Origin of the sequence: Clostridium sp. (assembly GCF_036660475.1) — a bacterium.
Classification (GTDB): Bacteria; Bacillota; Clostridia; order Clostridiales; family Clostridiaceae; genus Clostridium_J.
The window spans coordinates 115,343-173,013 of sequence record NZ_JAVXAO010000007.1 but is presented as its reverse complement, the minus strand read 5'-3'; the positions used below and the strand labels follow the sequence as shown (position 1 = coordinate 173,013).

General features: G+C 30.3%; 51 protein-coding genes (2 of these 51 running past the window's edge). 13 read left to right on the top strand and 38 right to left on the bottom strand.

Annotated features, from left to right (window positions below):
• The 5 genes from RSA29_RS11350 to RSA29_RS11330 form a co-directional block, all read right to left on the bottom strand.
• A protein-coding gene (locus tag RSA29_RS11350; protein ID WP_346942870.1) for a Type 1 glutamine amidotransferase-like domain-containing protein crosses the window boundary here: on the bottom strand, positions 1-228 show its beginning. 327 nt of this gene lie to the left of the window's left edge; the window shows 228 of its 555 coding nt (coding positions 1-228); the start codon lies at positions 226-228; its stop codon lies off the left edge, out of view.
• A 99-nt stretch (positions 229-327) separates the two neighbouring features.
• Complete coding sequence (locus RSA29_RS11345) at positions 328-975, bottom strand: hypothetical protein (RefSeq protein WP_346942871.1); 648 nt, start codon at positions 973-975, stop codon at positions 328-330.
• A 90-nt stretch (positions 976-1,065) separates the two neighbouring features.
• A complete protein-coding gene (locus tag RSA29_RS11340; protein ID WP_346942872.1) occupies positions 1,066-2,211 on the bottom strand; it encodes a ribose-phosphate pyrophosphokinase in 1,146 nt (381 codons plus the stop codon).
• 136 nt (positions 2,212-2,347) lie between these two features.
• Positions 2,348-3,529 carry a cyclopropane-fatty-acyl-phospholipid synthase family protein gene (locus RSA29_RS11335; RefSeq protein ID WP_346942873.1) on the bottom strand — a complete coding sequence of 394 codons (1,182 nt, stop codon included), beginning with the start codon at positions 3,527-3,529 and terminating at the stop codon, positions 2,348-2,350.
• A gap of 217 nt (positions 3,530-3,746) precedes the next feature.
• Entirely contained in the window at positions 3,747-5,645 is a 1,899-nt protein-coding gene (locus RSA29_RS11330) for an endonuclease MutS2 (protein ID WP_346942874.1), read from the bottom strand.
• Between the two features lie 507 nt (positions 5,646-6,152).
• Here RSA29_RS11330 and RSA29_RS11325 point away from each other — a divergent pair.
• On the top strand, positions 6,153-6,959 hold the full coding sequence (locus RSA29_RS11325) for a PP2C family serine/threonine-protein phosphatase (RefSeq protein ID WP_346942875.1): 807 nt from the start codon (positions 6,153-6,155) through the stop codon (positions 6,957-6,959).
• A gap of 28 nt (positions 6,960-6,987) precedes the next feature.
• On the opposite strand, the gene RSA29_RS11320 is transcribed toward RSA29_RS11325, so the two are convergent.
• The gene (locus RSA29_RS11320) at positions 6,988-8,262 is read right to left on the bottom strand and encodes an erythromycin esterase family protein (protein ID WP_346942876.1); all 1,275 of its coding nucleotides are present in this window, start codon (positions 8,260-8,262) and stop codon (positions 6,988-6,990) included.
• A gap of 316 nt (positions 8,263-8,578) precedes the next feature.
• Here RSA29_RS11320 and RSA29_RS11315 point away from each other — a divergent pair, with 316 nt between their 5' ends.
• A complete protein-coding gene (locus tag RSA29_RS11315) occupies positions 8,579-9,271 on the top strand; it encodes a lysoplasmalogenase (protein ID WP_346942877.1) in 693 nt (230 codons plus the stop codon).
• A gap of 293 nt (positions 9,272-9,564) precedes the next feature.
• On the opposite strand, the gene RSA29_RS11310 is transcribed toward RSA29_RS11315, so the two are convergent.
• Entirely contained in the window at positions 9,565-10,806 is a 1,242-nt protein-coding gene (locus tag RSA29_RS11310) for a hemolysin family protein (protein ID WP_346942878.1), read from the bottom strand.
• Between the two features lie 307 nt (positions 10,807-11,113).
• On the opposite strand from RSA29_RS11310, the gene RSA29_RS11305 reads away from it, so the two are divergent.
• On the top strand, positions 11,114-11,275 hold the full coding sequence (locus RSA29_RS11305; protein WP_346942879.1) for a hypothetical protein: 162 nt from the start codon (positions 11,114-11,116) through the stop codon (positions 11,273-11,275).
• Between the two features lie 368 nt (positions 11,276-11,643).
• Here RSA29_RS11305 and pepV read toward each other — a convergent pair whose 3' ends face one another.
• The 4 genes from pepV to RSA29_RS11285 all read right to left on the bottom strand — a co-directional run bounded on the left by pepV (position 11,644) and on the right by RSA29_RS11285 (position 14,580).
• Positions 11,644-13,047, bottom strand: a complete 1,404-nt coding sequence (gene pepV / locus RSA29_RS11300; protein ID WP_346942880.1) for a dipeptidase PepV — start codon at positions 13,045-13,047, stop codon at positions 11,644-11,646.
• A gap of 106 nt (positions 13,048-13,153) precedes the next feature.
• Positions 13,154-13,615 carry a GNAT family N-acetyltransferase gene (locus tag RSA29_RS11295; protein ID WP_346942881.1) on the bottom strand — a complete coding sequence of 154 codons (462 nt, stop codon included), beginning with the start codon at positions 13,613-13,615 and terminating at the stop codon, positions 13,154-13,156.
• Positions 13,616-13,894: 279 nt separating this feature from the next.
• Complete coding sequence (locus tag RSA29_RS11290; RefSeq protein ID WP_346942882.1) at positions 13,895-14,341, bottom strand: GNAT family N-acetyltransferase; 447 nt, start codon at positions 14,339-14,341, stop codon at positions 13,895-13,897.
• A 62-nt stretch (positions 14,342-14,403) separates the two neighbouring features.
• Positions 14,404-14,580, bottom strand: a complete 177-nt coding sequence (locus RSA29_RS11285) for a hypothetical protein (protein ID WP_346942883.1) — start codon at positions 14,578-14,580, stop codon at positions 14,404-14,406.
• A gap of 392 nt (positions 14,581-14,972) precedes the next feature.
• On the opposite strand from RSA29_RS11285, the gene RSA29_RS11280 reads away from it, so the two are divergent.
• From RSA29_RS11280 to RSA29_RS11270, 3 genes are read left to right on the top strand one after another with little or no spacing between them, the layout of a single operon-like run.
• The gene (locus RSA29_RS11280) at positions 14,973-15,296 is read left to right on the top strand and encodes a PadR family transcriptional regulator (protein WP_346942884.1); all 324 of its coding nucleotides are present in this window, start codon (positions 14,973-14,975) and stop codon (positions 15,294-15,296) included.
• Positions 15,289-15,888, top strand: coding sequence for a DUF1700 domain-containing protein (locus RSA29_RS11275; protein WP_346942885.1), 600 nt, complete (start codon positions 15,289-15,291; stop codon positions 15,886-15,888). The genes RSA29_RS11280 and RSA29_RS11275 overlap by 8 nt, the downstream gene beginning before the upstream one ends.
• The gene (locus RSA29_RS11270; RefSeq protein WP_346942886.1) at positions 15,888-16,919 is read left to right on the top strand and encodes a DUF4097 family beta strand repeat-containing protein; all 1,032 of its coding nucleotides are present in this window, start codon (positions 15,888-15,890) and stop codon (positions 16,917-16,919) included. The genes RSA29_RS11275 and RSA29_RS11270 overlap by 1 nt, the downstream gene beginning before the upstream one ends.
• Before the next feature lie 103 nt (positions 16,920-17,022).
• Here the strand turns inward: RSA29_RS11270 and RSA29_RS11265 are convergent, their stop codons facing one another.
• Positions 17,023-17,550 carry a putative immunity protein gene (locus RSA29_RS11265; protein ID WP_346942887.1) on the bottom strand — a complete coding sequence of 176 codons (528 nt, stop codon included), beginning with the start codon at positions 17,548-17,550 and terminating at the stop codon, positions 17,023-17,025.
• A gap of 226 nt (positions 17,551-17,776) precedes the next feature.
• Positions 17,777-19,333 carry an ABC-F family ATP-binding cassette domain-containing protein gene (locus RSA29_RS11260; protein WP_346942888.1) on the bottom strand — a complete coding sequence of 519 codons (1,557 nt, stop codon included), beginning with the start codon at positions 19,331-19,333 and terminating at the stop codon, positions 17,777-17,779.
• Between the two features lie 397 nt (positions 19,334-19,730).
• Here RSA29_RS11260 and RSA29_RS11255 point away from each other — a divergent pair, with 397 nt between their 5' ends.
• Entirely contained in the window at positions 19,731-20,906 is a 1,176-nt protein-coding gene (locus RSA29_RS11255) for a class I SAM-dependent rRNA methyltransferase (protein ID WP_346942889.1), read from the top strand.
• Between the two features lie 186 nt (positions 20,907-21,092).
• The gene (locus RSA29_RS11250) at positions 21,093-22,454 is read left to right on the top strand and encodes an MATE family efflux transporter (RefSeq protein WP_346942890.1); all 1,362 of its coding nucleotides are present in this window, start codon (positions 21,093-21,095) and stop codon (positions 22,452-22,454) included.
• Positions 22,455-22,528: 74 nt separating this feature from the next.
• Here RSA29_RS11250 and RSA29_RS11245 read toward each other — a convergent pair whose 3' ends face one another.
• The 3 genes from RSA29_RS11245 to RSA29_RS11235 all read right to left on the bottom strand — a co-directional run bounded on the left by RSA29_RS11245 (position 22,529) and on the right by RSA29_RS11235 (position 24,952).
• Positions 22,529-22,783, bottom strand: coding sequence for a phage holin family protein (locus tag RSA29_RS11245; RefSeq protein WP_346942891.1), 255 nt, complete (start codon positions 22,781-22,783; stop codon positions 22,529-22,531).
• A 420-nt stretch (positions 22,784-23,203) separates the two neighbouring features.
• On the bottom strand, positions 23,204-23,917 hold the full coding sequence (locus RSA29_RS11240) for a 2-phosphosulfolactate phosphatase family protein (RefSeq protein WP_346942892.1): 714 nt from the start codon (positions 23,915-23,917) through the stop codon (positions 23,204-23,206).
• 105 nt (positions 23,918-24,022) lie between these two features.
• Complete coding sequence (locus RSA29_RS11235) at positions 24,023-24,952, bottom strand: TIGR01212 family radical SAM protein (protein WP_346942893.1); 930 nt, start codon at positions 24,950-24,952, stop codon at positions 24,023-24,025.
• Between the two features lie 332 nt (positions 24,953-25,284).
• Between RSA29_RS11235 and RSA29_RS11230 the strand changes: the two genes are divergently transcribed.
• Positions 25,285-26,355 carry a transporter gene (locus RSA29_RS11230; protein ID WP_346942894.1) on the top strand — a complete coding sequence of 357 codons (1,071 nt, stop codon included), beginning with the start codon at positions 25,285-25,287 and terminating at the stop codon, positions 26,353-26,355.
• A 222-nt stretch (positions 26,356-26,577) separates the two neighbouring features.
• Entirely contained in the window at positions 26,578-27,483 is a 906-nt protein-coding gene (locus RSA29_RS11225; RefSeq protein ID WP_346942895.1) for a radical SAM protein, read from the top strand.
• 208 nt (positions 27,484-27,691) lie between these two features.
• Here RSA29_RS11225 and RSA29_RS11220 read toward each other — a convergent pair whose 3' ends face one another.
• The 6 genes from RSA29_RS11220 to RSA29_RS11195 form a co-directional block, all read right to left on the bottom strand.
• Positions 27,692-29,485: a heme NO-binding domain-containing protein gene (locus RSA29_RS11220; RefSeq protein WP_346942896.1), complete on the bottom strand. Its 1,794-nt coding sequence runs from the start codon at positions 29,483-29,485 to the stop codon at positions 27,692-27,694.
• Between the two features lie 25 nt (positions 29,486-29,510).
• Positions 29,511-31,055: a HAMP domain-containing sensor histidine kinase gene (locus tag RSA29_RS11215; RefSeq protein WP_346942897.1), complete on the bottom strand. Its 1,545-nt coding sequence runs from the start codon at positions 31,053-31,055 to the stop codon at positions 29,511-29,513.
• Position 31,056: 1 nt separating this feature from the next.
• Positions 31,057-31,734 carry a response regulator transcription factor gene (locus RSA29_RS11210; RefSeq protein ID WP_346942898.1) on the bottom strand — a complete coding sequence of 226 codons (678 nt, stop codon included), beginning with the start codon at positions 31,732-31,734 and terminating at the stop codon, positions 31,057-31,059.
• 236 nt (positions 31,735-31,970) lie between these two features.
• Positions 31,971-32,705, bottom strand: a complete 735-nt coding sequence (locus tag RSA29_RS11205) for a M48 family metalloprotease (protein ID WP_346942899.1) — start codon at positions 32,703-32,705, stop codon at positions 31,971-31,973.
• Between the two features lie 84 nt (positions 32,706-32,789).
• Positions 32,790-33,044: a hypothetical protein gene (locus RSA29_RS11200; protein WP_346942900.1), complete on the bottom strand. Its 255-nt coding sequence runs from the start codon at positions 33,042-33,044 to the stop codon at positions 32,790-32,792.
• A 151-nt stretch (positions 33,045-33,195) separates the two neighbouring features.
• Positions 33,196-33,678, bottom strand: a complete 483-nt coding sequence (locus tag RSA29_RS11195; protein ID WP_346942901.1) for a hypothetical protein — start codon at positions 33,676-33,678, stop codon at positions 33,196-33,198.
• A 364-nt stretch (positions 33,679-34,042) separates the two neighbouring features.
• Here RSA29_RS11195 and RSA29_RS11190 point away from each other — a divergent pair, with 364 nt between their 5' ends.
• On the top strand, positions 34,043-35,344 hold the full coding sequence (locus RSA29_RS11190) for a helix-turn-helix transcriptional regulator (protein ID WP_346942902.1): 1,302 nt from the start codon (positions 34,043-34,045) through the stop codon (positions 35,342-35,344).
• Between the two features lie 294 nt (positions 35,345-35,638).
• Here RSA29_RS11190 and RSA29_RS11185 read toward each other — a convergent pair whose 3' ends face one another.
• The 8 genes from RSA29_RS11185 to lexA form a co-directional block, all read right to left on the bottom strand.
• Complete coding sequence (locus tag RSA29_RS11185; RefSeq protein WP_346942903.1) at positions 35,639-37,009, bottom strand: peptidoglycan-binding domain-containing protein; 1,371 nt, start codon at positions 37,007-37,009, stop codon at positions 35,639-35,641.
• A 131-nt stretch (positions 37,010-37,140) separates the two neighbouring features.
• Positions 37,141-38,850 carry a S8 family peptidase gene (locus tag RSA29_RS11180; protein WP_346942904.1) on the bottom strand — a complete coding sequence of 570 codons (1,710 nt, stop codon included), beginning with the start codon at positions 38,848-38,850 and terminating at the stop codon, positions 37,141-37,143.
• Positions 38,851-38,950: 100 nt separating this feature from the next.
• Positions 38,951-39,634 carry a helix-turn-helix domain-containing protein gene (locus tag RSA29_RS11175; protein WP_346933774.1) on the bottom strand — a complete coding sequence of 228 codons (684 nt, stop codon included), beginning with the start codon at positions 39,632-39,634 and terminating at the stop codon, positions 38,951-38,953.
• Positions 39,635-39,741: 107 nt separating this feature from the next.
• Positions 39,742-40,113: a DUF3783 domain-containing protein gene (locus tag RSA29_RS11170; RefSeq protein WP_346942905.1), complete on the bottom strand. Its 372-nt coding sequence runs from the start codon at positions 40,111-40,113 to the stop codon at positions 39,742-39,744.
• 15 nt (positions 40,114-40,128) lie between these two features.
• Positions 40,129-40,644, bottom strand: a complete 516-nt coding sequence (locus tag RSA29_RS11165; protein ID WP_346942906.1) for a peptidylprolyl isomerase — start codon at positions 40,642-40,644, stop codon at positions 40,129-40,131.
• Positions 40,645-40,757: 113 nt separating this feature from the next.
• Positions 40,758-41,537 carry a glutamate racemase gene (gene murI, locus RSA29_RS11160; RefSeq protein ID WP_346942907.1) on the bottom strand — a complete coding sequence of 260 codons (780 nt, stop codon included), beginning with the start codon at positions 41,535-41,537 and terminating at the stop codon, positions 40,758-40,760.
• A gap of 232 nt (positions 41,538-41,769) precedes the next feature.
• The gene (locus tag RSA29_RS11155) at positions 41,770-42,303 is read right to left on the bottom strand and encodes a hypothetical protein (RefSeq protein WP_346942908.1); all 534 of its coding nucleotides are present in this window, start codon (positions 42,301-42,303) and stop codon (positions 41,770-41,772) included.
• 81 nt (positions 42,304-42,384) lie between these two features.
• Entirely contained in the window at positions 42,385-43,992 is a 1,608-nt protein-coding gene (gene lexA, locus RSA29_RS11150) for a transcriptional repressor LexA (protein WP_346942909.1), read from the bottom strand.
• Positions 43,993-44,196: 204 nt separating this feature from the next.
• Between lexA and RSA29_RS11145 the strand changes: the two genes are divergently transcribed.
• Positions 44,197-45,798 (top strand): DNA mismatch repair protein MutS, encoded by a 1,602-nt coding sequence (locus tag RSA29_RS11145; RefSeq protein ID WP_346942910.1) that lies wholly within the window; start codon positions 44,197-44,199, stop codon positions 45,796-45,798.
• Between the two features lie 176 nt (positions 45,799-45,974).
• Here the strand turns inward: RSA29_RS11145 and RSA29_RS11140 are convergent, their stop codons facing one another.
• Both RSA29_RS11140 and RSA29_RS11135 read right to left on the bottom strand, forming a co-directional pair.
• The gene (locus RSA29_RS11140; protein WP_346942911.1) at positions 45,975-46,295 is read right to left on the bottom strand and encodes a CGGC domain-containing protein; all 321 of its coding nucleotides are present in this window, start codon (positions 46,293-46,295) and stop codon (positions 45,975-45,977) included.
• Between the two features lie 121 nt (positions 46,296-46,416).
• Positions 46,417-47,556: a pentapeptide repeat-containing protein gene (locus tag RSA29_RS11135; RefSeq protein WP_346942912.1), complete on the bottom strand. Its 1,140-nt coding sequence runs from the start codon at positions 47,554-47,556 to the stop codon at positions 46,417-46,419.
• Between the two features lie 284 nt (positions 47,557-47,840).
• Here RSA29_RS11135 and RSA29_RS11130 point away from each other — a divergent pair, with 284 nt between their 5' ends.
• Entirely contained in the window at positions 47,841-49,853 is a 2,013-nt protein-coding gene (locus RSA29_RS11130; protein ID WP_346942913.1) for a HAMP domain-containing sensor histidine kinase, read from the top strand.
• 175 nt (positions 49,854-50,028) lie between these two features.
• Here the strand turns inward: RSA29_RS11130 and RSA29_RS11125 are convergent, their stop codons facing one another.
• The 6 genes from RSA29_RS11125 to helD all read right to left on the bottom strand — a co-directional run.
• Entirely contained in the window at positions 50,029-51,288 is a 1,260-nt protein-coding gene (locus RSA29_RS11125; protein WP_346942914.1) for an ABC transporter permease, read from the bottom strand.
• The gene (locus tag RSA29_RS11120; protein WP_346942915.1) at positions 51,281-52,327 is read right to left on the bottom strand and encodes an ABC transporter permease; all 1,047 of its coding nucleotides are present in this window, start codon (positions 52,325-52,327) and stop codon (positions 51,281-51,283) included. The genes RSA29_RS11125 and RSA29_RS11120 overlap by 8 nt, the downstream gene beginning before the upstream one ends.
• On the bottom strand, positions 52,324-53,928 hold the full coding sequence (locus RSA29_RS11115; RefSeq protein WP_346942916.1) for a sugar ABC transporter ATP-binding protein: 1,605 nt from the start codon (positions 53,926-53,928) through the stop codon (positions 52,324-52,326). The genes RSA29_RS11120 and RSA29_RS11115 overlap by 4 nt, the downstream gene beginning before the upstream one ends.
• 160 nt (positions 53,929-54,088) lie before the next feature.
• Entirely contained in the window at positions 54,089-55,243 is a 1,155-nt protein-coding gene (locus tag RSA29_RS11110) for a DUF3798 domain-containing protein (RefSeq protein WP_346933787.1), read from the bottom strand.
• A 265-nt stretch (positions 55,244-55,508) separates the two neighbouring features.
• Positions 55,509-57,167 carry a glutamine--tRNA ligase/YqeY domain fusion protein gene (locus tag RSA29_RS11105; protein WP_346942917.1) on the bottom strand — a complete coding sequence of 553 codons (1,659 nt, stop codon included), beginning with the start codon at positions 57,165-57,167 and terminating at the stop codon, positions 55,509-55,511.
• A gap of 229 nt (positions 57,168-57,396) precedes the next feature.
• Positions 57,397-57,671: the final stretch of an RNA polymerase recycling motor HelD gene (gene helD, locus RSA29_RS11100; protein ID WP_346942918.1), read on the bottom strand. 2,017 nt of this gene lie beyond the right edge of the window; 275 of the gene's 2,292 nt are visible here — the last part of the coding sequence; its start codon lies beyond the right edge, outside the window — the gene reads right to left on this strand; it ends in the stop codon at positions 57,397-57,399.

Below are 57,671 nucleotides of genomic sequence, written 5' to 3'. Positions count from 1 at the left end.
ACTCATAATTCTATCTAAATCATATATAACTATATGTTCTTCTAAAATACCCGCACTTAAAAGATGGTTTTTACATTCTGGTAGCCACATCTTTGCTCCTTCTGTTATTGCAGCTGTTGGTATAAAAATACTCTTAATTTTATCAATAGGCATATCCACTAATTCCAAGAAAGTTTTTTCAATATTTTTATTAGTAAATCCAGTAGATGTTAACATTAATTTTTGCATATTTACCCCTCCCATTTTTTATTTTTTATAAAAGATTACTATTTACTTTCTGTCACTGAGTTTATTTCTTCCATGATTAAATATGTTTTAATTGTACCCTTATATTACCTTAACTTCTTTTGTGTTTATATCTACAATCCGTGTTCTTGTATCTGACTTTGATATGTATATTTCTTCCCCACTGCTATCAATACAATATGAAATAGGGATTGATACCCCACAATTTCTATAGGATCCATCTGCATGGCTTGTTCCGATTATAATTGTTTTGTATTTCCTTGCAATATTTTTCGCTTCAGTTATCCATAGTTCAAACTGCTCGTCACTAAACATTCCCACACCTATTGGGTGTGCAATAAAGTTCATCTTTGTGCCTACTTTTTTTAAATCTCTAACCCCTTTTAGAATTTCCATGCATAACAAATATCCAATTGTTGTTTCCTTGTAATTAACTGCTACCGGAGCACATAATTCTTCATTTTCATCAGGTATTGTTTTTGCTCTTTCTAAAATTTTCTCACCGAGGTTATTTATTATTACTGCTCTATTCTTATTGCCTGTTATGTATGATGTAATAATTGTTATATTATATTCTTTTGCTATATCACAAACACACTCTAATTCCTTTTCATCTGATATATAACCTTCGGGATATAATACAATATCTACTTCCTTATTTTCTTTTATCTCATTTTTAATTTGCTCAATTCCCTTTTCATGAATAGGTTGTCCTATTAAAACTTTCATTGCTATTCCCTCCATAAAATTATGATAATATAACATTAAAGCAACTTGAAAACCCTTAATCTTGCTATTCAAGCTGCTTCGTTAAATTAATTACAATACATCTCCTCTTAAGATATGTTTAATCCCTTCCGCGGCATCTAATAGATATGCAATGGATTTATCTTGATTAAGGTTATCTATTATATTAGCTACAGTTTCAGACATATCCACTTCATGAAACCATTCTGCATCTCTGACCTCCTGAGGTATATAGTTCAAATTAGTGGAATAAAATTTATTAATTATTCCTTCATCGTAAAACCTTTTAAACTTATCAACGCCTTCTGTAAAGAATGCAAAGGTGGTTGCTACATAAATACTTTTAGCTTTTCTTTTTCTTAATTCTATAGCTATTTCAAATACAGATTCACCAGATGCTATCATATCATCGATTATTAAGACATTTTGATTTTCAACAGACCTACCAAGATACTCGTGTTGTATTATCGGATTTTTACCCTTTACTATTACTGAATGATCTCGTCTTTTGTAAAAGAGTCCTACATCAAGGCCTAGTATAGTGGAGTAATATATAGCTCTATCCATAGCTCCTGTATCAGGGCTAACTACTATCATATTAGCTTTATCTATGAGTAAATTATTTTCATTCTCAATAAATGTTTTAACAATATCATATGTAGGGTAAAGATTTTCAAATGATATTAAAGGAATAGCATTTTGAATAGAAGGATCATGGACATCAAATGTTAAAATTTCATCTACGCCCAACCGTTCTAATTCTTGTAAAGCTATTGCACAATCAAGGGATTCTCTACCTTTGCGCTTATGCTGTCTTGCTGCATATAATAATGGCATAATTACGGTTATTCTTCTAGCCTTACCGCCAATTGCAGACAAAACCCTCTTTATGTCTTGAAAATGCTCATCTGGTCCTTTACAATTTGTAAAGCCAAACATCTCATATGTGCAACTATAATTACTAACATCACATAATATATAAATGTCTTTTCCTCTTACTGTATCTTCAATCCTAACTTTACCTTCTCCGTTAGAAAACCGAATTTCATCTATAGGTATAATGTAAGATAGCTCTTTTTCTTCGCTATCCTTTAAACAATTACTACTTTGCGCCATTCTTTTTGTAATTATATGCTCATTAATCTTATTTCCAATAGCAGTACAGCTTTCTAATGTTATAATTCCAAGCTTCGCATAAGATTTCACATCTTTTCCCAAAATATCACCCCTTTATTGTAATTTATCATCTACATCATAGATTTTACTTAACCATATTATAGCATATATTCAAAAATAAACCGAAGCTCACTTCATACGCTATTTTTATTATTTATAATATAATCTCTTGATTTTCTTAATCCTTATCCATGTATTCTCGTGTTTGCGGAAGTTCATTATTTACACCCTTAGTAAGTAACATTTGATGCAAATCTACAACTCCGTTATTAAAACCAGCCGCACAGGAGCATAGATATATCCTCCACATTCGTATAAACTTCTCATCTGCAAGTTTTCTAATCTCATCAATATTTTCTTCAAAGTTTTTGTACCAACATAATAAAGTCTTATTATAATGAAGTCTTAAGCTTTCAACATCTACAGTGTAAAATTTATGCTCACAGGAAGTGTCCATAATTTCTCTTATGCTTGGTACTACTCCACCTGGGAATATGTATTTCTTAATCCATGGATCTCCTGCAGATTCATTAAGACTGCTTATGTAATGAAGTAAGAATTCACCCTTAGGTTTTAAAACTTCATTTACATTGTCAAAGAATAATTTGTAATTCTCTCTCCCTACATGCTCTAGCATTCCCACACTAACAACTCTATCAAATTCTAGCCCTGAATCTTCTAATTTTCTATAATCAAGAAGTTTTACCTCTAAATAATCCTGCAGATTTTCCTTTTCTATACGTTCTTTAAAACTCTTATATTGCTCCTCGCTAAGGGTAATCCCAAGGCCATGAACCTTATACTTTTTAGCTGCCTCTATAAGTAAATACCCCCAGCCACAGCCGATATCTAATAATGTTATTCCTTCTTTTAAATTTAATTTGTTAAGAATATGATGTATTTTATTCATTTGAGCCTGATATAAGGTATCTGTTTCATTTTTAAAGTATGCACAAGAATAACTCATGGTTTCATCTAGCCACTGCTTGTAAAACTCATTACCTATATCATAGTGAGAACAAACTTCTTCCTTTTGATTTTTCAAGGAAGTCGAGGTGTGAAGAATCTTCTTTAAACCCTTCATATCTAACGTAAATTTATCAATATTACTCAAAAGTATATTAATAGCAAAATATAAATCTCCCTCAATGTCTATATCTCCATTCATATAGGCTTCTCCAAGGGCCAGTGATGTGCTACTAAGCAATATGGCTTTACTAGGAAGCTTCCTTATAATAATTTTAAACTCTGGAGTACCTTCTCCTATTATGAACTCTTCATCATCCTTATACTTTACTGCAAATGGAACATTATCAAAGGGTTTTAAAAATTTGTGTATTAAACTTTTTTCTATTGCCATAACATCCTCCCAAAACTTTCTAATACATACTCTAATTTAATGCTTAAAATTAAGTATGAATTTAATTAAGAATATAAATTTTCAAACTTTAAGTTAATCGTAAATTAAATTAGAACATATGTATTATTAAAATAAAAAATAGCTAGTTTCCTAGCTATTTCATGCTTTTATTATTATTAACAATATTATAAAACTCCATACAGATTTTACTTATTGTTTACAAAGTCCTATTTTTAGCTTCCTTGTGAATCTTCTTAAGGGCCTTTTTAGATCCCCTTTCAATATCTCTTTCAAGTTTTCTTTCCTTGTAGCTTACGAACAGTTGATTTAAATCATACCCCTCTGGATATAACTCCTCTGCACTACACTCAAGCTTTAATCTTTTATAATTAACCTCAATAAATTCTCCATTTAAAAGCACTATTATATTATTCAGATTATCCTTTTCTTTATAAACAATACCTATAAGATTATCATCTAAATTTATAACCCTATCTCCTTGTTTGTAGCAATATCCATCTTTGTTAGGTACTTGTTGTTCCTTATCTTTAATAATTTTACTCTCCTTTAAGAGTTCATAGTTATAATTTTTATTTTCTATATACCCTCTAGTTCTTTCAATTATCTTATCGCTTATACCCATCTTTTTTGAAATATATAGAGCATTACTATCTCCCGTTTCTCCAATATTAAGTTTATATAAAGGCTCTAAAGTTTCTTTTTCAAATTCCATTGCCGCATTTTCAAAGTCACAATGGTTCTGTGAAAAATTCTTAATTTCTCCATAATGGGTAGATGCCACAGTAATGCATCCTTTATGATAAAACTCCTCTAAAATTGCAATGGCCAAAGCCGCACCTTCATTAGGCTCTGTACCACTTCCTATTTCATCAAATAGAAGCAAGGTATTTCTAGTGCTCTCTTTTAAAATTTCACCCATATTTTTAACATGAGATGAAAATGTACTTAATGCATTTTCTACACTTTGGTTATCTCCAATATCCACAAATATCTTATCAAATATGCCTATTTCACTGCCAACTTCTGCTCCTATATGAAATCCACTTTGTACTGCAAGGGTAAGTAGTCCAACGGTTTTCAACACTACTGTTTTACCACCTGCATTTGGACCAGTTATAATTAAGCTTCTATAGTTATCTCCAACATTAAAATCTAGTGGCACCCCACTTTTTATTAATGGATATCTCCCCTTTATTATTTTTATGAATCCACGCTGATTTAGTCTTGGCTTTATTCCATCAATTTCTTTACTATACTTAGCTTTAGCTAAAATCATATCATATTCAGATATGACTTCTATATTTATCTTTATTTCTCGAATTACCTCAAAAATCATATCCGTCAAGGTAGCAAGTATTCTATAAACCTCTACTGATTCCTCTGCCCTTAGTATCGCAAGCTCTGCTGTATACTTTGATACACTATAAGGTTCTATAAATACCGTAGTTCCTTTAGCTGATACCTCAACTACAGCTCCTTGAACTTGATTTTTATAAGAAGCCTTTATAGGAATTGTATACCTTCCATTCCTTTGACTCACAAAGAAATCTTGAATATACTCCTTATTCCCACTAGCCTTAATAAACTTTTCTAGCTTTTCTTTTATCTTACCTTCACAGGCATCTATAAGTCTTCTAAGCTTCTTAAGCTCTTTGCTAGCATTAGAATCTACCATGCTCCCCGTTATAGCGCCTTCAATTTCTTCCTCTATATATTTAAAATCTGTAATATTTTCACCATAGGCACTTAAAGTCGGAGCATACCCTTCTTTATCTTTTATAAATACCTTAACCTTTCTACAACCACGTAAAAAGTTATCCATAGTAATAAGTTCTGACGGCTCTAACGCTGCTCCCTTTTCAATCTTATCTATTAACGGATTTATATTAAATACACCCTTTAAAGGCATATGATAAGAAGCATCTATAAGCCTCCTTCCCTCTGAGGTTTCATTTAACATTCTCTCAACTTGTTTCATATTGCTGTTAGGCTGAAGTCTATCTAAAAGCTCTCTCCCAAGTCCGCTAACACAGTATGATTTAACTATTTCTTTAAGCTCATTGTAATGTAATTTTTCTAGTGTACTATTATTCATTTTCACGATTCCTTTACTTATATATTAGTCCACGAAACCTTTCATAGATTCCGGATATAATAAAAAGCCATGGATACCTCCACAGCTTAAATTTAACATTAATAAAGATAGCTATACTATCTTAAGGTAAATTCGTGGACTTGTATCTTTAATATATAATTAACTCCATAGCAAACAAAGGTATGATATACCAATAATTTTGGAATTAATATTTAATTACTATTTTAGATACTAGACACTCACAAAAAAACCTCACTTTACTCGAAATCTATGTAATTTAATAGTAAATCATCTGTTATGAAAAATCAAGAGTCTCTTATATCAAGGTTTACACCTATTGCAATATATGTAGGTTATTTTCACTTATAATAAAGCTAGATAGTGTAACAGCTCATCTCATGTTATAATATGTATAATAAGTAAAATATAAACGTATAGTCTTTAAAGTTGGTAAATGTAATATATAACAAAAATACTTTATATGTTTTATTTTTAAGGAGTGAAATTATGAGTAATACAAATAGTCTTTACTGGGTTGGTAATGAAGATATGTCTCTTGATAAACATACCATTAGAATGTGTGGAGACATTACTCTTGGATATTATGGCGGAAATACTGGAAGTGGAGCATATAAGAATGAGGATGGTGCACTTATCCTTTGTAATTCTGATAACTCTTGGAAATTTGCCTTGTTACTTGACGCACATGCAACAAGTGAAAGTGCTAACTTAATTCTTGAGACAATAAAGAAAGAACAGCATAATTTAGAAGAAGTTTTAAACATGCCTATTAAAAACATCTTTATATCACTGCATAAGTTTTTTCTTAATATGTTTGATAGTAAAGATTTTAAAGATAAGTGCAATTGTATAAATGGAGAAACAGCATGTTTAATAGTTGTTCAAAAGGAACAATACCTATGGTGGATGTCAATAGGCGATAACCTTGTATATTTATTTCACCCTGAGCTAGCAGAATTAAATCAATTTGCACTTAATCAAAGACAATTCTATGAATGGATTGGTAAAGTTAATACTTTCAACCTAGATGTACCTTGCTATACAACAGGAACAAGATTGTTAAGAGAAGGTCAGAACTATATATACTTAATCACTGACGGAGTATTAGAATGTGGGGATAGACCCTTTGAAAATTCCAATCACTTATGTAAAATACTAACAAGCGATATTAATATGTCCGAAAATATCTTAAAAGTTTTTAAAGAAGTAGAAAGACAAAAGGGTAGAGATAGTTCTACAATAGTTGGTTGGTCATATTTTAATAATTACAAAGCACCAAAGCCTACTGGCTAATATTCATTTTACTCTAGTTTTATTTCATCTATAGCATACCTTCATTTTCTACAGCTTCCAATGAATTCTTAATCAATATTATATATTGAAAATAATCAGTTGTTACTGATTTTGTATCATATGGAGCAAAATAGCTACTTAATTTAGTATCCAATGTTTTTGAATAGGGAGATTTCTTATCATTAAGTTTAATTATTGAATTATCATTCTCGATATGATTCTCAATAATATTACTTTTATTGTAATTAGTATAGCCTTGAGTAGTACCTTGATAATTAAACTCACATTTTTCATATAAAATTTCTAAAGTTAGCACACTTATTTTATTATCCTCATTAATAAGTGTAGCAAAAGGTTTAACCCCTTCTTCGGTTTGTGACTTTGCATAAGTATGAGCGCCTCCTAATTGTCCAAAATACCTTCCACCATCATAATTTTTATATATCTTTTTAAAGTTGTCATACATTAACTTATCCCTATTCGCAAATAGAGTCTCAAAGGCTTCATTTAATGTTTTATTTGAATCCTCAAAATCACTATAATAATATGTGTTATATACAGAATCTAAAACACCAAAGAAATTCATACTGCTTTCTTTATCTAAAGCTTTTTCATAATAACTTTTGTGATTATATATTTCTTCATATAAATTCATAAATGAATTTTTGATTTCTAAATATTCCATAGTAGAAGCATTCATACTACTACTCAATACAACCATGTTTTCTTGAACTTTTATTAATTTTTCAAGATGCTCTTGGCTTGTACTATCTGATTTCACCTTTGAAAGTTCCTGTATTAAATAATCAACGCTTAGTTTTGTTGACCCTGAATCTATACCTATAACTCTAATTTTTTCCTTTTCATCTAAGTTTGAGTTAATCTTATATAGTTCTTTTAAGAATTCATAGTCATCTTCCGTAGGTAATTCCACATTTTCTAAATATGTTTCATCTCCTGAATTTAGATATTTATTTGTGTAAACACTTGTTATATAAGGGTACTCAATTAATAAGTATTTTAGATTATGTTCTGTGTTAATATAATTTAAAAATTTCATTTTAATATCATTATTTGCTTTAGTCCCATGCATTTCACCTATGAGAATCAAGTCAGATTTTTTCATATCTGAATTCATAAATTCTAACTCTGAAAACTCATTAATATTCATTAGATTTAAAGATTTTATATTTTTGCTTAAGTAAGTATCGTAATCTTCGCTTGTTATTTCTTTCTTTGCACAACCTATAAAAAATACACTTATACCTATAAGCAAGATTATTATATAATTTTTTACCCTCATTCTTATACCTCCATCTTGATCATTAATTTAACTTTATATTTTTAGTTTTATGAGCATACGAACCCTTCTTCCAATAATTTTACTTTATTCTATTATATGGATAAATAATGTTAATTTCAATAGCTATTTAAGTAACCTTAATAGTAAAGATATAGGATTAAAGCCTTACTATTTAATAGTTATTTATTTCTGCATATACGGAACAAGTAATGAAATAACCATATCTCTACAAATAATTTCATTTGGATCCGTATTCTAATTTTTCCCAATATGTACTATAATAATTATAAAATCTATTTTAAAGGGAGGTTAAAATATGTTACCATTTATATTTTTCGCATTAATGCTTGTATCTTTAGGCTTATTAATACACTTTAGCAATAACCCTAAAGGCCATTTAAAACATATCTTTAAGACAACTACCAGCATTTTATTTATATTAATAGCAATATCTAGTTATGGTATCTCACAAACCAACTCTAAGTATTTTACCTTTATATTATTAGCATTAATTATGTCTTTATCTGGAGATGTTTTCTTAGCATTTACTAATAGAAATATATCAATTGCTAACAAACCATTTATATTTGGAGTAGGCAGTTTTTCTATTGCACATATCTTCTTTTCCATAGCTTTTATTGTTCTAGTGCCTATATCATTAGCCCATATGATATTATTCGTAGTGTTATCAATAATATCAATAATCGTACTTAAATCAGTTAAAGGTTTTAACTTTAAAGGTACACTTCCAATGGTAGCTGCATATAGCGTTATAATCAGTTTCATGGTGTCTAGAGCTTTCGCCGTATTACCTTTATTTCAAACTAATAACACAGGTACTATGCTTATAGCTGTAGGAACCACATTATTCTTTTTATCAGACTTAATCTTATCATTTGTATATTTCTATAAAGACTGCCCTTCATACATGTCAACGCTTAATTTAATAACTTATTATGTAGGACAAGGGCTTATAGCATTAAGTCTTATATCTAAATTTGCTGTATAGGAATTTTAAAATTACTATATACTTTAAATCTATGTTTTAATAGATTGTTGAAATTGGACTTCAATATTATCTGAGCGTAACACCATTTGCAAGGTTCTTAAATTTACTTAGGCTATAGTATGACTAAATCGTAAGGAAATACAACTTGTTTGAGCGCATGCGAGTTGTTGTATTTTAGATTTTGGCATTACTATAGCCTTTAGTGAATCAAGGTTCTGAAACGGTTTAGCGAAGATAATATGATGGCCTTATCAACGCCGATTTAAAACCTACTTATTTTATTTAACTAATAGTTAAGTATATATCCTAATTTTCTTTATCCTATTTCTATCTATAGCTTCTATTATAAACTTATAGTTGTTATAAGTTATTTCTTCATTTATACTTGGGAATCGATCTAGTATACCTATTATAAATCCACCTATAGAATCAAATTCCTCAGATTCTATTTTTGTACCTATTAAATCATTTATATCCTCTATTCTAACACTTCCATCTACTATGTACTCATCCTCTTTAACAACGTATATCTCTGGATCTATATCATCATCCTCGTCGCTAATGTCACCAACAATTTCTTCAATTAAATCTTCAATTGTTACAATCCCTACAGTTCCACCATATTCATCTAATACAATGACCATATGTTGTCTTTGCTTATTCATATCCTTAAATAACTCAGTCGCCTTCCTAAACTCATATGTATATGTAATCCCTCTCATATAGTTTTGCAGTGTAAAATCACTTGTATCTTCTATAAATAATATATCCTTAATGTTTAGTATACCTACTATATTATCAATTGTATCTACATATACAGGCATCCTTGAAAAACCTTCTTCTTTAGCTATTGAAAGCACCCAATCTAAACTATCTTCTATATCTAAGGCTGTGATATCCACTCTCTGAACCATAACATCCTTCACATAAAGATCTCCAAATTGAAATACATTATGTATCATCTCTTTTTCCTCAAGCTTAAGTATGCCTTCTTCTTCACTTACATCTACTATAGTTTTTAATTCATCCTCTGTTATAAAAGGTTTATTACTTTCTATATTACCTCCAAATGCCTTGATGAAAAAATTAGATATCTTTGTAGCTATTATAATTAGAGGTTTAAATATCTTTCCCATAATAAGTATTGGTCCTGCCACCATTAATGATACTTTTTCAGAGTTTTGAGATGCTAAGGTCTTTGGAATTATCTCTCCAAAAATAAGCACTATAATAGTCATAACTATTGTACTTGCAGCCACACCCTTACTTCCAACTAAATCTATTGCTACTACAGTAGCTAATGATGAAGCTGCTATATTTACAATGTTATTCCCAACTAAAATAGAAGCCAGTAGATTACTTGGCTCATCTATTAATGCTTTAATATCAGTTGCACCTTTAACCTTTTCATCAACCATATGCCTAACTCTTATTTTGCTAATAGACATTAATGATGTTTCTGATGCTGAGAAAAAACTTGATGATAGTATTAATACTATTAGCACTGCAATTTGTATGTATAATATAGAATCCAATATTACTCGCCCCTTCTCTTCAACTCTTTATTTAAATAAGTAGAGTTATCTGTATATATGTCCTTAAGCTTCACCATTACATCAGATAAATTTCTCTCTTACATATATCTCATGTTAAAATGCTTTCACTTAAATTATTCTACATTTACATAGAAAATATTTATTATATTTATCGTACCTTATATATTCATATTAACTTAGGTATAATAACTAATATATTATTAAGTGATTCTTGCATTCAGCTGTGGACTACTTAACATGAATACCTAACTTAAGGTATCTGCTTAAAATATAGGAGGAATTTTATATGAAATCCAAAACCCACTCGAATACAATGCCTATTAAACTTAAATGCGATGTATGTGGTGATACTATGAAACGATTTGACCACGTATATGACAATAATCAATATGGAAAAACCTATTATAAATGTGACAACTGTGGTCATAAGATTTGTAAAGTTATATAATTATTTATTTTAGTCCATTAGTCTTTCCTACTGGCATATTCCACGGAGTCCTAGATAAAATATGTCCTTATGAGTTTGCCCTTGAATTAAATAAATATATCCCTAAATCAATACTATATCTTTTCGAAAGAGCGGTCATGCCCTCTTCTATAATCAAATGGATAAATTCAATATTAACTTTATGGAATTCTTATCCTCAACTGATAAATAGCTTATAATTTAAAATACAAAGGGAAGTGATATATTGATATACCACTTCCCTTTATACATCTGAAAATAAATAATAAGCCAAAGAACCTCGGACACTGACTTGTTTATTTTTTTAAAGATTCCTTATATTATTTTCTATATAAATTCTACCTTAACCTCTATTTACATAAATCAATAATTGCCTGAGTAAATATCTTAGCACTAAGCATAAGCTCGTCAATTACTGCAAACTCATCATCACCATGGAGATGATTATCTGTTCCAGGCATTGTACATCCAAAGGCTACTCCATTTTTAAGATGATGTACATAAGTTCCACCACCAATTGCTATACACTTACCTTCTTTACCACTATAACTTTCATAGCATTTCAAAAGGGTTTGTATAAACTCTGAATTCTCATCCACATGATGAGCTTCATATATATCATTACCTTCTAGAGTAATACCTTCCTTTTTCATATTAGCCATTAAAACATCACGTAGATTTTCATTGGTTGCGCAGATTGGAGCTCTACAATCAAAGGTTCCACTTAACATTGTAGTAGAATACTCAAATATATCAAACGCCATAGTTAACTCACCTGATATCTCATCACTCATTTTCACACCACAAGCTGTACCATTAAAATCACCATGAGGGAATAATTTATTAACAGAAGATAATCTCCTGAATCCTTCGCTAGCTGCGAATGGCATACTAACTAATAATTCTATCATACCAGTAAGAGCATTGTTACCATTCTGAGGAGTAGATGCATGAGCACCAGCACCCCTTGCATTTATAACAAACTTGCCATTATCTTCATTTACTGTGAAGGTCATTCCTATTTTCTTACCTACAGCTTCACAATATTTATTAACTTCATCTGCACTAAATCCTTCTACTATTGCAGTGGCATTGTCAGGAACAACGTTTACCTTCACCCCACTTTTCATAGATAAAATTCTTGGAAGAGTTTTATCTTCTTCAAAAGTAGCTTCGAAAGTACTTTTGAGTCCACCCTTTTCAATATTAATAACAGGGAAGTCTGCATCTGGAGAGAAAGTCATTGGTGCCTCTTCCTCTTTTTTATAATAGTACGCAATATCAGAACTTCCACACTCTTCATCTGTGCCTAAAATAAGACGTACATTTTTACTAAGTGGAATACCTAAATCTTTAACCGCCTTCATTGCATATAGTGCTACAATAGCAGGACCCTTATCATCTGATGATCCCCTGCCATATAACTTTCCATCTTTTATAAGTGGCTCAAAAGGTTTTGTAACAGTCCAATTATCACTAACAGGCACTACATCTAAATGTGCAAGTATATCAAGTTGCTTTTCCTTGTCATTAAAATCAATAGTTCCTACGTAATTATCGTAATTTTTAGTTTGAAATCCCATTTCCCTGGCAATATTTAAAGCTGCTTCAAGAGCTCTAACTGGCCCCTCTCCGAAAGGCATTCCCTCTTTAGCTTCCTCACGCTCACTTCTTATCCTCACCAAATCACATACATCATCCAGAATTTTATTCTTATGAACTTCAAAGTATTCTTCTATTTGTTTTTTATACATTTCGATTCCCCACTTTCTCATTTTCATAATAATTAGTATATTATCATTTTAGTCCTATTAAGAATTTATTTCCACCCATTTATAACTTTTATTCTTATATCAATGCTTAACTCTGTAATTTTGTTGCCATATTAATTGTTCTCGGATAAAACCCCAGTTTTTCATAAAATGATATTGCATCGTTACCATATACCACTGTGAGTTCTACTTTATTTATACCTAGCTCTTCAAACCAAGCCATTGCACTACTCATTAATTTTTCACCTAGTCCATTTCGGCGGTATTTTTCATCAACAAATAGCACCTCTATGTTTCCAATTGTTTTTTTACTATACCCAATGCAAAATCCTATAATATCACTTACTCCTTCATCAATGAGTAATTCAATTCTATATTCTCCTACCTTTGAATTTTTTCTATAACCTTCTACACGTTCTTCAAAGGTTACTACCGGAAAACTTCCTGAAAAGTATTTTGACTTACTATTATGATATTCATGCAGTTTATCTAATGGTTTTTCTAAAATGCCTATCTCTTCCACCGTTATTTGTTTTGTAACAATCCCCATCCTAACACCCCGTCAAATACATATTTGTTTCATTATAGTACTCTTACTTAATTATACTAAACACAAATACAAATTTCAATTTTTTACATATTTAACATTAATGCCTCTATAAATTAGGCATACAGAATTTACTGCACTAATGCATATGACAATAAATAAGGTTCCCCCTCTACACATGTTATAAATACCTAAAAATATTTTTCATCCATTAATGTTGATAAATAGATAAGAGCCAGTTTTTATCAAACTAGCTCTTATTTTTTTCATATTTATACACTTCTATGTAAGTACTTTGTACATCTTCTTATAATCTTCTCCATCTATTTCATAGCTATAACCCAACCCATGAAATGTCTTGATTGAAGCTTTATTCTCAGAATTTATATATGCCACAGCTTTATTACACTTATCTACTTCATTAAATATAAATTCTGTAGCATGTGCTGCTAGTTTACGCCCCCATCCACTTCCTCTATTCTGCTTATCAACAGAAAAAGTTATTAACGCTTCTCCCTCTTCTATTACAAAGTTAACTTGACCTATTGGTTTATTTTCATCTTCTAATATAAACATATATGAGTTACTATCATTTAGTTTTTTATCAAACCAACTCTTATATACCTCCAAAGTTTTCCTCTCTTGGTACCTCGAGTTTTTTATTACATCCTTATCATTTATCCAATTATATAAAGTATAAAAATCCTCTTCTCTAACTTTTCTTATCATATAGCTTCTCCCTTATTTAATTTCTGTATACACGTATTATCAATTGCTGATATTATTGATTTTTAGTACATAATCATAGCTAATATTATTGCCATTACTAAAATTGTAACAACCCAGCCAAGTAAAATAATCTTAATAAATTTATTTCCCAAATTATCTATTCTAGAATTTGTATTCACTGATTTATTTTTGTTTAAACTTTGTCTTATTCTTCTAAGCTCTCTTAATTCTCTACTCACTTTTTATCTTTAGCTCCCTTTTTTATTTAAACGCACTTGTTATAACACTCAACATATAAAGGCTAGCTTCCCACTAACATCCTACCAATATTTTATATAGCATTAGTAATTTTCTTTAATATACGCCATCCATTTACGCTCTAATTCATTTTCTGTAACAATCTTCCCCGCTCCCCATTAAAAATTATATTCCTTATATAAAAATACTTCAATAAAAAGGAGCTATATTTACACTCAATAGGTTGGGTTTAAGATTTTTAAAATTTCAACTGTGAATTTCCTTGCCCTAAATTTATTTAAAATAAAATTTAAAAATGATTGACGAATAATATTATACAGCGTATAGTATTATATATAGTAAGATATTATAAAATAACGAAAGAGGTGAAGTTATGGCATTTCAATTAGGCGCAGCTTTATTAGATGCATGTGTTTTAGCAGTACTTTCTAGAGAAGATACTTATGGATATATACTTACGCAAAATGTTAGACAGATTATATCTATATCAGAATCTACATTGTATCCAGTGCTTCGTAGATTACAAAAGGATGAATGCTTGACTACCTATGATCAAGCTTACCAGGGAAGAAATAGAAGATATTACCAAATAACAGAAAAAGGTAAAGAACAACTTAATGTTTATTTAGATGAGTGGGTAGACTACAAGGGAAATGTTGATAAGGTATTATTAGGGGGAGGTATGTGTAATGAGTAAGGAAAAATTCATTAATGATTTGAAAAACAAACTAAAAAGATTACCTAAAGAAGAAGTTGATAATATTGTGGGATATTATTTAGATTATTTTCAGGATGCAGATAAAGATGAAGCTGAAGTATTATTGGAACTAGGTTCACCATCAACAATCGCATCACAAATATTATCGGATTATGCGTTTAGCCCTAGTACAAAGGAAAATAACAAGGGTAATTTAAACAAAATAATGTTAATTATACTTTCCATATTTGCAGCTCCAATAGCATTACCATTAGCTTTCGCATTTATAATGATTTTATTTTCAATGTTAATAGTTATAGGAGCGTTACTTTTCAGCTTTGTAGCAGTTGCGGCATCACTTTTCTTTGCAGGTGTCGTTGTATGCTTCACAGGTTTTGCGGTATTATTTAAAGTTCCAGCAACAGGGGCTATGTATATGGGCCTTGGTTTAATCGTTATTGGTTTGGGTCTTTTATTAATAGCAGGAATAAAAATGTTTTCACCAAAGATTTATATATTTATTAGTAATACAACTAAGAATTGCTTAAATAAATTCAACAAATCCAAGCCACGTGTAAGGGGTGATTTATAATGGGAAGAAGAAAAAATATAGTGACAATAGCGGTAAGTTTAATAGTTTTAGGTGGAATCATGGCAACCCTTGGATTTTTAACTGGCGGAAATCGTAGTGTAATGTTAGGTAGGGATGGTTTTAAAGTATATGATGGTGGAGATTATATAAAAGAAAATAAAGACTTAGAAAAGTTTACTGCCATAGATGTAGATATGGATTTCGGTGATATTGAAATAATCAAATCAGACAAATATGCTATTGAATTAGAGTTTGATAAAGAGGTTATGAAGTTAACTTATAGTGTTAGCAATGATAAACTAACTATAAGTTCTGAAAATAAAGAAGGAAATAAATTTATAAACTTAAATTTAAATTTCGGTTCAATAAATAATAAAAGCAAAGTGAAAATTTATGTTCCAGCTGATATAGTTTTAAACAGTTTGGACATAGAAAGTAATAGTGGTAGTATAACAATTAATAATATTGATATTAATGACTCAAATATTAACTGTGATTTTGGTGATATAAATCTAGATAGCATCAATGGAAACAAATTAAATATAAATTCTAAAAGTGGTACAGTAAAGATTAAAAATATGAAGTTAGACGAGCTTACATTATTCGTTGACTTTGGTGATATTGATACAGAAAATATTTATGCGGCTAATTTCAAGTTGAATTCAAAATCTGGAGAAGTAAATACTAAATTACTTACTTCAAACACAATTGAAATAAATAGTGATTTTGGTGATATTGATGCCAGTGGATTAGTATCAAACGGACTATTAATTAATGCAAAATCAGGGACTGTTAATTTAGCTGGAGCCTTAAAGGGTTCCAATGTTATAAACTGTGATTTTGGCGATATAGATATCGACACTAATTTAGCAAAAAATCAATATTCCTATAGTGTTGATATGGATTTTGGAAGTAGTAAAATAGATGGTATTAAAGCTGATGGTGACACGGAAGTAACAAATGATTCCGCTGAAAATAACTTTGATATTAACTGCAAAAGTGGAGATTTGAAAATACAATTTTCTAAATAAAAAAATGGCTATTGAAGTTTTCTATTATGGATTAACTTCAATAGCCATTTATATATAACCTCAAACTCTTCATATACTTAACATACCTTCTAAGACTTCATATTTAACAGTTCCAATTTATCTTAGCTGGATTTACCTCATTTTCTATAGCAACTTTACCTAAAGAAATTTCCATCTTATCACACTCTTCCGTAGCAATTTGTTCATAAATTTCAGGTTTTTCATTTACTCCAACGCGATTATAAGCAATTGCAGCTGCTCCATAAAACGCAATTGCAAGAGAACCTGCTGGATTATAAATTGAGGCTGAAGCCTGGCCAATAGCTCTTGCTGCTGCTTGTGCTGCTGGATTTTCTTTTGCTTCTCTAGCTGCTACTTGCACGTCTGAAATATACTTTTTAACTTCTTTCAATGTAATCTCCCCTAGAAGCCAATTATGTGCTGCATTTAGAGCGCTCCTCACTCTATCATCATTTGGGTAAGCGACTTGATAAATTGGTAAAATAAACTCTTCTGAATAATCTATACACCACTTTGCAATTGTTTCTTTACTTTGCGTTTCAATCAATTTCATAAGCGATACAATATATGGTGAATCTGATTTTCCAAGTATTTTTCTAATTTTAGCCATACTTCATCTCCTTAATATTTTTAATGAAATTACTATTCATATGTATAAATATAAAAGCACCTCATTGTTATTTATATCAAAATAATATCCTATTATACTATTTTTGCAAATGGTTTTATATATAAAAAGAGCTAGCTTTTACACTAACTCTTCTTATCTTAAAAATTTCTGTAATCCTAAGTGCTAAAAAACTGCTTCCCTTTTACACTTCTAATTTTAAATTACACTAAACAATCTTAGTCGTCCAATCCTCACAATTCCATGTTTCTGTTACTACATCTTGATAGAATTCTGGTTCGTGACAAACTAGTAGTATTGTTCCTTTATATTCTTGTAATGCTCTTTTTAATTCTGCTTTTGCTTCTACATCTAAGTGGTTTGTAGGCTCGTCAAGGATTAGAATATTAGTTTCTGTATTAAGTAGCTTTGCAAGTCTTACCTTTGCAGCTTCTCCTCCTGATAGAACCATTACCATACTTTCGATGTGTTTTGTAGTTAGTCCGCATCTTGCTAAGGCTGCACGAACTTCATATTGAGTACAGCTAGGGAACTCTTTCCAGTACTCTTCTATACAAGTATTTTTGTTTCCTGATTGTCCCTCTTGCTCAAAGTATCCAATTTGTTGATAGTCTCCTAGCGCTACTTCTCCACTTATAGGATTTATTGCTCCCATAAGACTCTTAAGAAGAGTTGTCTTTCCAAGTCCGTTGGCTCCAACTAGGGCTACTTTTTGTCCTCTTTCCATTGATATGTTAAGAGGCTTTGTTAGTGGAGTATCGTATCCAATAACTAGGTCCTTAGTTTCGAAGATTACCTTTCCAGCGGCTCTTCCCATTTTAAAGTTAAACACTGGTTTTGGTTTCTCTTTAGAAATCTCTATTCTATCTATTTTATCAAGCTTCTTCTGTCTTGATTTAGCCATGTTAGATGTTGCAACGTTAGCTTTATTTCTAGCTACAAAATCCTCAAGTCTTGCGATTTCAGATTGTTGTCTTTCATAAGCTTTCTCTAGTTGTTCCTTCTTTGCATCATATATTCTTCTAAACTCTTCATAATCTCCAACATATCTGCTTAACTTTCTATCCTCTACATGATAGATAAGGTTAATTACAGTATTTAAGAATGGTATATCATGTGATATTAGTATAAATGCATTTTCATAGCTTTGTAGATATCTCTTAAGCCATTCTATATGCGCTTCATCTAAGTAGTTTGTAGGCTCATCTAGAAGTAATATATCTGGTGTTTCAAGTAAAAGCTTACTAAGTAAAACCTTAGTTCTTTGTCCTCCACTTAATTCAGTTACATCCTTATCTAGGCCTACATCAATTAATCCTAACCCCTTAGCAACTTCCTCAACTTTAGCATCTATAACGTAGAATCCATTGTGATCTAACATATCTTGAATAACTGCTGTTCTTTCAAGGGCCTTAGTCATTTCATCTTCATCCATTTCGCCCATTCTACCATAATACTCATTCATTTCAGTTTCTAAATCAAATAGGTACTGGAATGCTCCTCTTAGGACATCTCTTATAGTTAATCCTTTTTCAAGATTTGCATGCTGATCCATATATCCAACTCTCACGTTGTTTGACCAAATTACTTGTCCATCGTCTGGCATAAGCTTGCTAGTTATGATGTTCATGAATGTAGATTTACCTTCACCGTTAGCTCCGATTAATCCTACGTGTTCACCCTTTAATAATCTAAAGGATACATCTTCAAATATTGCTCTATCCCCGAAACCATGACTAATATTTTTAACTGTAAGTATACTCATTAATTTTCCTCCTATATCCCTATGACTGTTTTTTTATCTATTATAATTAATTATTCAAATCTGTTACTTCAACTATTTAAACAACCTTTTTTAATGTTAATTAAGCGAATATGCCTTAATTTCATTATTTTAGGCCATATTTCATACATTTAGCTTGAATTTCAACTCGCTTTTAGCCTTTTAAAATTTTTAAGCCAAGAATATTATACTTTACTCTTTAATTTTTTTCTATGGTAAAAAATAAATAATTTATTTGCAAAATCTTCTCCATAAATTTATACTATAATAAGTTTGAATAAATAATTAACAGATTTAAATAAAGAATAATATAAATTTTACTTGATAATGTCATATTTTAATTTTAGTTATGACTGATTGTATTAATAGGAGGATATAAATGGCTTGTAAATTCTATCTACTTAAAGGAAAAGGCAGAAATGCTGAAAATGGACATCTGTGGGTTTATTCTACAGAGATTGCTGAATTCGATGGTGAATATGTTAATGGTGACATAGTAGAAATATATAATTATAAGGGTGATTTCATAGGAAAAGGTTATATTAATGATGCCTCTAAAATTGCTTTAAGAATTATGACCAGAGATGTTAATGAAGAAATTAATGAAGAATTCTTTAGAAAAAGACTTACTGCTGCTTGGAATTATAGAAAAACAGTTATAGATACTTCTAGCTGTAGATTTCTATTTGGAGAGGCGGATTTTGTTCCTGGACTTATAATCGATAAGCTAGAAGATTACTACGTTATTCAATCCCTAGCTCTAGGAATTGATAAATACAAAGATATCATTGTAAAACTTTTAGTTGAAGACTTTGGCGCTAAAGGTGTTTATGAGAGAAGTGATGCTAAGGTTAGAATTCTTGAGGGTATGGAACAAGTTAAAGGATTTTTAACTGAGCCCTTCGATACGATGGTTCAAATTGTAGAAAATGGTGTTAAGTACAACGTAGATATTGAGAATGGTCAAAAGACAGGTTTCTTCTTAGATCAAAAGGAAAATAGAGCTGCCATACATAAACTTTGTAAAGATGCTACAGTTCTTGACTGCTTTACTCATACAGGTTCTTTTGCTCTAAATGCAGGAGTTGCAGGTGCTAAGTCAGTACTAGGTGTTGATATATCACAACATGCAGTAGATTTCTGTAGAAGTAATGCAGAACTAAACGGTCTTGAAGATACGGTTAAGTTCGAGTGTCACAATGCCTTTGACATACTTCGTGAGTGGTCCGATGAAGGAAGAAAATATGATGTAGTTATCCTTGATCCTCCAGCTTTCACAAAATCTCGTACAACAATTAAAAGTGCTACAAGAGGATATAAAGAAATTAATCTTAGGGGTATGAAGCTAGTTCAAAGAGGTGGTTATTTTATAACCTGCTCATGTTCTCACTTCATGAATCCTGATTTATTTAAAGAAACTATTGCAGATGCTGCTAAAGATGCTAGAGTTACACTAAGACAAGTAGAATTTAGAACTCAAGCTCCAGATCATCCAATTCTTTGGAACAGTGATGAATCTTATTACTTAAAGTTTTATATATTCCAAGTGGTTTAATCTATAAAATAACCCTATTATCAATGATTTTTATTGGTAATAGGGTTATTTTATTAGAAATTATAGTATAATAGTTTTATACACGAATATTTCGCATACCTAATTTTTTTCATTGCCACTGTGACGTTAATTGCAATGAAGATAGATTTTTATCATATACTTAGAATTTCAAAAGGAGTTTAATTTATGAAAGATATGACCACTGGCAATGAAGCCAAACTTATATTTAACTTTACGCTTCCCTTGCTTATCGGAAGCGTATTTCAACAATTGTACAATACGGTAGATAGTATAATTGTTGGCAGATTTCTTGGTACTGAAGCTTTAGCTGCAGTTGGTACTAGTTTCCCAATAACATTTTTATTAGGCTCATTAATTATGGGCTTAACACTTGGATCTACAATACTTATTTCCCAATACTTTGGGGCTGATGATATTATTAATGTTAAAAATACTATAGATACAACTTATATATTTTTATTTATCGCTTCATTTTTTATGACTATACTAGGCTTACTTCTTAGTGGTCCAATCTTAAAAATTATAAATGTTCCTCAAGAAATTTATGATCCATCTAAAACCTATCTTGACATAATGTTCATAGGGCTTATTTGCCAATTTGGATATAACTCTGTGAGCTCTATACTAAGAGGTTTAGGTGATTCTAAAACGCCAGTTTATTTTCTTATTTTAGCTTCAATAGTTAATATATTTTTAGATATTATATTTATAGTATCCTTTAACATGGGTATCGCTGGTGCTGCTTTAGCAACTATAATATCTCAAGGATTATCCTTCATCCTCGCTATATTATACCTAAACAAGCGACATGATATATTTAGAATTTCTCTTAAAAATATAAAATTCCACAAAGAAATCTTCATGAAAACTGTAAAAATTGGACTCCCTTCTGGAATACAACAGATGGTATTCTCACTAGGGTCCATAACTATGCAGAGTATAGTAAATGGATTTGGTGGGGCGACGGTAGCCGCCTATGCAGCTGCTGCTAAGATAGATAACTTTGCTTCAATGCCCGTAATGAACTTCGGTGCTGCTATATCTACATTTGTTGGACAAAACATTGGCGCTAAAAAATTTCATAGAATTAAAAATGGTTTAAAATCAACACTTATAATGTCTAGTATAATATCCATATTAGTATACTTCTTTCTTAGAAGTTTTGGACCATCACTTATGCGCCTCTTTACTACAGATCCAGAGGTTATCTCAGAAGGTATTATATATATTAATACAATATCACCCTTCTATGCTATAGTTGGAGCAATGTTTATTACTACTGGTGTGTTAAGAGGAGCTGGAGATTCAATCTTCCCAATGGTAGTTTCAATATTATCCCTGTGGATAATCAGAATTCCACTAGCCTACTTCTTCTCTTCATTTCTTGGTACTAAAGGCATTTGGATGTCCATACCAACTGCATGGACATTTGGTATGATTGCAACATTCATATACTACAAATTAGGTAAATGGAAGAAAAAATCAATAATAGATGACACTAATGAAAATTTAAAAACAGCATCTTAGCTTTATAAAAATTATTATTTCACTAAAGAAAAAGTCTTGTGCAAGGTTATCTCTGCATAAGACTTTTCTACTTATTAATTTTCTTTTTTAATTTGTTTTACTATTTGATTAGTATATACACTAGCTCCTGTAACTAAAACACCTTGTATTATAGCATCCGCACTAAAGCTCTTCATAATCCCCATAGCTAATCCTATTCCTATTGGTAATAATATAACTGGTATATACTTATTTGGCACCCTCTCTGTTCCACTTAGAATCATTCCTATTATATAAAGCACCGGTATCAGTATTAATGCATTCTCAGTAATATAATTCAAGAATTCCATATACACTCCCCCTTGTTTATTTTATTCATTAATATATATGTTGAGCACTACTTTTTTATAAAACTTTAATCCCCATAATCTCCCTTTTCTATAGCTATTTCCTCATATATTTTGTCTTTAGTAAAATAAAGTACGAATTTGTTATACGAAATTTATTGAATTCATGTTCTAAAAATGTGAAAATCATAATATACTAATATTTGGTAAAGGGTGATATTATGCAAAGTTTGTCTATACTCCGATTCCTTCAAATTATTTTATGTTTTCCTCTTATAATAATATTTGCTACCTCTAAAATGAGCAATATGGAGCAAGTTATTTTTATTGGACTTTTTACTCTGTATACTATTATCTATGAAGTAATTTTCTTAAGCTTATCAAAAAAAAGAAGAACTACTAAAAATAGCAGTTCTTAAGTGTTTATAATATTATTTCTCCAGCCTTATATTCTGGCACTATATCTACTATATCCTTTGTAAGACAATATCTTAAGTCCTCATAAAAACCTAAATCCTTAAGTCGTTTATAATGAAGTGCATCTTTTACGAAGCTTATTATCCCTGGATTGCCTTTATATACATACTCTGAAGTTATCGCCATATCTGTCAGATCATGCTCTGACCCACCCATAGACTTAATACAGTTAATTATATATCCACTAGTTATAAAGTCATCCATGGAAAACTCTCCATTAGTACCTGCATTTATAAATACCACATCTTTATTTAACTCTACAAGTTTCTTAGCCACAGCGTTTCCATTTATCATTGCAGCAATAAATATTCTATCTGCTTCTTCACTATTTTTAATAGCTCTAGTGCCATTGGATGTAGTCATAATAAGCGTCTTTCCTTTTACAACTTCCGCTGTATAGTCTAGTGGTGAATTAGAAAAATCAAATTCTTCTATTTTAAGCCCTTCTCTTTCTCCACCTAAAAGAGAATACTCCCTATTCTTATTTGCAATGTGTAGAGCATCCTCTATCTCTCTTACCGGTATAACCTTCTCACAACCGTTGTTAATCGCCGTTATCATAACCGTGGTAGCCCTTAGTACATCAATAACTACAACTACCTTACCCTTTAATCTTTCTGGTTTAATATCTGCTGCAGATATCATAATATCAATTTTCATTTCCCCATCCCCCTATTTTTTAACTCTCTATATCATTGTCTGCTTTTCCTGATTTTTCATTATAAAGCTAAAGTATATTCACCTAAGTAATTTCCACTACTTATATTATTCGTAACATTTTCCTTGATATAAATCCTCTTCTTTCAATTTATTATCTATGGCATTTAAAACTTCCCATTTTTTAAGGCTCCACATTGGTCCAACGAGTAAATCCCTTGGAGCATCACCTGTAAGTCTATGGATTACCATATGCTCCGGTAGTAAGGTTATAGATTCAGTTATTAGATCAATATATTCATCCATCTCCAATAGCTGAAGTTTTCCATCTTCTAAGAGCTCTTCTAGTTTCGTATTTTTAAGCACATGTAAAAGATGCATCTTAACGCCCTTTATGGGTAGCTTTGAAATATACTTTATGGTATTTAACATATCTTCTCTGGTTTCTCCTGGAAGACCAAAGATTACATGGGCAACTACATCTATATTTCTTTTTTGCAATTCCTCTACTGATTTCTTAAATACATCTAGCTTATATCCCCTATTTATCAGACTTGCAGTTTCATCATTACTAGTTTGAAGTCCAAGCTCCACCCAAGTGTATACCTTCTTTGAGTATTCTTCTAAAAGCGTTAATACATCCCCATTTATGCAATCAGGTCTTGTAGCTATGGCAAGACCAACTACATCCTCTTCCTTTAGCGCTTCATCATACTTTTCTCTTAAAACCTCAACAGGTCCATAGGTATTTGTGTAAGCTTGAAAATAAGCAATGTATTTTCCATCTTTCCACTTCTTATTCATCATTTCTTTTATATCTCTAAATTGCTCAGTGATTGATAAAAGCCTATTCCCTGCAAAGTCACCTGAACCCCTCTCTGAGCAGAATATACATCCACCTTTACTTATAGTTCCATCTCTATTTGGACAGGAAAAACCTCCATCTAATGATATCTTAAAAGTCTTCTTACCATCAAATTTTTCTCTTAAAAAATAGTTTAAACTATGATATTTCTTTCCATTAAAATCAGTTTTCATATTTTTACTCTAGATATCCTTAGCCTTATTCCTAGGATTTTCTAGAGACACCTCCTTCTATTTTCTATTTATCCTTTGTTAAAACTCACATTTTGATATTAGGTATCTGAAAATAAATAATAAGTCAAAGCTGTGAATAATCAAACATACTGACTTGTTTATTTTTGAAGATGCCTTAGATAAATTTTAACTCTTTTACTCACTAAAATCCACATGGATTTAAAAAACTACTCACAGTACTTCTGAAAGTTGTCCACAATTTTATAGTTTTCCACATATTTTAGGTGGATACTATATATAAATATAGAAGTACTATTATTGGGGGGATTTTTTTGAAGGATTTTAAATTAGTTTTTCAAGCTGCCACGGTGTTTATTGGTACAATTGTAGGAGCTGGGCTTGCCTCTGGTCAAGAGATAACTCAATTTTTTTCTACTTATGGCTTTGCAAGTTTCTATGGACTTATAATCTGCGCAGTATTTTACATAATTGTGAGTTCAGTTATAGTTTCTATAAGTCTACAGTATAACCTAGGCTCTTACACCGACTTTATAAACTTAGTGAGTCCTGGCTTTTTCGGTAAAATTACAGATTATCTAACTAGCTTTTTCTTAGTATCAGGTGCTGCTATTATCTTAGCTGGAAGTGGTGCTCTACTTTATCAATACTTTGGAATACCAAGGTTTGTTGGTATTATATTAATGGCCGTCGTAACACTATTTACACTTTTAAAAGATACTAAGGGACTAATAGCAATTAACTCTATCATTGTTCCTACTTTAACTACCATTGTTATCACAGTATTTGTACTCCATCTAATATTTTCAAAGGATACTATGACTATAGAATTTATGAAACAAGCTCCTATTAATAAACATCTAATTATTAAAAATCAATGGATTATATCAGCATTCCTATATGCCGGCTTTAACATGCTTTCTTGTAGTGGTGTTATAGTTCCAATCAGCAAAGAGATAAAGAAAAAACGTGTTTTGATTATAGGCTTAATCATTGGTGCTCTAACCTTGACTCTCCTTGCCACTTTAATAAATACCATGTTAATTGCAAATACTCCTGAGATTTTCAGATTTGAGATACCTCTACTATTTGTAGCTAGTAAATTCACACCTTTAATTCAAATACTTTTGCTTTGTGTAATCTGGTGTGAAATGTTCTCCACTGAGGTCTCTGATATATATAGTGTTGGAAAGACCCTTGAAAAAAAATATAACATCCCTTATAAAAGAGGAGTTGTTCTTATTCTTTTAGTGGCTCTTCCCATTTCACAAATAGGTTTTAAAAAGCTTATAACTTTCCTTTATCCAGGCTTTGGAATAATCAGCTTAATATTTATAACTCAATGTATTATTTTCTACTTTAAAACAAAAAAATCCCACACATAATAAATAACTCTTTATCTGGACATCTAAAAATAAATAACAAGGCAAATATTCGAACATACTGCCTTGTTTATTTTTTGAAGATGCCCTACTTCACTTTTTCCTAAACTTTAATTATACTAATGTTAGTCATCTGAAAATAAATAACAACCCAAGATATCCTCACATACTGACTTATTTATTTTTGAAGGTGCCTTAATTGTATAAATTTTTAAGGAGATAGTTATGATAGATTTAAGCAGTCTTAGTAATTGCACTGTATGTGCTCGAAATTGTGGTGTCGATAGAATTAATGGAAATATAGGGTTTTGTAAAAGTGTAGCTACTGTAAAAGTAGCTAAAGCTTATGGACATATGTGGGAAGAACCTTGCATATCTGGAACTAAAGGCTCTGGGACCGTATTCTTCTCAAACTGTAATTTAAGGTGTGTATTTTGCCAAAACCATGATATCAGTCAAGCTGATATTGGAAAAGAAATTTCAATAGAAAGACTTAGTGAAATATTCCTTGAGCAGCAAGCTAAGGGATATCATAATATAAATTTAGTTAACCCTACCCACTATATACCTCAAATTATTGCTGCCTTAGATATTGCTAAAGGTCAAGGTCTTCACATCCCTATAGTTTATAATTCTAATGGCTATGAAAATCTTGAAAGTATTAAAGCTCTTAAAGGGTATGTAGATGTTTATATTCCAGACCTTAAATATTTTAACGATAAATACGCAATAAAATATTCTGCTGCTCCTAATTATTTTAATATAGCTTCAAAGGTTATTGAAGAAATGGTATTACAAATTGGAGACACTATTTTTAATAATACTGGACTAATGCTAACTGGCGTTATCATACGTCACCTTATGTTACCAGGATTATTATTTGATTCAAAAAAGATTGTAGAGTACATATATAAAACCTTTGGTGACCGAGTATTTCTCAGCCTAATGAATCAATATACTCCAATGTTTAGAGCATCTAAGTATCCTGAGATTAATAAAGCTCTCAACCCTGGCCACTATGATTCTCTTATAGCTCACTGCGTTGACCTTGGTTATAAAAATGCCTTTATACAAGAGTCAGGCAGTAACTCTACCATTTATGTGCCTAATTTTAATTTACAAGGCATTTGATCTATCTAATACACCTTAAATAAATAACAAGTCAAAGATACTGATTTATTATTTTTTAAGATGCTTATTGTTACTTAATAATTCTATATGATTAAAAGCTCTGAAAGTGGTAAATAATTCTACAACAACACTTTACCAACTTATATTTTAAATAAATACGTTTAAAAAGACATTCACAAATTATCATGTGAATGTCTTTCTTATTTTATTAGTTCTTACTTAATTGTTCATCAAAGTAAATAGAAATTCTTTTAATTTCCTTAACTGCATTGGTAAGCGCTAACATTTCTTCAGTATAAGTGCTTACACTGGCACTAACCTCTTGAGAAGCTGCTGAATTCTCTTCCGCTATAGCTGCTAAGGATTCTACACTCTCATACATACCCTCTATTGCTTTAACTTCTCTGCCTAAATCATTTATAGTTACAATCATAGATTCTGCTACTTTTTCAACTGCAACTGTTGTTGATGCACTTATATTCCTTATTCTCTCTAATCCTTCTGTTTCATTTTGAAGATTTGCACATTGTTCTTCTATACTATCTACAGTGAATTTGATGTCTCCAGCAAATTCCTTGAGGTTTAAATTTATCTCTTTAACTGCATCCTTTGTTTGCTCTGCTAATTTTCTTACTTCCTCTGCAACTACTGCAAACCCTCTTCCATGCTCTCCTGCTCTTGCAGCTTCTATAGACGCATTTAAGGCTAAAAGATTTGTCATGTCAGAAATTTGGGCTACTATCGATACTATGTTTGTTATATCGCTTGCCTTATTATTTAATTTTATTCCAGTTTCTTTTACATCTTGGAATCTATCTAGTGTAAATTGAATATTATCACTTACAATTTTTATTTCCTTAACTCCATCATTAATCTTTGTCACGGTATCTTCCATTGCTAATTTATTTTCATTTTCACTATTAACCACCGTGTTTAAAGCTCTAATATTATCATTTAATCCAGATGCTACAATTTCTGTATTGTTAGCCTGATCTACACTTGTATCTGACATCTGCTCTACAACTGTAGATATCTCACTAGAAGCACCTTCCATATTATCTGATATAACTGTTATCTTATCAAGATAATTAATCATTTCATCAACAGTTGCTTTAACTTCTAAAAACCCGTCTGAACTACTATTTGAACTATCCTTAACAGCATTAAATAAATCCTCAAATATGTCCTTAGTACTTATTTCAATCTCTTCTTTTGATTCTTCATTTTTCATCTGCTCTTTAAACCTTAATATATCTTTAGTTGGCTTAAATAATAAACTTGTCCCAATAAAGGTTGCAACAGTGGATACTGCTGTTATTCCTATTACAGAAACAATATCCTTAAATCCTAATATAAGCCCGCTACCTATAAGTGTTACAACAAATGTAAATATAGACGCTTTAGCTGAAATAGACTTTATAAACCCTAAGGATAAAATCTTATTAAAAGCATAATTTTTTTTACTACCGATTGCTTTTTCAAAGGTGATTTCAACTTTCATACCATCTGAGGTCTTCTCTATGATATCAAACTTAAACTCTTCATTATAGTAATTAAAGGTTCCTTCTAACATCCCCATAAAATAATCAAACATTTTTCTCTTTGAAGAATATGACATTACTGCCTTGTTACTTGCTGTTTGCTCTATACTTACTAGTGGTGGTTTAGCACCTTTAATTTGTTTAACTATTGCTATATGTATGTTATAAACTGATTTTAAAAATCCATATGCATTATTCTTATGGAAATACATTGGATATACACTAACAAAGGATTTTATGTTATCTTTACCAATATCTTTCCAAAGCTTATCCTTTGGAATATTTCTTATCTGTGATAGCTTAGATATAAATTTATCTATTATTTCATCATTTACGTCTTCCATTGGAGAAAAGACTCTTTCACTATCCCATCCTGCATGATTCATTGCCTTTTCTACTTGTGACTCATCAAATAGTTTTCTACAAGTATTTATCCATATCGATACTACTGTACCCTTCATAATTCCCCATCCCCTTATTCTTTTTTTACATAACGTTTATTTTAGACGGTAACGTAAAGTAAAACTTTACCCCCCTAGAAGTATTCTCTACTCCACACTTACCTTGATGTAAATCTACTATGTTTTTTACAATAGATAATCCAAGTCCAGTTCCACCATCTCGCCTATTCCTTGACCTATCTATTTTATAAAACTTCACCCATATTTTATCTAATTCCTCATCCTTAATATGCTCACCTGTATTCTCAAAAGTCACCTTCGTCTCACTATAATTGTTATATACCTCCACACGTATACTTCCATTATTATTTGTGTGCCTTATAGAATTTGTGAGAAAATTAGTTATCACTTGTTCTATTTTAAATACATCGCCTTGAACCATACTATGATCAAGCCTCATAGTTATATTTATACCCTTATTATCGATACTGTGATGCAACTTCTTTATAACATTCTTTAATAAATCATCAATATAAAATAATTCTTCATGAATGACTATCTTTCCACCTTCTAATAAAGATAGCTGCAACATATCTTTAACTAAATTATTCATTTTATTTGCCTCTTCTATAATTACATCTAGAGATGATTCTATATTATCTTCAAGGAATATTCCATCTTTTATACCCTCTGTATATCCTTTGATTAAAGTAATTGGAGTTTTTAACTCATGAGATACATCTGCAATAAATCCCTTCCTCATATTTTCTATTTCTCGTTCTTTATCAATATCACTTTGGAGGTTTCTATTAATCTCTTTCAAAGAATTTAATGAGGTTTCTAAATTTTCCCCTAAAAAGTTTAATGTATCACCTAGACTTCCAATTTCATCTTCACATGTAACCTGACATCTCTCACTAAAATCTAAATTACTCATCTTTGCAGCAACCATATTTAGCTGCCTTAATGGCTTTGTAATTATCTTTGAATACATAAGCGATAATATGACTATCACTCCAATTGCTCCGATGTAAAAATACTTATAGAATATACCTATGACTCCCATAGCTTCCTTTACATGTTGTAATGACGTAAATCCTATAATTATATTATTTTGATCCATAATTGCAGATGCTAAATATTTAGTACCTGTATCTTGCATTATAAAGGAAATAGTTACTTGCTCTGATAACATTACTCTAGCTAACAACTTTGAATCTGACCTTATGGTTTTAATTATATAGTTGAAAATCTCATTATTTTTACTATCTATAGCTTCTGAATTAGTCTTAAAAGTTATCATTAAATTATTTTGTGTATTTAAAACCCCTATTGAAGTGTTGTAGTTACTCTCAAATCCCTTTATGCTCTCTATTATCGCACTTTCACTTTTTGCAGTATTCAGCGTATCCTTAAACTTAATTACGTTATTTTTTATATCTGTTTCCTTTTTATCATCATATATTTTTTCAAATAACACCCTTTGACTTATAAGTGTTATAGTTAAAAATGTAATAAATACTATAGTAGTTACAAAGAACATCTTCATAGTTATATTCTTTTTTATTGTTTCCTTCATGTTTTCAAATACACTTTTTATGGTGTTAAGTAAATCTTCAAAATGACGCATATTAAACCTCCATCTTATATCCAAATCCTCGAACCGTTACTATAATTTTATTCATATGCTTTAATTTTTCTCTTAATCTTTTTATACTTGTATCTACAACTCTTATGTCTCCCTCAAATTCATAACCCCAGATACTAGTAAGAATTTGCTCCCTTGTAAGTACTATATTTTTATTTTTAAGTAAGTATATAAGTAAGGAAAACTCGGTTGGTGAAAGGTTAATATCCTCCCCTTCAACACTAATTTTATGAGCCTCTTCATCAATATAAAGATCACCTACATGCTCTCCTGCAAAATCATTTATTTTTTCGCCATATATCCTTTTTGCCAGAGCCTTAATCTTTGCAACTAATACCTTAGGGCTAAAGGGCTTATTCTCATAATTATCTGCTCCAAAACCTAAAGCTAGAAGCTTATCTTCCTCTTCATCCTTGGCGCTAAGCATAATTACTGGTGTTGACCATTTATTTCTTATAATTCTTAAGGTCTCAAAACCATTCATAATAGGCATCATTATATCTAGAATAACTATATGTATATCCTCTGTTTCCATGGATTTTATAGCCTCTTCGCCATTGCTCGCATGAAATATACCAAACCCATCCTTCTTTAAATATGCTTGTAATAAATTTCTAATGTTCTCCTCATCATCAACTAATAATATATTTATATTATTCATAGTATTAATTCCCCACTTCTAATTTTGTATTTCTAATTATATCCTATATTGTGAAAAGATTTATATTTTAAATCTAATTATATCCTTAAAGTATTTAGGCATCAATCACTTACACTTTCACTATCCAAATTCACCCCCTCTAAAATATATTACTATTACAAATAAAAACACCCAATGGAGTAAACTTTTTAATGCTCACTTCATTGGGTACATTTTAATAATCCACTATAGATTTTTTATTGGTTAAATTTCATCTTACAACAAGTATCTTCAATATGATCAATTCTTTTTCCCAATTGTGGATGTGAATCATTAGTAATAACCATTTTTCTTCTATCACTTACGTTCATATCATTTATTTTATTTAAAGCCTGAATTAAATCTGTTTTATCACATCCATTTTTTAATGCATAATCGTCTGCTATATGTTCTGTCTTTTTCATATAGATATTAAGTAAAAAAACAGTAATTATTCCTACAATAGTGATAAAATAATTTATTTTACTATTTCCATAACTCATCATATGAAGTCCATAAGCTGTAATTGCAGTTGAGATGTATCTCCATAAAAACAACTTTACTCCGTGCTTATTTTTTAAATGTCCCACTTCATGCATTATAACAGCATATAATTCCATTTTGTTAAGCTTAATTTGAACATCTCTTTCTATAAAGATTTTTCGTGAAAATAAACCTACAGCTGCCACATTATTATTACCCATTAACTTCTTATCTACAGTATATATTTCACAATCAATATCCAATTCTATTTCATTAACTTTACTTTCCTTCAAACTTGCAGTTTTAATTAGATTTGAATTGTTTGCCAAATTAACACACATAGCTGCTAAAGATAACGCTATAAGCTTTGCCAAATAATACTTTACATTAAAAATAGTAATATAAATTAACACTATTATTATTATATAAAATATAATACCGCCTAGTTTAGTTTTGTATTTAATTCTCATTCTCCCCCCCATTAAAAGTACTACTTACTATAATCCTTTATTACCTTTTCAATGATTCAATATAATAGTAACAATATATAATTTCTATTTTTTACCTTTGCATGTGAAATACAACTCAAACTTATCACCTAGTATACTTACAATCTCTCTATATCTCAACGCAATTTTTCTATTAGTTTTTATAGTTGGTTGTACTAATAAAATCCCTATAAATACTGATACTGAATAAATTAAATCATTTGCCCCGAAAACTTCAAATGCAGATAATAAACATATAACAAAGCCTATGCTTCCATAAATTCCATCTCTTATAGAAATCATTGTTGCTTTTTTTCCCAAATAAAATAAAGTAAAGTACATTTTCTATAATTTTCATATATAAACCATAAAAAAGTACAAATTGAAGAAAAAATGGCTATTAGTTTAGCCGGTTCACCTGCGCCATTATGAGTAGTCAAGGGTACTGACAGTGATATCGCACAAAATATAATTAGTATATTAGCCCTAAAGTAGATGCCTTTCCTATATTTTTTATATTTTGTTTTTCTTTTTCTGAAATTTTTTCCTTACTTTTATCATTCTTTTCAAAGCTACTATAGACTTTTGTTTTATTGTACATTTTGAACTCTAATGCTACGTTTATAAGTAGTAAACTAGATAATATAGCCTGTTGAATTATATATTCTCTAGACATAAATCCAAACTTAAATTCTTGAAAAACAATAATACATGATATTGCTCTTACAATCCAATCGGCTAAAGCCTCTTTTTTAAACACTTTAAATTCTTCTCTATTATCTGTAGCCATTATAAATCTCGAAACAGTAAGAATTAAATATGGCGTCAATGACCATACTCCTAAAATTACCATTGTGCTATCAATAATTTTATTTGAATATGTATAGGAAAATAAAAAATTACTAACATAACTAATCAGATTTATTATTATAACTTTTTTAATAGAGTTTTTCATATATTCAACTCCCTTACTTAATGTATTAATCTTATCTATTTTTTAAATTTATCTCAATCTTCATATATTGTCATATACTTCTATATTATTGCTAGTTTTTCATATAGTCCTTTATAACTTTATATATCTAACATTTTATAACTTCATCCCTTATTTCTTTTTTTTTGTGCAAATAATTCACATTTTTTATTTTTCTTGAATTGTTTTATATATACTTTTACATTCTTAACTATTTTTAAATGTAATTCAAATATGTTACAATTATAATTATAGTAATTGTTTATTTTATTACATCTATATTAATAAAATAAACTTGTATTAACCATTAAATATATTTTTTATAAACTTAGAAAAGGGTGATTATTTGAAAAAGAATATAGGTTTGAAAATCAAAACTTTTCGTAAGGGTGCACAACTAACTCAAAATGATTTAAGTTGTGATTTTCTTGATAGGACAACTTTGAGCAAAATTGAAAATGGATATATTTTCCCTTCAATTCCCCAGCTTATGCACATCTCTAAAATGGTAAATATACCCATAAATGCTTTACTATTATACGAACAGTCTTTAAATAACGTATTTATATCAAATACAAGTTTGAAATTAAAAGATTTATATAATAATAAAAAATATCATGAAATTATCGATATTTTTACCCCTTATGACTTTATTACTACCTATTACATAGGTTTAAGTTATTATAAATTAGATTTGAGCCAAGAAAGTAAAGCCCTTTTATTAAAGTGCGAAAATTTTTTTCATCTTCTAAATGAAGACCTAAAACCTTTATACTGTGAAAACTTGGCTATTGCTATAGTGACCCTTAGACGACTGATTGTTAACTCATTCCAATCAGATGAAAACTTGGATTTACTAAAAAAAGCATTAAATTATTTAGAACTCTATAACCTAAATAACATAAATTCATATTATGCTATTGTTAATAATATAGGTGTTTATTATCTTTATACCTCTAAACATAGTGAAGCTATTAACTTTTATGAAAATTTTCTAAAAACTAACATTGACAACTTACCTATTAGTGTGCTTAAAACTATTCATGTTAATTTGAATATAGCTTACTTTTGTATTAAAAATTATAATAAAGCCATTGAACATATAAATAATGCCATATTCTTTAACAGCTATCTTGGAGATACCCTTGAATATGCCGAATGTCACATAAACCTATTTAATGCATATCTATATAAAAATGAAATAGAAAAAGCTTCTAGTGTAATTTCCACTATTTCAGATAAATTAAAAAGTATTGATATTATCAATACTTTTAAAATCTGCGAATTAGTACTTCTTTATAACATAAATAAACATGATGAAATTTTAGTTAAAAACGCATTAATAAATTATGGAATTCTAAAAGAATCTTATAAAATTGATTACAATTTTATAATGGCTAATGTTTATTCTAAGAAAAATAGCTATAATCTTGCTAAAATCCATTATAATAAATGCATAGATTTTTTAGTTGAAAATAAAAGATATCTAGATGTGTGTATTGCATATAACAATTTATATGTAATAAGTAAAAATGAAAATTTTAAAATTAAATATCTTGAGTATAAAAAATTATACGATAATGATGAATATAACCATATTTCTATTAATATAACTTCACCTAGTTACTTCTTATACAATACCCAATAATAATTAATTTCATTAAACTTAAACTGCTCTTTACTTTTTGGAGCTAGTCTATGTTTAAATGATTGCTAAAATTAAACTTTAGTACTATGTGTTATAATACCATTTGCAACATTCTTGAACTTACTTAGGCTAATGGATGATTAAAATCTATAACCACTACAATATGAGTCATTACAGTTCAATTTTAATCATCCCATAGCCATTAATAAATCAAGTTTCTGAAACTATTTACCGAAAATAATATGAACTTTTTATTGATTTTAATTTAAAACATATTTCCTTAATACAATCCATTTAATCCATAGGATATTTAATTTCTGGTACATCCACTGCTCCCTTATATGGACAGTGAGGTATAAAGTATGCATAACTTACCTTTGAATCTGTGCCTATTTCAGTTGAACTTCTTAGTTCAGCTATCTTTGTTACTCCAACATATAGGTCGGATATCTTATACCAAGTTGCATAGTCTACTTGGCCTGTTTGTGGTAATTTAAATACCTTCTGAAATACTTTTACTTGCTCTGTCGTTGCTGGATTATATATTCCATCTACCGCTACCTTTGGTATTAATGGATAGTTTTGAGCTATTCTATTTAAAAATGTCTGTACAGTTTTAACCGGTTCTCCACTAGTACCTTCTTTTAGGGTATATCCTGGGTATGATTCAGGACTTCCAACTACATTTTTTGCTGTTTCAAATACAATATCATTACCATAGAAGTTAGTCAATATTTCATATGGCACATATCCTTGTTCTCCTAAATCTTTGCTTCCCCATTGAGTAAGCCATCCTGGGCATTTAACATTTCTTCCATCGCAATACTGTGCAAACAACGGTTGTTTCGCTCCAGCTCTTTTAATATAAGTTGAGAAAATCTCATCAACTATTAAACTTATGTTTTCATATATATTCCTTCCATAAGAAAAAGCTTGATCATAAGCTGTTGAATTAGTTATATCAAATTTATACCCTTTACCTCTGTACCACTCAGTATATATTCTATTTAATGTAAATGAAATTATACAGTATATATTAGCTCTTATAGTTGTTTCTGGCCATGTAGCATAAATTTCGCCACTAGCTACATTTTTTATATAATCTTTATATGGCACTGTATAATTAGGTGCTCCAGTATTAGTAGGTACACCTGCATGAACTGTTATAAACTCTGGAACAACTGGTTCTGGCAGCACTACAAATCCAGTTGGTGGTGGAGGTAATGGTTTCTCCTCATCTTCAGGTATTTTAGGTGGAAAATCTCCGAATTGCACATTTGGTGGTATGGCTATTATTCTTTTTTCCTCCCCACCTTCTTCATTCTCTCTATTAACATTTAATGGAATCAAGTTACATATCTGAAGCGCTGTTTGGTAAGGCAATATCTGACATCCCTTTACAAGTACATCCCTAAACCCTTCTGCCACAACCTTCACATCATAAAGACTATATGGAATTAATTTATTATTTGGATCAATAGATCTATCCACTGGTGGTGTTTGCAACTCTATTATCTTTGTTTGTCCGTCGGCATCTGTAGTAAGCATTCCCATTTGTTCTCTTGTGTCTCCATCCACTCTAGTTATTGTAACTGCCGCATTAGTTATTGGTATAGCAGTATTAACTTTATACAATTGAACTTGCAATTTACCTATATCTGGCATAATATGCTCCTCATAATAATACTTCAATTATATATTATGATTATAATCGTAAAAAAGTTACACCTAGCTACTTAAATAATGAAATTTATTAAAGTTATTCACACTATCCAGCTTATACTATTTCATCTCTACTACTGCACCTCATCATTCCAAATATTGATTGCATTTACTAAGCATAAAGCTCCGTAGCCCCAACTATTATTAGGATATTCCACATCTATCCGATTTCGCCTAGCACCCTTTAATAGAAAATACTTTAATCTATCACCATATAAATATGGATCTTTTCCATTTACAATTCCAAACTCCATTAAAAGTCCACTTGCCCCCGCTACTTGCGGAGTTGACATAGATGTTCCTGATTTAGGAGTAAAGCCTCCTGTTTGTGTGCTTGAGTATATCTTCTCTCCCGGTGCTACTATCTCCGGTTTCACTGGACTCAACATAGCGTTCCCTCTTCCTGAAAATGAAGATATATTTGAATTTATATAGTTATAACTTCCTACAGTTATAACGGATGCTACAGTCCCTGGTATTCCTACAGTATTGTTTACAGTTGGACTTAAGAACCTAGTTGCAGTATTTAAACCTTCCGCAATAGGCAGCCACATATCATATCCGCCTATATACCTAGTGCTAGTTACCATATTCATAGTCCATATACCATTGCTTATAGGATTATCACCCACTCCAGAAAGAACTATTATGGTCTCTCCATCAATATCAAACGGTGTTGGTCCACTATAATATACAAAATACTGACTACCACCAAGTTTGCCACTATTTATAGATCTTGTTAGCCTCATAGGCCCACTTGATGAACCATTTGGAGACACAATAGTTAATGTGATATCTTTTAGAAAGCTTTTATACAGGTTAATTATAATTGCCCTTTCTTCCTTCCCAATATTTAGTTGTATACTTTGATTTTCTTTTAATTGTCCGCCTATATGATGTGCCGTATTACCTTCATTCCCTGCTGCTATAACAATAGTAACCCTTTGAACTGTAGAAACCGCATTAATATACCGCTCTAGTAAACTTCCCCCATTATGTGCTCCATCATTGGTACTAAAACTTATGTTTATTACTAGAGGCTTATTCACCTCATATGATTTATCAACTAAGAATTTTATTCCTCTCATTAACTGAGTACTCTTTCCTGATACCCCCCCTGCTTCTCTTGTCATCTTTACCATTGCTATAGAACTTTTAGGTGCTACTCCATAATTTATTCTCGGTATTCTCCCACCTGCACATGCTATTCCAGCTACATGTGTACCATGACCTAGCCTATCCTCATGGTCAACCACAGAATATGGGTCAGGACTTTTCAAGGCTTCATTTATTTGCTCTTTAGTATATACTATTCCACCTTTATCTAAATCATATATAAAATCTATCCTGGTATCACCATTTTCCTCTCTAAACGCAAGATTCCTATAATCTATTCCGGAGTCAATAAATCCTATAAGCACACCTTCCCCATATAAACTGTAATTAGAATTTACTTCTGTTATACAAGATGCTCTATTGCTAGGTTCAAATGTTAAGAATAAATTTTTAGGGAGTTCTATAAAATTAATCTGCCTCACACTAGATAATTGAGGAATAAGCGATCCATTTATTGTTATAATCCCAAATCCATATCCTAAATCATCAAAAGTTCCTCCAATATCCTCAATACTCAGCTTTAAGGTTGCTGCATCACCACCATAAAGTACAACTAATTCAACTTTATTTGATAATATATCTTCATAGCTATAACTCCCAATAACCTTCTGCCGTATATCATTTGGTATATTAATTAGAAAATCTAATAACCCTTCACTCTTCTCCAAACCTATCACCTCAAAATATTTATATATTCATAATATGAATATAGTATAAAAAGGGTTATAGTCAGATAAAATAATATTATCTGACTATAACCCTTCTGTTTTATAATTCAATTTCAAGTCTATTAAGCTTTGCAATAACCTTGATATCCTTAGGATGAGCAGTTTCTGTTTTTACCATATTTTTATTACTTATTATTAAAATCTTATTACTATCTAATCTCTTTAACTGACGAAGCACTCTCTCCCCATTTACATCAATTAAAAATATTTTATTACTCTCTATCTCTGATGTTAAATTAGCCAGAGCTAAATCACCCTCACATATTCTAAATCCTAGTAAATCGTCATTCTTAATTTTAATATATAAAACCTTATCTTGTGAAAATCCTTCTACTTTGTTAGATATAACCGGTAATTCTTTTTTCCCTATTGGTTTATTTAAATCATAATTATAAATTCCTACAGATTTTAAAACTGAACCAAAAGCATCATTCCATACTTCATTTATAGTTTCCTTTACTTTATTAGCTTTAGCCCTAGGAGCTTCATTATCATTTTGTTTTCTTTCTTCATATGCTATATTATCAAATAATGTAGTCATTTCCGATAAATCTCCGCCAAGCACCTTGCCTACTCTCTCTATAAACTTCTCTTCCACAACTTTTCTTCCAGTTTCTACTTCATTTATATAACTTTCGGAAACCCCAAGTTTTTTTGCCAATTGTTTTTGAGTCATTCCTTTAACAGTTCTACTCTGTTTAATTCTTTCTCCAACACTACTCATGATTGTACTCCTCCTTACCTATCCCCTTATTTGGATACATAGAAATCCTCTATAAATAGAGGATTTCTATTTGAGCATATTAGAAACTAGGTATTATTTAATATACCTTATTTGTTATAAAAAGCTCTTTCTTTTACTAGATGGTCTACTAATTCATTAAGAGACATCTTTATTGAATTAGGCGTAGTTGAGGCAAGTATCGGCTTTGCGCCTAAAACTTCTCTAACCTTTTTTACTGATTGTTGAAGATACACCCCTAAAAAGCCATTGAATATAATAACCTTTTCCTTTGGAAGTGCTATGCTACTGCCTTCTACTTTTTCTTCTTGTAGGATATGCTGCAATGTGTAATTCCCCATATCTTCTGATATTATCAGGCATGATCTTTTACACACATCCTTAAACCTTAGATTAAGCTTCTCTATTTCTTCATCATCAAGACCATAAGCTATAATTAATCTTTCCTTAAGTATATCCATATTCAAACTCCTTACTTAAACTCTTTCAGGCTCACCGTAGTTAACTCCGAAAGTCTCTATTGTAACAGATTCGATTACTTGATCTTCATAAGGTCTATCTCTTCTATCTGTCTTAGTTTTAACTATTTCATCTGCAACTTCTTCACCTTCGATTAATTTACCAAATCCTGCATAGCTTCCATCTAAGTGAGGAGAATTTGCAACCATAATAAAGAATTGAGAACCAGCTGAATCTGGATGCTGCGCTCTAGCCATAGATAAAACACCTTTAGTATGTTTTAAATCATTCTTAAATCCGTTACCACTGAACTCACCCTTTATTGAATATCCTGGTCCACCCATTCCTGATTTTTCTGGGCATCCACCTTGAATCATAAATCCAGGTATTACTCTATGAAATATAAGTCCATCGTAATATCCCTTGTATGCTAAGTCTAAAAAGTTTTTCACACTATTTGGTGCTATCTCTGGATATAATTCAGCTTTCATTATTTTTCCGTTTTCCATTTTAAAAGTTACTATTGGATTCATATATCTTCCTCTTTTCTTTTTATTTTATTATCTATATGATGTCTATACACCTTAATTACCTCTTAGTAATTATTATGTGTTGACTCTAGATTCTATACTTTATTAAATTTCTATTACTTACTTTCTTCAAGTAATTTATAGGATAAATCTATTAATCGTCTTTCTTCTTTAGAGTTCAAGACCTTAACACTACCTATATTACCACTATCATTTAATAAATTTTCATTTTCTAGCATTCTTTTCAATTGCTTAACGGTTCCTAGGCTTCCATCTATAATAGTAACCTTGTCATTTATGACCTTAACTAATGACTCTTTTATAAATGGATAATGTGTACACCCAAGAACTACTGCTGATATATTTTCCTTTGGAATATCTTTGAACTTATTTTCAAGGTAATCCTCGACAATATATCCACTTGTATTTCCACCCTCTATGATTTCAACCAACCCATCACAAGGCATTGGAATTATCTTTGCAGTTTTGCTATATTTTTCTCTTAATGCACTAAATTTATTCTCCGCTAATGTCATTGGCGTTGCCATTATTACTATAGTTCCAGCTCCACATGACTCTACTGCGGGCTTTAATGCTGGTTCTATGCCTATTATTGGTATAGAGCTATACTTTTCCCTTAATGCATCAATTGCAATGCTCGTGGCAGTATTGCAAGCGACAACTATAGCCTTAACCTTCATTTCTATAAGTTTATCTATTACATTGAAGGATAACCCTCTAACTTCCTCAGGAGTCTTTGTACCGTACGGAGCATTTTTAGAGTCTCCAAAATATATATAATTTTCCCTTGGCAAAACTTTTACAGCTTCTCTTAGAACACTTATACCACCAACACCTGAATCGAAAAATCCTATACTAAAATGATTCCTGTCCATCTTTAATAACACCACTTTACATACTTTTTTTAGAGTTTTACTAGAAATCTCTATAATTATAATACTACAGCTAAAAACTTATTAAAAGTAGTAGACATGCATTATATAAAAATAACAGTATAAATTATTTATACTGTTATTTTTAGAAATTTAAAATTAAAGATTTAAAATGCAAAATTTATATTGATATTTTTTCCATTTTACTTTAATTTTATATTTTAAAATTAATTCTTTAACCTAATAACTCTTTAATTTTTTCTTTGATATACTCAATCATCTCTATATCATGTATTTTTGCAGTACCATCTATAAGATCTATCTTAATTCTAAAGAAATTTACAACTAATTTATTCCCACTTATTAGATACTCATCGGAATGTAGTGGTGAGAAAATCACTTCTACTTCCTCATAGTTATGTTTGTTTTCCACATTTTTAAATTCACTAATAAGCGAATCTATGTTTAAAGTTTTAAGTGGTGCCGCCATAGCTCTAGTAAATTCTAAATCTTCCATCATCCACATATTATTATTCCAAAATTTCTTCTCTTTCTTAGTTCCATCAAAAGGCTCTCTATTTTTAATAGCACTTAAAGCCCTTCTTACTGATTCACCATTAAACTCATCATCATATGCCACCGTTAATCCTGGCATCTTTGCCACATCATAAAAGAAAGATTCTGCTATATTATCCTTTTCAGCAGCTGCCTGCCAGTAATAAAGCATAGCTTCAACGGTTTCTAAATTCAACTTTATTCTACTTAACATAAAACATATTCCCCCTATCATTAATTTAACCATATTTCACTATATCATTATACACTATATTATTTGATAATTCTAACACCTTTAACGAATAGCCTTTATTAATCCCACTGCTTTCCCAATAATATATGCATTATCCTCCGTAATTTCTATTGGAGAGTACTTATTATTTTCAGGCATTAAAACTGCTTTCTTTCCCCTTAACCACAGTCTTTTAAGCGTAGCTTCCCCGTCAATACTAACTGCCACTATTTCATTATGATTTGCCATAGTTTGTTTATTTATTACTACATAATCACCATCTTCAATATCCACATTAATCATACTATCACCTTTTATTTTTAATATAAAAGGTTGCTGAACTCCTTTTAACCAATAAATAGGAAGATTAAAAACACCTTCTATTTCATCATTAATTGAGATAGGTTGTCCTGCAGCAATCTCATTATATACTGGGACCTTATTTATTTCCTTATTACTTATAATTTCACTAGTTGTATCTGGATTTAAAATTACTTCCTCATAACTACTTGTATCTATTGCGAATTTATGGGATACATTGTGCTTGAAATCTACATACTTATAATTTTCAATATACTCGCTATTTTTATTAATCTCTACTCCATCACCCATTGTAATCCCCTTGTCATCGCTTTTATGACACTCTAATGTTTCAATTTTATTTTCCATATACACTATCTCTTCACCTTTGCTAACCTCTTGTATTTTATCTATATTTTCAACTTCATTAGTTTTTATTATTTTCTTATTATTTACACCTGAACTTTTTCTATTAGCTGAAACATTGCAATTTATACTTCTATATTTATTATCATCAAAATAACTAATATCTTTATTTCGTTTGAAATAATCCCTCCAAGGGCTTTCTACACTGCCATTATTAGTATCCTTAACTAGTATAAGATTACTATATGTAAGTTCCCCTAAAAGGCTTCTTATGAAAGTTAGTTCTTTAATTGTTAGCTTTTCAACATTATCTATTATTATATGGGCATATCTTAAATCTAAATTTTTCTTATCAGTATTATAAACGATATTAAACTTATCTATATAGTCAATTAACCCGCTCTTATTCATATATTCGCAGTACCATATATATAATTTATAAATTGATTCCCTAGCCTTAGAGTTTCTTCTTATTGTTCTTCCTCTATTTTTTCTATTTATCTGCTGATATTCATTAATAGAAGCTATATTCATTTCCTTTATATATAAAATCTCATCAAATAAGAAATTTATATTTTGAGATACAATAATCTTATTCATCTTTTCTTCTAAGCGTCTAACCTTATTTATTCCATCTAGTATTATTTCTCTTATTACATCAGCCTCACAGAATCTTTTACTAATCCCACCATGGTTACTTATACTTTGAAAGTATTTATCGATAAGTTTATTCTTTGAATACACTTCAATTTCGTTATTGTTTAACAAAGAAAAAAACGTATTATCTCTTGCACTTTTATTCTTTATTTTCTCTAATGTATCACCAATCTCCTCATCAGATATAATTAATATATTCTCATTTTCTCTAATACAATAATTATCTTTTAAAAATATAGCTCTTGATAAAGCAGCCTTAGTTTTACCTAACCCTTCATTTCCTGATACAATAAAAAACCTTTGATTTTTTCCTCTATTCAATTTATCTAATATATCTGTATGATTCATATTTACACCCCCGTTTCACAACACTACATTTGCCCTCTTTGTAATTTAGATTATATCATAAATTTATTAACTTATCTTCATTGATACTTCCACTCTCTCATGTTATAATTTCCAAGTAATTTAAAATAATACCACAAGATTATTATTAACCAACAGTCTTTAATTTCATAGATACTAATTTCATAATATATAGGAGTGATACCTTTGAAAAATAGTTTAATAACTTCATTTAAGTTCTTTCTTAATAGACGCAAAATAAATATTCTAAAATCAGATTATCTACAAGATAATGATAAGACTCATAACTTTAAAGATATCAGAAAATTATTTGATATTAGACCTAAAACTGAATATTTCTTAGACGAACAAAGCTTTAACGATTTAGACCTAACTTCAGTATATAAAAAAATTAATAAAACCTATACCACTGCTGGAGAAGCGTCTCTCTATTCACTATTAAGAAATATTATCACCGATGAAATAACACTTAATAACCGTAGTGATTTAATTAACTTTTTTAAAACCAATGAATCTGAAAGAATAAAGCTACAACTGCATTTTTTCAATATGGGTTTTGATAATAAAAATTCTTTTATTGAAATGTTAGAAACTTATCTTAATGTAAATAAAAGCAAATACTATCTATACACATTCTTAGGGAAGATTCTCCCCCTTATTATAATTCTTACAGCTTTATTTACAATGAATGTAAAGTTTATGCTTGTATTGGGTGCGTTGCTATGGATAAACGCCTTTATAAATATGGTAGAAACTAAAAATATTAAGGATACAGGATTAATATACCTTAGAAAATTAATTGTAATTTCTAAGAAAATAAATAATTCTAACATACCAGAATTACAAAAGTACACTACAGACATTGATTATATTTTAAAAAATATAAAGATTATTGATAAGGGTACTCGAGTTATAGGGCTTTCTACTACGTTTGACGGATTATTTGAAGTTATTTCAGTACCATTTTTACTTGAAGAATCTACCTACTATAATCTTAGTAGCCAGCTTACAGATAATAAAGACTTAATTTTAAATCTTTATTATATAATCGGTGAAATTGAAGCTTTAATTTCTATCTCAAGCTATCAGAGCGGACTTAAGGCATCCTATACTAAACCTAAATTTTCTAAGGATATAACTTTAAATATATCTAATGGCATTCATCCACTTGTTAATAACCCTGTTTCAAATTCTATCAAAATGGACAAACATGGCATAATTCTTACTGGAACAAACATGTCTGGGAAATCTACATTTTTAAGAATGCTAGGAATTAATATAGTTTTTGCTCAGAGCTTTAACTTTGTACTAGCTAAAAGCTATGAAAGTTGCTTCTTTAATGTAGTATCCTCAATTAGTCCTAATGATGATGTGACTACTGGTAAAAGCTATTACATGGCGGAGGCTGAATCTCTTCTTCGTATTATAAAAGCTACTGAGAAGCCTCTTCCTATATTCTGCGCTGTTGATGAAATATTTAGGGGTACAAACCCTGTTGAGAGGATTGCCGCTTCAGCTGAGATCTTAAAATATATTAACTCTAAAAAAGTAATTTCAATTGTAGCTACTCACGATAGAGAGCTCGCCGATATTCTTAAAAATAATTATGATTTCTTCTACTTTAGTGAAACTGTAGATAACAACGATGGTCTTTCCTTTGATTACAAACTAAAAAAAGGTGTATCACAAACTAAAAATGCTATAAAACTTTTAAAATACATTGGATACCCTGAAGAAATCGTAGTTAAATCCTTTGAAAGAGCAAAACATATAGAAGGATTTATTTAAATTTTTATATGAAAAAATTTAACCACATAAAAATATATTGTCCAAAAGACGTAACTATCTTTTGGACAATATATTTTTATTTTATTTACTCTTTTTTATTATCTACTAGTTTGCGACTTAAGAAATCAACAATAAATACATTAAGATAATTGAAATTCAAACTAATTAATTATAAACTAGTGAGTTCCTCTTACAATTAGAAATCCATTGTCTGTAATTATTTTTTCTAATCTTTCAGAGTTTGAACATTCCACATCTATGCATAAAGCCATATGTATAACTTCTACATCCTTCTTTTTCAAGACTTTAAGTTTGTCCACCAATTCCTCCTCATACTCCTTACCACACCCATTGCAGTGAAAGAATCCACCTAATGACACTTCCTCCTCCTTATATATTTCGAATGCCTTTTTCTTATTATTAAAAGCATTAAAACACCCTGAACCTGTGCATATGTAACTAACTTTATTACAAACCATAATCCCTATATTTTTCATTCCCAAAACCTCCAAGATATTATTTTTAGATATAAATATAAGATAAACTCACAAATAAATGAGTTTATCTATTTTAAATAATAAACCTTTAAGGAGAAAAATGCTATTTCTTATTATTCTTTTACCTTGTCATTTTCCTTACTAGTGTTGATGTCCAGATTCCTATCATTATAATACCCATAAGAATTTCCATACTTGAGAGAATAATACCACTAATATTGCAAGGCAATAAATTCCCATATCCTACTGTAGAAAAAGTTACTAAACTAAAATGTATACAATATATTATATACTTTATCAAATTGTACATAGAAAAATTTTTTTCTAATGTTGATACATTTATTAAAACACCAGATGTTTCTAGTCCTGTAATCATATATAATATGGCAAATATCAATATAATTAATAAAGATATAATAAAACTTCTATATGGCTTTTCTCCATATCCACAGACAATATTAGATAAATAAGACTTCAATTTCTTCTTACCATGAAGTGTTTTATGAAAAGCTATTTTACTTTGATAAAAACACTTCCCAAATTTACCACTTACATGATTCCTTAAATATTGCTCTCCAAAATCCATATAACTAAAACTTACATTTAAACTTTGAAGTTTATATTTGCAACTACAAGAACTTTTATCTTCATTACATCTATTACAATTTTGATTTTTTTCATAGTTGAATTTCCCTATGTAAGAACCATAATTAAGTTTAGTGTAGGACCTTTCATTAATAAATCTAATATCCATAAAGTCACAAGTATCTTTTATTATACAATCCATCAAATTACAATCATCAATAAATTTAACCTCATGATAACTATTTTTAATTAAATTGCATCCTTTCATAAATGAATCTTTAAATACTATATTAAATAATGTGCTCTCTCTAATATATAATGAAGAAAATTTGCAATTCGTAATTTTTACATCACTTAAACTACAGTTATAAAACGCTAAAAAGCTCATGTTGCTTAATTTGCATTCATTAAAACTACAATTTATAAATATGCAATCCTGAAAAATCACATTACAAAGAGTAATATTATGAAAATTCACTTCTTTAAATTTGCATTTTATATATCTTACATCTTCTAAACCACTCTTTAATTTGTAGTCTTCAATATCTCGAGTAATTATTAAATTCTCATATTCATACTTTATTATTTCATCAAATTTAAAATACATATTACAGTTTACATCTTTTTTCCCATTCATATTATCACCAACATTCTTAGCACTATAGATTATGAACATAATAATAATATATCTATTACTATTATTAATTAAAATTCTTATGCCTTAATATTATTTCTTTATCATTACATATAAACTCTTTTTTTCGTCTTAATTCAACATTTTTTTTGTTATTATATAATTTTGTTCACATTCATGTTATAATTTTTTATAAATAAACTAATTTTCTCGTTATAATGATAATTTAATAATAGTAAAATAATTTTTGTTGATTAGACTACTCTACGTAGTATTAACCATTATTTAAAAATATTAACCAAATATATTTATGTTGGGTGATTTGTATGAATATAAAAAATAAATCTTATTTAAAATTTAATAACTATCAGAATGTACTAGTAATATTATTTTTAGTTTTTTTCTTGTCGCTAATATATCCATGTTCGATTGCAAACGGCTATGATAATTATAACTATAATGAAGTTCTTATTATAACTTCTCAGGATGGACCTATGACTTGGGAATCTAAAATATTAGAAGATTTGAAATCATCTTTAAATATTGCAAATTCAAATATACTATTAACTACTGAATCCTTGTCTATAGCTAACACCGACAAACAATTTCTAGATAAACAAGCTGAACTATGGTCGCTTAAATATTTCAATACTAATTTTGATTTAATCATTGCATTAGATGATGAATCCTTAAATTTTATTGCTTCGTATTATAATAATCAAATATTTTACAATATCCCTGTGCTTTACGGAGGGATTAATGGTGTATCAAAACTTTCTACATATCCATACAATAACTTTGTTGGTGTTATGGAACCCGTAACTGTACGCCCCCTCATAGATTCAATCCTAAAAATTGAGCATGAAGTTTCAACAATAAATATAATTTTAGATAAAACTATCTCTTCCAAACATATTGAAAATCAAATAAGAGCATCTGCACCCTACTATAGTAATGATTTGAATTTTAATTTTATAATTAGTAATTCTATAGAGGACATTTCTTTCAACTTAGAAAAATCCAATAATAATTCACCTTGTATAATTTCAGGCAATTTTAAAAATCAATACGAAACAACACTTTTCCCGAGTGATACTATTAATGCAATTAAATCTTACACAGATGGTAATTTATATACTTTTAGTCAATCCTATATCGGCTCCGGGGTCATTGGTGGACACGTACTACTTGCAAAAAATCATAGCAAACTTATTTATGAAATGGTAACGCTCATTTTATCTGGTGATTCCCTTCCAGATATATCTGGTGTATATGACTTAGAAAATACTTTTATTTTTGATGCTTCAGAAATGTATAATAACAATATATCTATGAAAAACATACCTGAAACTTCAATTATAATTAACGAACATTGGATAAATAAACAGGTATCTAATATTATTACTATAGTTCTTATATTCGTACTAATTACCTGTATTATTATGCTTATAATCCAAACCACAAAGAAGACCAACAATGCTAGAAAATTTCTCATTACAAATCGAAAATACAAGGAAGCCCTTGAAAGTGATAAACTTAAAACTGAGTCTTTAGCTAATTTTTCTCACGAAATTAGAACCTTACTAAATGTTATGTTGTCTGGTTTGCAACTTTTAGATATATATAAGAATAATGGAACCCTTGTTTTCACTAATAAATGTGATGAATCTAAACTTTTATATATTCAAGATAATGGCTTTAGATTACTTAAACTTATTAATAATATAATTGACATTACTAAAATAGATTCCGGATTTTATAATTTAGAATTTGAAATTAAAAATATAGTAGCTGTAATCGAAGATATCACTATGTCTGTAGTTGAATATGCTAGTGATAGAGGTATAACTATTATATTTGATACATATGTAGAAGATATCTATATGCCTCTTGACTGCGAAAAACTTGATAGAATTATGCTAAACCTTATTTCTAACTCAATAAAATTTACTCCTACCGGTGGATATATATATGTAACTTTAGATTGTTCTAAAGCCTCAGTATCCGTATCTGTAAAAGATACCGGAATTGGTATACCAAAGGAACATCAACTAAATATATTTGATAGATTTTCTCAAGTCAAAAGTTCGTCTTCAAAGGTTAATGAAGGTAGTGGAATTGGACTTGCCCTTGTTAAATCCTTAGTTGATCTTTTAGATGGATCTATTTCGCTTAGCAGCGAATTAGGCGAAGGTTGTGAATTTAAATTTACCCTCCCAATAAAAGAAGTTTGTACGAAAAACCAGGAATCTGAAACCTATATTTCTAAAAATGTGATTAGTAAAGACCAGAATTTAATTGTAGAATTTTCAGATATAGATTCTTATCTTAATATGTAAAAGCTGCCTCAAAAATTGAATATGTTTTAACTCTCTATTAAAACATAAATCAATGAATTTGAGACAGCTTATTTTTATATGCTACCTAGTTTCCTACCTATATACTGTTAAAATATCTTCTTAACCTTCATATTAACAGTAGACACAATCCTCCATAATTTTTTTCTAATACTTTTTATAATTTTATTTCTTCTTTTCCCTTAACATGTTCCTTCCATGCATATAGTACTAAAGATACACAAATTACCCCATAGGCAACAAACACTCTAAAATACTCTCCGATTTGAGCATTATTAAATAAATTTTTTCCTGCTGTTGGTGATACAATAAACATTGTATGGAAGAGAATTACACCCAATATAGCCTGTTTATTTGTAGCCTTAGATACGGTTGCCCCACCTATAAGAATTGCAGCTATTGCAAACATTCCAACTTGCTCATGACTTCCGTAGGTATTTAATGTTCCTATATTTTGTAGGAATATAAGTTGTCCCCAAGCAGCTAATACTGTAGATATAATAATAGCCTTTATTCTAGTTTTATTAACATTTATACCAGAAGCATTTGCTACTGTAGGATTTTGACCAACGGTTCTGAAATCCTGACCCAACTTTGTTTTGAAAATCAATTTATTAAATATGCATAGTGCCACTATAACAAGCATAGTTACAATAGGCACACTAACATAATCTAAAAGTGTTGCAACACTTGTTATTTGACATGCTATGAAAATTACCAAACATAGTACTGCTCTAATAATTGGAGTCTTTAAGTTATCTCTCTTCTTCCTCACTAAGCAATAGATAATCCAAGTTGCAAAAACAACTACACCCACAAGAGCCGCATTATATACAACATAATAAAGTGATTTGTTTAGTATATTATCTAAAGCATATTTAATTCCACCATTTAAATCTACTGTATTTTTAATTCCAATTCCGCCATTTATCATAAGCACTGGATTCTTCATTGGAATTAAGGTCCCTACTAAGAATAAAAATAAAAGCTGATATAATCCATTAGCAAAAAAACCAAGTATCATACTTGTTATCATTTCTTGCCCCTTAGTTTTATTCAATAGTTTTCCTGTGAAATATCCAAAGATTATAGCTATTGGGGTTGTAACCACAACACAAACAATAAAACCCCAAAGTCCATTAATTCCAAAATGAGTAACTCCAATTATTACTATTTGAGCTGCCATAGCTCCTAATACAATAGCAAAGTTAAGTCCCATACCAGCAATTACTGGTATTATTAAAGCAAGAACTATAAACGAGTTTCTAGCCACCCTTGCCATTAATTCATTTAACACCAATGAAAGCGGTTGTCCTGAAATGCTCAACCCGCCTAGACATAAAATTATGAAAAGTATGGTTACCATATTATTAAATATATAATCCTTTAACTTACTACCCAAATTACCTTTACTCATTGGTTACACCTCCCTTAGCTTTTGTTAACGCATAAATAATGATACCTTGACTAACTATTATCCTAATAATCTCAGATAGATTACTTTCAATCATTTGATTTATTACAGGAAGCCCTACTGTTAGCAAGCCTTGAAATAATAATGTTCCTATTATTACATGTGAAATCTTAGCTTTTGTTGTAGATGCTCCACCTATAAGAATTGCTGATACTGCTGCAAATCCCATCATCATAGGTGCTTGATATAACTGTATGAATCCATAGCTTTGAGAATATATCATTATCCCTACCGATCCTAAAGCCGTTGATATTATAGTTCCTATAATTCTCATTTTATCAACTGGTATTGCAGATGCTCTTGCAAATTTAGGGTTTTCTCCAGCCGCAGACATCATAACCCCCGTTTTTGTCTTTAAGAATATCCACATTATTACGCATCCTATAAAAAACACTAATAATAATCCCGTAGGTATATTTACGCCACCAACCTTAAAGGACCAAAATCCATCTAAAATTTTAGCATACCGATCTTCTAATGTTATGGTTGTTCTTAGTCCTGTTCCTATAGGCCATCGTAGTTCAAGACTCTTAAATGGCATTAATAACCATCCTATACACATTAAAGATATTGCTGAAAATCCTGCATATGTGGCTATCATCATTTCTGATCCTTTAACCTTATTAAGAAGTAGACCATATAGATATCCAAATAGTATAGCAATTGGTATACCTATTAATGTTCCTGCAACAAATCCCATCCCTCCTCGTAAATTCATCTCTATGCTTACAAGTCCACCTATTATCCCCGCAAGTATCCCTATAGGTAGTCCAAAATTCAGTCCAATTCCACATAGTATAGCCGGAACCATAGCGAGAACTAAAATACCATTCATTCCAAATCTAACCAAAATATCTGAAACTAGCATAGGCAATGATAAATTTAAAGGTATCGCAAGCATACATAGTAATATGAAAAATGCCGCAATTATAATATTGGGTAATCCTACGGATTCTATAAATTTCTTAAATTTTGCCTTCATATTTCATCAACTCCTTGCTCTGTAGGTATTTCTAATCCTGACATCAATAATCCAAAGTTAGCATCCTTATCCTGTGGTTTTAGTATTCCTGCAACCTTACCTTCTGTAATAATAGCAATCCTATCACATATACTTCTTAACTCTGCAAGCTCACTAGATGTAATAACTATAGTCATACCGTTTTCTTTATTAAGTTTTACTAAAGTATCAAGAACTAATTTTTTAGCCCCTATATCTATACCTCTAGTAGGCTCCGATACTAATAAAATATTCGGATTTAACGCAAGCGCTCTAGCTATACACACCTTCTGTTGATTCCCTCCACTTAAACTCTTAGTGTGTTGTGTAGGGCCTGTACATCTTATATCTAAGTTTTTAATCATGCTATCTGCATAAGACCTTATAGCCTTATTGTCTCTGAACTTCATAAATCCTACTGACTTAAAAAACTTATTCTTTATCTCCATAGCTGTAACCGCAATATTAAGTTCAATAGAGCTATCTAACAAAAGCCCAACGCCTCTTCGATCTTCCGATACGAAAGCTAATCCTCGATCCAATGATGCCTTTGGATTGTTAAGAGTTAAATTATATCCATCAAGAATTACCTCACCTTCAGATGGATATAGTCCCATTATTCCATTGGCTACTCCAATCTTACCTTGACCTGCCAAGCCTCCAAGCCCTATTATTTCACCTTCAAATATATCTAAATTTATATCTTTTACTCGCTCTCCTGGCATATCGACTTTTAATTCCTTCAATGTAAGGATTTTTTTTCTTTCTTCATTTGAATCATCTGTCTTTTCCTTTTGCACTATTTCAAGCGCTCTTCCTACCATAAGTTCAGCCAGCTGAATTACATTAGTAGATGATTTTTCTAATGTCTTTACATGTTCTCCATCTCTTAAAACTGTAATATTATCAGCAATAGCCATAACCTCATCTAATCTATGGGTTATAAACATTATTGCTATTCCTCTATTTGCAAGTACCTTCATAGTATCCATTAATCTTTCAGCTTCACTCTCTGTAAGTACTGCTGTAGGTTCATCGAAAACCAAGACTTTAAGACTACTTTTATCTATCTCTCTAGCAATCTCTACAAACTGCATATACCCAACTGGTAAGCTAGATACGTATGTCAATTCCCCAATGCCTATCCCAATGGTGTCTAATGCCTTTCTTGCATCTTCATTCATTGTTTTGTAATCTAAGTTTCGAAGATTCTTACCAAAGATTTTACTTGAAACCGTTGGTTTTGTTACTTCTCTATTTATTTTAATATTTTCAGTCACTGTAAATCCTGGTATAAGCATAAATTCTTGGTGCACCATACCTATTCCAAGCTCCATAGCATCCTTAGGTGATTTTATTGATATTTTCTTCTCATCTAAAAAAACTTCTCCTTCAAATCCACCTGTATTATGTATTACAGGCATTCCAAACATTATGTTCATAAGGGTAGATTTCCCTGCTCCATTCTCACCTAAAAGAGCATGAATTTCACCTGGTTTTATCCTTAAATCAATTCCCTTTAACACTAAATTACCAAAGTAATTTTTCTTAATATTTTCCATACGAAGCACATATTCATTCATAAAATTTTATCCCCCCATTCTAGTGGTAAATCTCACCTCATGTACATTATCTGTTTAATACACTCTTATAATAAACACTGCTATAAAATGAATTTTTGCAACCCTATTTATGTGTTTTTAAAAATCTTCAAGGAGTTTTCTCCTTGAAGATTCATTTGTTTTAGAAATTTACATAGTCTGATAAAATTAAATAATAATTTTCATATGATTTCCCTGTAGCTTCATCTTTATATGGAGTAACAGTCATCTTACCTTCTATTTTACTATTTAATATTTCAGTTAGCTTAGCCTTATCATTTTTACCATTAGTTTTTCCCTCTAAATATGCCATAGCATATTCTGTTCCTGCTTCAACAAATAACATATTTACTGGTACTGGCCATGTAGAGAATCTTCCTTCTCCACCTTTAGCTTTAATTTTTATTCCAATTTGTTCAACTATATAATCTACATCACCTTTTTTATCATCCGGAATTTCAATACCTAATGCGCCTGGATAAGCATGGTATGGAGATGGACAACATTGTTGTGGCATAATTGCTCCACCAGCTAATGTTGATTTTATAAGAGGTTCTTGCATTGAACAGTTTGTTGAAAAGAATGCTGTATCTTTTCCAAACTCTGCAATTTTTCTAGGAACATCTTCTAATATAAATTGCTGTGCCCCTGGTACACCTGCATCTCCAGTTGGATCTGGTGCTGTTGCATCTACGAACTGTATTCCTGCTTTTTCGCAAGATTCTTTTAGCAACTCTCTTCTTTGTGCAAGCAATTGATATGACATATGCCTTGGGAATGAATAATGTACGAAAGTTTTTGCTCCTTGTTTTTTAGCTTGAGCTATTATAGTTGTTCCCATTCCAAGCTCATCAGCTTGTAGTATTACATCTGCTTTTCCACCTATCATAGCTGGATCTTCTCCAGGAACTCCAGCTATAAATAGCATATCTGGATTCTTTTCTCTTACCTTATCAATAGCTGCTGATGCTCCTGGCACGGCTTGTACAAATACTATAGCCTTAACATCAGGATCTGCTGCTAAACTAAGTGTATTTGCAATTGTTGTCTCCTGCTCCTTCATAAAGCCATCTGGATATGTTTGTAGTACTATCTTATCTCCATAAAGCTTTTTCATCTCTTCAGCTGCCCTGTATTCCTCTTCACCTTGCGAAACAGTACCTGTGATTATCCCTATTTTGTACTTTTTCTCCTGTGGTTTATTGTCTCCGCCAGTAGTCGGACTTTTCGGTGTGCACCCTACTATACCTAGAGCCATAACTCCAGCTAAAATAGTTGCTAATAACTTCTTTTTCATAGCACGCCTCCTTAATTTTATTAGTAATGTATATTTATATGCGAGCTTGTTTATTACAATATATAAACATATTTTAAATCAACGCGAAAAAACTACCCCAAAGTTGATTTTCAACTTTGGGGTAGTCCTATTTATTAACTTTAATTCTAGTGGTTACACTAATTATTTTAGATAAGCCATATGAAAACAAATAATAAATCAAAGTAATTTAGCATACTGACTTATTTATTTCTTAAAGATGCCTAAGTATTAATTATATACATTTCTATATTTTAAAAGAACTTTTAAGTGAAACAATTCTATTAAATACTAATTTATCTTCTGCAGAGTATTTAGAATCTACATTAAAATATCCATGTCTAAAGAATTGGAAGCTATCACCTGTTTTCACGGTCTTCATATCAGCTTCAACAAATCCTTGTAAAACTTCTAATGAATTTGGATTTATACATTCTAAGAATGTTTTATTCTCATCCATTTCTTCATCTAGTATTAATGGTTCATATAATCTAAATTCTGCTGGTATAGATGCCGTAGCATCAACCCAGTGTATTGTTCCTTTAACTTTTCTTCCAGTAAATCCACTACCACTTTTAGTTTCTACATCATAGGTACAGTGAATTTCTGTAACTTTTCCATTTTCATCTTTAACAAAGTCATTGCACTTTATAAAATACGCGCCCTTAAGTCTAACTTCATTTCCCGGGAACAATCTGAAATACTTTTTAGGTGGTTCCTCCATAAAGTCTTCTTCTTCTATATAGATTTCCCTTGAGAATGGAACCATTCTTTTTCCCATAGATGGATCATCTTGATTATTTTCGATCTCTAGCATTTCCACTTCGCCCTCTGGATAGTTTGTTATAACAACTTTTAAAGGTCTTATAACACCCATAGTTCTCGGTGTTTTCGCGCTTAAATCTTCTCTTATAAAATACTCAAGTAACTGCTCATCAACTGTGCTATCATTCTTAGCCACTCCGATTTCTCTACAGAATTTACGTATTGCTTCTGGAGTATATCCCCTTCTTCTAAGACCCGCAATGGTAGGCATTCTTGGATCATCCCATCCATCAACAATGCCTTCATCAACCAAAGCTTTAAGTTTTCTCTTACTCATTACTGTATTTGTAATATTAAGTCTTGCAAACTCTATTTGCCTTGGAATTTCTTTCATTTCACACGCTTCTATAACCCAATCATAAAGCGGCCTGTGTGCTTCAAATTCTAATGTACATATCGAATGTGTTATTCCTTCTATTGCATCTTCTAATGGATGTGCAAAATCATACATTGGATATACACACCACTTATCTCCTGTATTGTGATGAGTTGTATGTGATGTACGATATATTATTGGATCTCTCATATTAATATTGGGAGAACTCATATCTATCTTAGCTCTTAGAACCTTTTCGCCATCCTTAAATTCGCCATTTCTCATACGTTCAAATAAATCTAAGTTATCTTCAACACTTCTATCTCTATAAGGGCTCTCCTTCCCTGGTGCAGTAAGAGTTCCCCTGTATTCTTTCATTTCATCTGCAGTTAAATCACATACAAATGCTAACCCTTTTTTAATTAATAAAACTGCTCTATCATATATTTCTTCAAAATAATCTGAAGCAAAATATAAATTATCCCACTGAAATCCAAGCCACTCTATGTCACCCTTTATAGATTCAACATACTCAGTATCTTCTTTTGTTGGATTCGTATCATCAAATCTTAGATTTGTTTTACCTTTAAACTCATCTGCAAGTTCAAAGTTTAAAACTATAGATTTTGCATGTCCTATATGTAAGTACCCGTTTGGTTCTGGTGGAAAACGAGTAATTATACTATCATGTTTATTACTCTGTAAGTCCTCCACCACTATTCTCTTAATAAAATTAGAAGATGTATTTCCTACATTGTCTCCCATAATAATCACTTCCCTTTTCTATTTTTAGATAATGCCTCTTCAAAATGAATAAGTCAGTCTCCTTGTCTATTTTAAGTAATACTACATCAGTATACCCCTTAGGTAGTTTTACTATCTAAGGAACCTATTTACCTGCCTAACCCAAAATATCCTTCATAGCCTTTACTTATTACATGTTTTAAAATGCCTAAGATTACTCTATAAATCATATGCTTCTATTATAGCATTATTATGTAGATAATAAAGATGTTAAAGTATCTTTATATATTACATACTGAAGGTGTAATGCTCTAGTTAAAGCCACATACAACAATTTTTTATCTAAATCTGCACTATTATAATTTTTATCATCACAGTCATATATAATAGTTGCATCAAATTCTAGTCCTTTAGTCATATAACTTGGTATTACTAGATTTTCTATTTCTAATCCCGTCTGGTTTTCCTGTATTAAATCCCATTTATACTTTGATTTCTTCTTTAGTGATTTATAAACATCCTCAC

What these genes read in the sequence shown, in the direction of transcription:
- RSA29_RS11345 (WP_346942871.1), bottom strand. Translation starts at nt 975, where the DNA reads ATGAAAGTTTTAATAGGACAACCTATTCATGAAAAGGGAATTGAGCAA.
- RSA29_RS11335 (WP_346942873.1), bottom strand. Translation starts at nt 3,529, where the DNA reads ATGGCAATAGAAAAAAGTTTAATACACAAATTTTTAAAACCCTTTGAT.
- RSA29_RS11330 (WP_346942874.1), bottom strand. Translation starts at nt 5,645, where the DNA reads ATGAATAATAGTACACTAGAAAAATTACATTACAATGAGCTTAAAGAA.
- RSA29_RS11325 (WP_346942875.1), top strand. Translation starts at nt 6,153, where the DNA reads ATGAGTAATACAAATAGTCTTTACTGGGTTGGTAATGAAGATATGTCT.
- RSA29_RS11320 (WP_346942876.1), bottom strand. Translation starts at nt 8,262, where the DNA reads ATGAGGGTAAAAAATTATATAATAATCTTGCTTATAGGTATAAGTGTA.
- RSA29_RS11315 (WP_346942877.1), top strand. Translation starts at nt 8,579, where the DNA reads ATGTTACCATTTATATTTTTCGCATTAATGCTTGTATCTTTAGGCTTA.
- RSA29_RS11305 (WP_346942879.1), top strand. Translation starts at nt 11,114, where the DNA reads ATGAAATCCAAAACCCACTCGAATACAATGCCTATTAAACTTAAATGC.
- pepV (WP_346942880.1), bottom strand. Translation starts at nt 13,047, where the DNA reads ATGTATAAAAAACAAATAGAAGAATACTTTGAAGTTCATAAGAATAAA.
- RSA29_RS11295 (WP_346942881.1), bottom strand. Translation starts at nt 13,615, where the DNA reads ATGGGGATTGTTACAAAACAAATAACGGTGGAAGAGATAGGCATTTTA.
- RSA29_RS11290 (WP_346942882.1), bottom strand. Translation starts at nt 14,341, where the DNA reads ATGATAAGAAAAGTTAGAGAAGAGGATTTTTATACTTTATATAATTGG.
- RSA29_RS11280 (WP_346942884.1), top strand. Translation starts at nt 14,973, where the DNA reads ATGGCATTTCAATTAGGCGCAGCTTTATTAGATGCATGTGTTTTAGCA.
- RSA29_RS11275 (WP_346942885.1), top strand. Translation starts at nt 15,289, where the DNA reads ATGAGTAAGGAAAAATTCATTAATGATTTGAAAAACAAACTAAAAAGA.
- RSA29_RS11270 (WP_346942886.1), top strand. Translation starts at nt 15,888, where the DNA reads ATGGGAAGAAGAAAAAATATAGTGACAATAGCGGTAAGTTTAATAGTT.
- RSA29_RS11265 (WP_346942887.1), bottom strand. Translation starts at nt 17,550, where the DNA reads ATGGCTAAAATTAGAAAAATACTTGGAAAATCAGATTCACCATATATT.
- RSA29_RS11260 (WP_346942888.1), bottom strand. Translation starts at nt 19,333, where the DNA reads ATGAGTATACTTACAGTTAAAAATATTAGTCATGGTTTCGGGGATAGA.
- RSA29_RS11255 (WP_346942889.1), top strand. Translation starts at nt 19,731, where the DNA reads ATGGCTTGTAAATTCTATCTACTTAAAGGAAAAGGCAGAAATGCTGAA.
- RSA29_RS11250 (WP_346942890.1), top strand. Translation starts at nt 21,093, where the DNA reads ATGAAAGATATGACCACTGGCAATGAAGCCAAACTTATATTTAACTTT.
- RSA29_RS11245 (WP_346942891.1), bottom strand. Translation starts at nt 22,783, where the DNA reads ATGGAATTCTTGAATTATATTACTGAGAATGCATTAATACTGATACCG.
- RSA29_RS11240 (WP_346942892.1), bottom strand. Translation starts at nt 23,917, where the DNA reads ATGAAAATTGATATTATGATATCTGCAGCAGATATTAAACCAGAAAGA.
- RSA29_RS11235 (WP_346942893.1), bottom strand. Translation starts at nt 24,952, where the DNA reads ATGAAAACTGATTTTAATGGAAAGAAATATCATAGTTTAAACTATTTT.
- RSA29_RS11225 (WP_346942895.1), top strand. Translation starts at nt 26,578, where the DNA reads ATGATAGATTTAAGCAGTCTTAGTAATTGCACTGTATGTGCTCGAAAT.
- RSA29_RS11220 (WP_346942896.1), bottom strand. Translation starts at nt 29,485, where the DNA reads ATGAAGGGTACAGTAGTATCGATATGGATAAATACTTGTAGAAAACTA.
- RSA29_RS11215 (WP_346942897.1), bottom strand. Translation starts at nt 31,055, where the DNA reads ATGCGTCATTTTGAAGATTTACTTAACACCATAAAAAGTGTATTTGAA.
- RSA29_RS11210 (WP_346942898.1), bottom strand. Translation starts at nt 31,734, where the DNA reads ATGAATAATATAAATATATTATTAGTTGATGATGAGGAGAACATTAGA.
- RSA29_RS11205 (WP_346942899.1), bottom strand. Translation starts at nt 32,705, where the DNA reads ATGAGAATTAAATACAAAACTAAACTAGGCGGTATTATATTTTATATA.
- RSA29_RS11195 (WP_346942901.1), bottom strand. Translation starts at nt 33,678, where the DNA reads ATGAAAAACTCTATTAAAAAAGTTATAATAATAAATCTGATTAGTTAT.
- RSA29_RS11185 (WP_346942903.1), bottom strand. Translation starts at nt 37,009, where the DNA reads ATGCCAGATATAGGTAAATTGCAAGTTCAATTGTATAAAGTTAATACT.
- RSA29_RS11175 (WP_346933774.1), bottom strand. Translation starts at nt 39,634, where the DNA reads ATGAGTAGTGTTGGAGAAAGAATTAAACAGAGTAGAACTGTTAAAGGA.
- RSA29_RS11170 (WP_346942905.1), bottom strand. Translation starts at nt 40,113, where the DNA reads ATGGATATACTTAAGGAAAGATTAATTATAGCTTATGGTCTTGATGAT.
- RSA29_RS11165 (WP_346942906.1), bottom strand. Translation starts at nt 40,644, where the DNA reads ATGAATCCAATAGTAACTTTTAAAATGGAAAACGGAAAAATAATGAAA.
- murI (WP_346942907.1), bottom strand. Translation starts at nt 41,537, where the DNA reads ATGGACAGGAATCATTTTAGTATAGGATTTTTCGATTCAGGTGTTGGT.
- RSA29_RS11155 (WP_346942908.1), bottom strand. Translation starts at nt 42,303, where the DNA reads ATGTTAAGTAGAATAAAGTTGAATTTAGAAACCGTTGAAGCTATGCTT.
- lexA (WP_346942909.1), bottom strand. Translation starts at nt 43,992, where the DNA reads ATGAATCATACAGATATATTAGATAAATTGAATAGAGGAAAAAATCAA.
- RSA29_RS11140 (WP_346942911.1), bottom strand. Translation starts at nt 46,295, where the DNA reads ATGAAAAATATAGGGATTATGGTTTGTAATAAAGTTAGTTACATATGC.
- RSA29_RS11135 (WP_346942912.1), bottom strand. Translation starts at nt 47,556, where the DNA reads ATGTTCATAATCTATAGTGCTAAGAATGTTGGTGATAATATGAATGGG.
- RSA29_RS11130 (WP_346942913.1), top strand. Translation starts at nt 47,841, where the DNA reads ATGAATATAAAAAATAAATCTTATTTAAAATTTAATAACTATCAGAAT.
- RSA29_RS11125 (WP_346942914.1), bottom strand. Translation starts at nt 51,288, where the DNA reads ATGAGTAAAGGTAATTTGGGTAGTAAGTTAAAGGATTATATATTTAAT.
- RSA29_RS11120 (WP_346942915.1), bottom strand. Translation starts at nt 52,327, where the DNA reads ATGAAGGCAAAATTTAAGAAATTTATAGAATCCGTAGGATTACCCAAT.
- RSA29_RS11115 (WP_346942916.1), bottom strand. Translation starts at nt 53,928, where the DNA reads ATGAATGAATATGTGCTTCGTATGGAAAATATTAAGAAAAATTACTTT.
- RSA29_RS11110 (WP_346933787.1), bottom strand. Translation starts at nt 55,243, where the DNA reads ATGAAAAAGAAGTTATTAGCAACTATTTTAGCTGGAGTTATGGCTCTA.
- RSA29_RS11105 (WP_346942917.1), bottom strand. Translation starts at nt 57,167, where the DNA reads ATGGGAGACAATGTAGGAAATACATCTTCTAATTTTATTAAGAGAATA.